Source organism: Chitinivorax tropicus (genome assembly GCF_014202905.1).
Classification (GTDB): domain Bacteria; phylum Pseudomonadota; class Gammaproteobacteria; order Burkholderiales; family SCOH01; genus Chitinivorax; species Chitinivorax tropicus.
On the sequence record NZ_JACHHY010000015.1, the window covers coordinates 1 to 57671 of the forward strand.

At 56.0% G+C, this 57671-nt stretch carries 47 protein-coding genes and 3 tRNA genes (1 of these 50 running past the window's edge); 29 read left to right on the top strand and 21 right to left on the bottom strand.

The annotated features are described in order from the left end of the window. Positions 1–1085 (top strand): IS3 family transposase gene (locus HNQ59_RS12245; protein ID WP_184039689.1). Its coding sequence is split into 2 segments (ribosomal slippage), with 1086 coding nucleotides annotated over them: positions 1–214 and positions 214–1085; the frame shifts between segments, so codons are not numbered across the junction. This gene is flagged as partial in the annotation. A 218-nt stretch (positions 1086–1303) separates the two neighbouring features. Further along, on the top strand, positions 1304–2068 hold the full coding sequence (locus tag HNQ59_RS12250) for a substrate-binding periplasmic protein (RefSeq protein WP_184039691.1): 765 nt from the start codon (positions 1304–1306) through the stop codon (positions 2066–2068). 163 nt (positions 2069–2231) lie between these two features. Here the strand turns inward: HNQ59_RS12250 and HNQ59_RS12255 are convergent, their stop codons facing one another. The 6 genes from HNQ59_RS12255 to HNQ59_RS12280 all read right to left on the bottom strand — a co-directional run bounded on the left by HNQ59_RS12255 (position 2232) and on the right by HNQ59_RS12280 (position 9207). Continuing rightward, positions 2232–2912, bottom strand: a complete 681-nt coding sequence (locus HNQ59_RS12255; RefSeq protein WP_184039693.1) for a Fe2+-dependent dioxygenase — start codon at positions 2910–2912, stop codon at positions 2232–2234. Between the two features lie 125 nt (positions 2913–3037). Beyond that, complete coding sequence (locus HNQ59_RS12260; protein ID WP_184039695.1) at positions 3038–5212, bottom strand: TonB-dependent receptor; 2175 nt, start codon at positions 5210–5212, stop codon at positions 3038–3040. A 191-nt stretch (positions 5213–5403) separates the two neighbouring features. Continuing rightward, positions 5404–5823 carry an ExbD/TolR family protein gene (locus HNQ59_RS12265; protein WP_184039697.1) on the bottom strand — a complete coding sequence of 140 codons (420 nt, stop codon included), beginning with the start codon at positions 5821–5823 and terminating at the stop codon, positions 5404–5406. After that, complete coding sequence (locus tag HNQ59_RS12270; RefSeq protein ID WP_184039699.1) at positions 5810–6481, bottom strand: MotA/TolQ/ExbB proton channel family protein; 672 nt, start codon at positions 6479–6481, stop codon at positions 5810–5812. Before HNQ59_RS12270 ends, HNQ59_RS12265 begins: the two co-directional genes overlap by 14 nt. Before the next feature lie 11 nt (positions 6482–6492). Continuing rightward, the gene (locus HNQ59_RS19840) at positions 6493–7137 is read right to left on the bottom strand and encodes a TonB family protein (protein ID WP_184039702.1); all 645 of its coding nucleotides are present in this window, start codon (positions 7135–7137) and stop codon (positions 6493–6495) included. 420 nt (positions 7138–7557) lie between these two features. Then, positions 7558–9207, bottom strand: a complete 1650-nt coding sequence (locus HNQ59_RS12280; protein WP_425491387.1) for a DEAD/DEAH box helicase — start codon at positions 9205–9207, stop codon at positions 7558–7560. 324 nt (positions 9208–9531) lie between these two features. Here HNQ59_RS12280 and typA point away from each other — a divergent pair, with 324 nt between their 5' ends. Further along, positions 9532–11343: a translational GTPase TypA gene (gene typA / locus HNQ59_RS12285; RefSeq protein WP_184039705.1), complete on the top strand. Its 1812-nt coding sequence runs from the start codon at positions 9532–9534 to the stop codon at positions 11341–11343. 94 nt (positions 11344–11437) lie between these two features. On the opposite strand, the gene serS is transcribed toward typA, so the two are convergent. The 6 genes from serS to HNQ59_RS12315 all read right to left on the bottom strand — a co-directional run bounded on the left by serS (position 11438) and on the right by HNQ59_RS12315 (position 17959). Beyond that, on the bottom strand, positions 11438–12721 hold the full coding sequence (serS, locus tag HNQ59_RS12290) for a serine--tRNA ligase (RefSeq protein ID WP_184039708.1): 1284 nt from the start codon (positions 12719–12721) through the stop codon (positions 11438–11440). A 118-nt stretch (positions 12722–12839) separates the two neighbouring features. After that, on the bottom strand, positions 12840–13742 hold the full coding sequence (locus HNQ59_RS12295; RefSeq protein WP_184039711.1) for a NotI family restriction endonuclease: 903 nt from the start codon (positions 13740–13742) through the stop codon (positions 12840–12842). Then, positions 13742–14899 carry a DNA cytosine methyltransferase gene (locus HNQ59_RS12300; RefSeq protein ID WP_184039714.1) on the bottom strand — a complete coding sequence of 386 codons (1158 nt, stop codon included), beginning with the start codon at positions 14897–14899 and terminating at the stop codon, positions 13742–13744. Before HNQ59_RS12300 ends, HNQ59_RS12295 begins: the two co-directional genes overlap by 1 nt. A 60-nt stretch (positions 14900–14959) precedes the next feature. Then, positions 14960–16264, bottom strand: a complete 1305-nt coding sequence (locus HNQ59_RS12305; protein WP_184039717.1) for a replication-associated recombination protein A — start codon at positions 16262–16264, stop codon at positions 14960–14962. Between the two features lie 284 nt (positions 16265–16548). Further along, the gene (lolA, locus tag HNQ59_RS12310) at positions 16549–17166 is read right to left on the bottom strand and encodes an outer membrane lipoprotein chaperone LolA (RefSeq protein ID WP_184039720.1); all 618 of its coding nucleotides are present in this window, start codon (positions 17164–17166) and stop codon (positions 16549–16551) included. Positions 17167–17266: 100 nt separating this feature from the next. After that, positions 17267–17959, bottom strand: a complete 693-nt coding sequence (locus HNQ59_RS12315) for an OmpA family protein (protein WP_184039723.1) — start codon at positions 17957–17959, stop codon at positions 17267–17269. 433 nt (positions 17960–18392) lie between these two features. On the opposite strand from HNQ59_RS12315, the gene gyrA reads away from it, so the two are divergent. The 3 genes from gyrA to HNQ59_RS12330 all read left to right on the top strand — a co-directional run bounded on the left by gyrA (position 18393) and on the right by HNQ59_RS12330 (position 22691). Further along, positions 18393–20987, top strand: a complete 2595-nt coding sequence (gyrA, locus tag HNQ59_RS12320) for a DNA gyrase subunit A (protein ID WP_184039726.1) — start codon at positions 18393–18395, stop codon at positions 20985–20987. A 153-nt stretch (positions 20988–21140) separates the two neighbouring features. Beyond that, complete coding sequence (locus tag HNQ59_RS12325) at positions 21141–21479, top strand: ComEA family DNA-binding protein (RefSeq protein WP_184039729.1); 339 nt, start codon at positions 21141–21143, stop codon at positions 21477–21479. A 408-nt stretch (positions 21480–21887) separates the two neighbouring features. Beyond that, positions 21888–22691 carry an enoyl-CoA hydratase gene (locus HNQ59_RS12330; RefSeq protein ID WP_184039731.1) on the top strand — a complete coding sequence of 268 codons (804 nt, stop codon included), beginning with the start codon at positions 21888–21890 and terminating at the stop codon, positions 22689–22691. A 57-nt stretch (positions 22692–22748) separates the two neighbouring features. Here HNQ59_RS12330 and HNQ59_RS12335 read toward each other — a convergent pair whose 3' ends face one another. After that, positions 22749–23276 (bottom strand): thioesterase family protein, encoded by a 528-nt coding sequence (locus HNQ59_RS12335; RefSeq protein WP_184039733.1) that lies wholly within the window; start codon positions 23274–23276, stop codon positions 22749–22751. A 230-nt stretch (positions 23277–23506) separates the two neighbouring features. Here HNQ59_RS12335 and pepP point away from each other — a divergent pair, with 230 nt between their 5' ends. From pepP to HNQ59_RS12360, 5 genes are all read left to right on the top strand, one after another. Further along, positions 23507–24811, top strand: a complete 1305-nt coding sequence (gene pepP / locus HNQ59_RS12340; protein ID WP_184039736.1) for a Xaa-Pro aminopeptidase — start codon at positions 23507–23509, stop codon at positions 24809–24811. 23 nt (positions 24812–24834) lie between these two features. Next, entirely contained in the window at positions 24835–26016 is a 1182-nt protein-coding gene (locus HNQ59_RS12345; protein WP_184039739.1) for an FAD-dependent monooxygenase, read from the top strand. Continuing rightward, entirely contained in the window at positions 26013–27206 is a 1194-nt protein-coding gene (locus HNQ59_RS12350) for a UbiH/UbiF family hydroxylase (protein WP_343074260.1), read from the top strand. Before HNQ59_RS12345 ends, HNQ59_RS12350 begins: the two co-directional genes overlap by 4 nt. Before the next feature lie 276 nt (positions 27207–27482). After that, entirely contained in the window at positions 27483–28253 is a 771-nt protein-coding gene (locus tag HNQ59_RS12355) for a DsbC family protein (protein ID WP_221320238.1), read from the top strand. Between the two features lie 63 nt (positions 28254–28316). Further along, a complete protein-coding gene (locus tag HNQ59_RS12360) occupies positions 28317–29084 on the top strand; it encodes an energy transducer TonB (protein WP_184039742.1) in 768 nt (255 codons plus the stop codon). On the opposite strand, the gene HNQ59_RS12365 is transcribed toward HNQ59_RS12360, so the two are convergent. Then, a complete protein-coding gene (locus HNQ59_RS12365) occupies positions 29020–30060 on the bottom strand; it encodes an NADP(H)-dependent aldo-keto reductase (RefSeq protein WP_184039745.1) in 1041 nt (346 codons plus the stop codon). The genes HNQ59_RS12360 and HNQ59_RS12365 overlap by 65 nt on opposite strands. Positions 30061–30278: 218 nt before the next feature. On the opposite strand from HNQ59_RS12365, the gene HNQ59_RS12370 reads away from it, so the two are divergent. The 6 genes from HNQ59_RS12370 (at position 30279) to HNQ59_RS12395 (ending at position 36966) form a co-directional block, all read left to right on the top strand. Continuing rightward, positions 30279–31427 (top strand): MalY/PatB family protein, encoded by a 1149-nt coding sequence (locus HNQ59_RS12370; protein WP_184039748.1) that lies wholly within the window; start codon positions 30279–30281, stop codon positions 31425–31427. Between the two features lie 93 nt (positions 31428–31520). Then, on the top strand, positions 31521–32186 hold the full coding sequence (locus HNQ59_RS12375) for a GntR family transcriptional regulator (RefSeq protein ID WP_184039751.1): 666 nt from the start codon (positions 31521–31523) through the stop codon (positions 32184–32186). 115 nt (positions 32187–32301) lie between these two features. Next, on the top strand, positions 32302–33369 hold the full coding sequence (aroG, locus tag HNQ59_RS12380) for a 3-deoxy-7-phosphoheptulonate synthase AroG (RefSeq protein WP_184039754.1): 1068 nt from the start codon (positions 32302–32304) through the stop codon (positions 33367–33369). 86 nt (positions 33370–33455) lie between these two features. Further along, positions 33456–34934: an acyl-CoA synthetase gene (locus HNQ59_RS12385; protein ID WP_184039757.1), complete on the top strand. Its 1479-nt coding sequence runs from the start codon at positions 33456–33458 to the stop codon at positions 34932–34934. Next, the gene (locus HNQ59_RS12390) at positions 34934–35725 is read left to right on the top strand and encodes an alpha/beta fold hydrolase (protein WP_184039759.1); all 792 of its coding nucleotides are present in this window, start codon (positions 34934–34936) and stop codon (positions 35723–35725) included. Before HNQ59_RS12385 ends, HNQ59_RS12390 begins: the two co-directional genes overlap by 1 nt. Positions 35726–35841: 116 nt before the next feature. Continuing rightward, the gene (locus HNQ59_RS12395; RefSeq protein WP_184039773.1) at positions 35842–36966 is read left to right on the top strand and encodes a GGDEF domain-containing response regulator; all 1125 of its coding nucleotides are present in this window, start codon (positions 35842–35844) and stop codon (positions 36964–36966) included. Between the two features lie 121 nt (positions 36967–37087). On the opposite strand, the gene lplT is transcribed toward HNQ59_RS12395, so the two are convergent. After that, positions 37088–38407, bottom strand: a complete 1320-nt coding sequence (lplT, locus tag HNQ59_RS12400; RefSeq protein WP_246490979.1) for a lysophospholipid transporter LplT — start codon at positions 38405–38407, stop codon at positions 37088–37090. 651 nt (positions 38408–39058) lie between these two features. Here lplT and HNQ59_RS12405 point away from each other — a divergent pair. From HNQ59_RS12405 to HNQ59_RS12430, 6 genes are all read left to right on the top strand, one after another. Next, complete coding sequence (locus HNQ59_RS12405; protein ID WP_184039776.1) at positions 39059–40285, top strand: aspartate kinase; 1227 nt, start codon at positions 39059–39061, stop codon at positions 40283–40285. 460 nt (positions 40286–40745) lie between these two features. Then, a tRNA-Ser gene (locus HNQ59_RS12410) sits at positions 40746–40839 on the top strand. 7 nt (positions 40840–40846) lie between these two features. Continuing rightward, a tRNA-Arg gene (locus tag HNQ59_RS12415) sits at positions 40847–40923 on the top strand. A gap of 25 nt (positions 40924–40948) precedes the next feature. Continuing rightward, a tRNA-Arg gene (locus tag HNQ59_RS12420) sits at positions 40949–41025 on the top strand. Positions 41026–41519: 494 nt separating this feature from the next. Next, entirely contained in the window at positions 41520–44120 is a 2601-nt protein-coding gene (gene mutS / locus HNQ59_RS12425; protein ID WP_246490980.1) for a DNA mismatch repair protein MutS, read from the top strand. A gap of 220 nt (positions 44121–44340) precedes the next feature. Beyond that, positions 44341–44811, top strand: a complete 471-nt coding sequence (locus tag HNQ59_RS12430) for a hypothetical protein (protein WP_221320239.1) — start codon at positions 44341–44343, stop codon at positions 44809–44811. 65 nt (positions 44812–44876) lie between these two features. Here HNQ59_RS12430 and HNQ59_RS12435 read toward each other — a convergent pair whose 3' ends face one another. Continuing rightward, the gene (locus HNQ59_RS12435) at positions 44877–45359 is read right to left on the bottom strand and encodes an FKBP-type peptidyl-prolyl cis-trans isomerase (RefSeq protein ID WP_184039782.1); all 483 of its coding nucleotides are present in this window, start codon (positions 45357–45359) and stop codon (positions 44877–44879) included. 232 nt (positions 45360–45591) lie between these two features. Between HNQ59_RS12435 and HNQ59_RS12440 the strand changes: the two genes are divergently transcribed. Continuing rightward, the gene (locus tag HNQ59_RS12440) at positions 45592–46716 is read left to right on the top strand and encodes a ribosomal protein uL16 3-hydroxylase (RefSeq protein ID WP_246490981.1); all 1125 of its coding nucleotides are present in this window, start codon (positions 45592–45594) and stop codon (positions 46714–46716) included. A gap of 205 nt (positions 46717–46921) precedes the next feature. After that, positions 46922–47185: a hypothetical protein gene (locus tag HNQ59_RS12445; protein ID WP_184039785.1), complete on the top strand. Its 264-nt coding sequence runs from the start codon at positions 46922–46924 to the stop codon at positions 47183–47185. A 202-nt stretch (positions 47186–47387) separates the two neighbouring features. Here the strand turns inward: HNQ59_RS12445 and HNQ59_RS12450 are convergent, their stop codons facing one another. The 3 genes from HNQ59_RS12450 to dapA form a co-directional block, all read right to left on the bottom strand. Further along, positions 47388–48158 (bottom strand): MBL fold metallo-hydrolase, encoded by a 771-nt coding sequence (locus HNQ59_RS12450; RefSeq protein WP_343074261.1) that lies wholly within the window; start codon positions 48156–48158, stop codon positions 47388–47390. Beyond that, positions 48158–49276 carry an outer membrane protein assembly factor BamC gene (gene bamC, locus HNQ59_RS12455; protein WP_184039789.1) on the bottom strand — a complete coding sequence of 373 codons (1119 nt, stop codon included), beginning with the start codon at positions 49274–49276 and terminating at the stop codon, positions 48158–48160. Before bamC ends, HNQ59_RS12450 begins: the two co-directional genes overlap by 1 nt. Before the next feature lie 145 nt (positions 49277–49421). Continuing rightward, positions 49422–50300, bottom strand: a complete 879-nt coding sequence (dapA, locus tag HNQ59_RS12460) for a 4-hydroxy-tetrahydrodipicolinate synthase (protein ID WP_184039792.1) — start codon at positions 50298–50300, stop codon at positions 49422–49424. A 316-nt stretch (positions 50301–50616) separates the two neighbouring features. Here dapA and HNQ59_RS12465 point away from each other — a divergent pair, with 316 nt between their 5' ends. The 4 genes from HNQ59_RS12465 (at position 50617) to pbpG (ending at position 56189) form a co-directional block, all read left to right on the top strand. After that, positions 50617–52221, top strand: a complete 1605-nt coding sequence (locus HNQ59_RS12465; protein ID WP_184039795.1) for an ABC-F family ATPase — start codon at positions 50617–50619, stop codon at positions 52219–52221. Between the two features lie 430 nt (positions 52222–52651). Further along, complete coding sequence (locus HNQ59_RS12470; protein ID WP_184039798.1) at positions 52652–53392, top strand: beta-ketoacyl-ACP reductase; 741 nt, start codon at positions 52652–52654, stop codon at positions 53390–53392. 358 nt (positions 53393–53750) lie between these two features. Next, entirely contained in the window at positions 53751–54842 is a 1092-nt protein-coding gene (gene mltA / locus HNQ59_RS12475; RefSeq protein ID WP_343074262.1) for a murein transglycosylase A, read from the top strand. A 279-nt stretch (positions 54843–55121) separates the two neighbouring features. Beyond that, positions 55122–56189 carry a D-alanyl-D-alanine endopeptidase gene (gene pbpG / locus HNQ59_RS12480; RefSeq protein WP_246490982.1) on the top strand — a complete coding sequence of 356 codons (1068 nt, stop codon included), beginning with the start codon at positions 55122–55124 and terminating at the stop codon, positions 56187–56189. Positions 56190–56298: 109 nt separating this feature from the next. On the opposite strand, the gene HNQ59_RS12485 is transcribed toward pbpG, so the two are convergent. Both HNQ59_RS12485 and HNQ59_RS12490 read right to left on the bottom strand, forming a co-directional pair. Continuing rightward, positions 56299–57093, bottom strand: coding sequence for a transglutaminase family protein (locus tag HNQ59_RS12485; RefSeq protein ID WP_184039807.1), 795 nt, complete (start codon positions 57091–57093; stop codon positions 56299–56301). Between the two features lie 314 nt (positions 57094–57407). After that, positions 57408–57671 carry the 3' end of a protein adenylyltransferase SelO gene (locus HNQ59_RS12490; protein ID WP_184039809.1) on the bottom strand. It continues 1203 nt past the right edge of the window, so 264 of the gene's 1467 nt are visible here — the last part of the coding sequence; the start codon falls outside the window, past its right edge — the gene reads right to left on this strand; the stop codon is at positions 57408–57410.

The following is a 57671-nucleotide window of genomic DNA, read 5'->3' on the forward strand; positions in this document are numbered from 1 at the left end:
TTCCTGCGGGAAGCCGAAGCGGGCTTGCCGGTTGCAGAGTTGTGCCGCAAATATGCTTTTTCGGAATCCTGTTACTACCTCTGGCGCAGCAAGTTCGGCGGCATGAGTGTTTCCGATGCCAAGCGCCTCAAGGAACTGGAAGCCGAGAATGCCCGCCTCAAGCGCATGCTGGCCAACAGCCTGCTGGAGAATGAAGTCATCAAGGAGGCGCTGCAAAAAAAGTGGTGACCGCACCGGTTCGACGGGAACGGGTGCGGTTTCTGGCTGGGCACGGCCTTAGTCAGCGTCATGCGCTGCGTATCGCCCGCATGAGTACGAGCGCTTTCCGCTACAGCCCGAGACCCGATCACAACGACGTACTGCGTCAACGCATCATTAAACTGGCACAGAAACACCGGCGCTACGGGGCCGGGATGATCTATCTGAAGTTGCGCCAGGCTGGAGAGGTCGTGAATCACAAGCGGGTGGATCGCCTCTATGCCGAAGCGGGCCTGCAAGTGAGAAGGCGCAAGCGGAAGAAGATCCCAGCCGCGGATCGTCATCCTCTGGAGCGGCCCTTGGCTGCCAACCAAGTGTGGTCTATGGATTTCGTGTTCGACCGGACGGCAGAGGGGCGCAGCATCAAGAGCCTGACCATCGTCGACAACGCGACTCATGAAGCCGTGGCCATCGTTCCGGAACGGGCCATGGGCGGACAGCAACTCGTGCGCATCCTCGACCAACTGGCCAAGACACGCGGGCTGCCCAAGGCGATCAGAACCGACAACGGCAAGGAGTTCTGTAGCCGGGCCCTGCTGACATGGGCTCATGCACGAGGTGTTCAACTGTTTCTCATTGAGCCCGGCAAGCCAAATCAGAATGCTTACATCGAGTCCTTCAACGGACGTTTCCGTGATGAGTGCCTGAATGAACACTGGTTCACCAGCATTCGACACGCACAGGTCGTCATTGAAGCCTGGCGACGTGAATACAACGAGGAACGGCCCAAGAGATCCCTGGGCGGTTTGATGCCTGCCGCCTATGCCAAAACACTTATCCAGAAATCGGTTAAATTAGCCTCGGACTCTAAAGCCGACTGCTACTGAAAACGGAGGGACGTCGGGTACATCTGATAATGCCAAAGCCGTTGGCGAAATTTCACACTGGCAGTTGCCCTGATCGGAGTGAAACAGCACCCTATACGATGGTGTGTCTTTGAATACTGGGGCGATATAGTGAAATAGCCGCTATATTGAATAGAAAGATGCTGCGATGTATGGTGAGTGTGTCTGGTTGGGGCTGTGTTTGAATTGGGTGAGTGGGTATGAGGTGGCTACGGCTTTGGATTGTGGCGCTATTGTTTAGCGGTGTCCCTATTGCGGGTGCAGATAAGGCTGTTCGTCTCGCAAGTGGTGAGTGGCCGCCGTTTCAGTCTGCGCAGCTCAAATATGGCGGGCTTGCGACCAGGATCATCACTGAAGCATTTGCGTTGAATGGTATTCAGGTCGAATATGGCTATTTTCCTTGGAAGCGTTCCTATTCCTACGCTGAGGCTGGTGATTGGGATGGTACTTTTGTCTGGTTTGCCTTACCTGAGCGCCGCGCCCAGTTTTATATCAGTGATCCGGTGGTGGATACCAAGTATGTGTTTTTCCATTTGAAAAATACGAAATTTGACTGGTCTACACTTGAGAGCCTGCAGGATACCAAGATCGGGTTATTGGCTGGGGCGTCCATGGGGGATGACTTTCAGCGGGCAGAGCAGGATGGTGTCTTGCAGGTCGAGTATTCCAACAACGAGGAGAGTGGTTTCAGAAAGCTGCTCACAAAGCGTGTCGATGTCATATTGTGTGATGTCGAGGTTGGTTACTACGTCATCCAGAATATGTTCACGCCACAACAGGCTGCCTTGTTCACCCACCACCCACAGCCTTTCAAAGTCGAACCACAGAATCTGCTGCTTTCGAAGAAGGTGGACAGAAACAAGCAGTTGATCGAATTGTTCAATAAAGGGCTTCGGCAGCTGAAGGCCAGTGGCAAATATGAGCGGTTCTTTCTGGAAAGCCGGCGGGAAAAATCGACGCCATAGCGGCGGTATCCATCCGGGGATGCCGCTTGGGTGCCCAGCAAACACCAGTAGGGGGCGGTTGGTCGGATGGTTTTCCTGATTGTGCCATTGGCCGGTGTGGGCCGATCTCGCCTTGCCAAATGTGGATTGGGTACGCTGTCTGTATGAGGCGCATCAACGGTGATCAGATCTCTGCCCATAACCGTAGCAGGTTGTGATAATGCGAGGTCAGGCTGATCAGCTCCTCGGCATCACCCAGTCGGTTTCTTAGGCTGACGATTGCCATATCGAGATCAAACAGCATGCTGCGGTGTTGATCGCTACGCACCATGCTTTGCAGCCAAAAGAATGAGGCCAGGCGGGCTCCTTGGGTCACGGGCTCGACACGGTGCAAGCTGGTTGAGGGATAGAGGATCATGTCGCCGGCAGGCAGCTTGACTGAATGCAGGCCGTAGGTGTCTTCAATCACCAGCTCGCCGCCTTCATATTCATCCGGGTCGGCCAGAAACAGGGTGCAGGATAGATCGGTCCGTACCAGTTCGCCTGTGCTGTTGATGGTGCGGATGGCGTTGTCAACATGGTTGCCGAAATCCATGCCGCCTTCGTAGCGATTGAAAAGTGGGGGGAAGATACGTTTGGGTAGGGCCGCAGAGAAAAACAATCCGTTGTGCTTCAATGCTGTCAGGATGAGGTCACCGACCTCCCGGGCAATAGGGTCTTGATCCGGCAATTGTAGATTGCGTTTTACCTGTGCCGATTGAGAGCCAGCAGTGATGCGGCCATCTTGCCAACAGCCTGATGCAAGCCTCGCCCGGCAGTGTTGAACGGTTTCTGTATCCAGTACATTAGGGATATGAAGCAGCATAGTGGGTCTCGTCAAGTCGTGGTCGGGTTTTGCTGGCGTGGCGACATGGTTGCGCAAACGATGAACCCAAGCCAATGCCTTAGGCGTTGGCTTGGGTCATGATAGCAGTCAAACAATACGTGGAATCAATTGAAGCGATAGCTGCCGGTCAATTGAACGCCACGGCCTGGGCCGGTGACGGTGTGGCCGGCATACAAGCCCTCGTAGTATTTCTTGTCGAGCAGGTTGGTTGCATTGAGCTGGATCGAGTAGTCGCGCTTGTCGTATGCCACCATGGCATCCCAGCGGACATAGGCGGGCAGCTCCGTGGTATTGGTGACGCCAGTATAGCGTTTGCCTTTGGCGTCGAAGCCACCCCCTACCTTCCAGCCCATGCCCAGTGCATACGTTGTCCAGCCGCCGATGGTGTAGCGTGGCGTGTTGGCAGCTTCCTTGCCCTGGCTGTTGCTGTCGATATGGCTGTCGATCTTTGACTTCATCAAGGTGACATTGCCAAAAGCCTCCAGCTTTTCCGTCAGCCGGCCTGCTATGCCAAAGTCGATGCCATCGGTGTGGCGCTTGCCGCTCAGCAGATAGACATCCTGCTTCAGCGGGTCGGTGTTGCGCTCATGTGTCTTGGTGATCCGGAAGGCTGCGGCTCGTAAGCTCAGGTCGCCATCCAGCAGATCCAATTTGGTGCCGATTTCCAGATTACGGTTTTTCTCAGGCGGCGTGTTGGTGCCACGGGGGTCGAGTGCATAAGCCTCGCCCGAGGGGTTGAACGATGTGCCGAGCGTGGCGTAATAGCTCTGCTGGCCATCGGGCTGATAGATGACCCCAGTGCGGTAGCTGGCGATACGATCAGTGCGGGCGGTATCGGTGCTGCTCCAGCTGTTGGTCTTCGCATTGAAGTTGCGTGTGGTGTAATCCCCCTTGAAGCGATCCCAGCGCAAACCTGCCAGCACCTTCCATTGGTATGTCAAGGCCACCATGTCTTGCGCGTAGATGCCCACGACATTCGAGTCGAAATTGACATCGCTGCCGGGCAGGCGTACTGGTGTCTGCATGGCCGGATGCGGGTCTGGGTTGCCAAGTGTGGTGGTGGGGGCGCCATCTTTGTGGCTCCAGCGGTAGGTCTTGGATTTCTCACCGGTGTAGTCCAGGCCAGCCAGGATCTGGTGCTTGATATCACCTGTGCGGAATTCGCCCATCAGATCAAACTGATTGGAGAAGATCTTCTCTGTTCCTTCGCGACCAGGCCGGTTACGGATGATGGTGGTCTTGTCGGCCAACACGCCGCCGGTGCTGGTGATATCAAGGCGAGGCGCGGTCGGCCAGACATCCCGGTGATATTTGCCATAGCGCAAGGTATTGCGGAGCGTGACATTGGACGACAGCTTGTGTTGGACGATGGCCGTGCCAATGTCTGCCTTATTCTTTTCGTAGTCCCAGTCCGGCAGCCCATAGAATCGATTTTGTGGCACATCGATCGGCTTGCCCTGGAAGTAAGGCACCCCATAGTCTGGAATATTGTCTTCTGTGAGGTGATAGTAGGAGAGCGTCAACTCCGTTGGCTCACCAATGCCCAGGCGTAGCGAGGGGGCCACGCCCCATCGGTTCTGCTCGGTTCCATCGCGATCACCATCTGCTTTTTGGATCATGGCATTCAAACGCATCGCGGCGGTTTCTCCCACCATCAGGTTGGAATCAACAGTTGCCCGTTGGTAGCGATTGCTGCCAATGGTGCCAGACACCTCGGTGCGCTTCCCGGCAAATGGCTGTTTGCTGACCTGATTCACCAGCCCGCCTGTCGAGCCACGACCAAACAGCATGGAGGAGGGGCCGAACAGGGCATCGACACGGTCAGTATTGAACAGATCTCGGTTGTACTGACCAATATCCCGCACGCCATCCAGATAGATATCTGTGCCAGCGGCAAAGCCACGGATAGTGATATTGTCACCGGTGCGGCCCCCTTCCCCGGCGTTGAAGGTCAAGCCCGGCACATTGCGCATGGCGTCTTTCAACGTGGCATCGCCTTGGTCTGCAATCAAGCGCTGGGTGATGGTGGTTTCACTTTGTGGAATGTCGCGCTTGGCCGTCGGCATTTTGCCAACAGACGTCGTAGCCTTGTTGTAGGATTTGTCCGACGGCATGGCGCTGTCAACGCGGGTTGCATCCACATTTACCGCAGGGAGCACGGTGTCCTTGACCGTTTCCGCCAGAACCGGGGTTGTCGCGACCAGGCCGGCCAAGGTCAGGCTCGCAGGCAGCTTGGCCATATGGCGGACTGCCGATTGTTTTTTGTTTATTTCTCTCATGCGTATCTCGTTATGTTGTGGATTGCGGAAAAGCCCACCCCTGCCTTGAATGGGGCATCGTCAAGATGGGCATGTCTGCAGGGCAGATTCGGTTGATGTGGCCTCGATCCATCCGCCTGGTTTGATTCAAGGCTGGCGCCATGGCACCGCGCCCACCATCAGGCTGATGTGGATCTTCAAATCAACGGCGCCTAGGGCTGAGCAGGCACCTCGGTGACAAAGCCGATCTTGCCGACCCCTTGCTGCTGAGCGGCAGCCATGGCCTTGGCCACGCTGTCATAGCGAACGCTCTCGTCAGCTCGGATGTGCAGCTCGACTTTAGGGTTGACTGCAATCGCAGCGGCGAAGCGCGGGCCGAGTTGGTCAGCAGCAACAGACTGATCGTTCCAGTAATACCCCCCCTTTGCATCGATCGCGAGGCGGATCGACTCGGGCAGATCCTTGTGCTGGCTCGCGCTGGCCTTGGGCAATTGGACATTCACCGCATTGGTCAGCATTGGCGCGGTGATGATGAACACCACCAATAGCACCAACATCACATCCACCAGCGGCGTGGTGTTGATCTCCGCCATTGGTGCGGCGTTCCCGTCATCGAAACTACCGAACGCCATCGTGGGCCTCCGTCAGTAAATGGGCGTGCAGGTCATGTGCGAAACCATCCATTTCCTGAGCCAATACCCGGTTCATCCGGACAAAAGTGTTGTAGGCCACCACAGCAGGTATGGCGGCAGCCAAGCCCGCAGCAGTGGCGATCAATGCCTCACCAATGGGCCCCGCCACAGTGCCAATCGAGGCCTGACCCGCTGTCGCGATGCCCACCAGCGCATGGTAGATGCCCCATACCGTACCAAACAGGCCGATAAAAGGTGCGGTCGAGCCCACCGTTGCGAGCCATGTCAGGCCACGTTCCAAGCGACCATTTTGCTGTGCCAGCTGATTGCGCAGGGTGCGGACCAGATAGTCATCCAGCGAAACAGTCTTCCCCAGCGATTGGCTGGCGTGCTTGCGATGATGCGCCAGACCATCACGTGCAGACCTGGCCAATGCGGCAAGGGGGGATGCGGAGTGCTCGATCAGTTGATTGGCGGCTTGCCAGCTGGCGGCCTGCCAGAAACGCTGCTGCACATCGCGATTGGATTGACGAATCCGCCATAGCAAGGCACCCCTGCCCAAAATCAGGCACCAGCTGACGACAGACATGGCCAACAACAGTAGAAAAACCGTGATGAGAACACCATCACCCTGTTTGAATACCAGGGATAAATCCATGAGAACAGCCTTTACGCTTGATACAGGTTGAATTTGAGAGGGATGAGTACACTGCCGACAATGGGTTCTTCCCCACGTTTGGCAGGTACGAATTTCCAGCGCCGAACCGCCTCCAATGCCGCTTTGTCCAGCCTCGGGAAACCGCTGCTGCTGCTGACCTCCACCGAAATCGGCAACCCTTTTTCACTGACCTGCGCCCTGACCATTACCGTGCCCTGTTCCTGCAGCTCCAATGACAACGGGGGATAGGCAGGCTTAGGGTTGGATAGATAGGCCGCTGAGAAGACCGGCTGTGTCTCCACCGCCGGAGCGGGCTTCTCCACACTTGTCGGTGTCACTGGGGCGGGGTGGGCTGCGGCCACCAAGGTTGGCTGCGGCTCACTGACCGTTTCTGTTGCACTGGCGGTGGGGGCCTGCTCTGTAGCCGATTTGTCGTTGGTCAGCATCGGGCGGGTGACGACAGCCTGGCGTACCGGAGCCGGTTTGGTGGGGGATGGCTCTGGTGTGCTGGGCTTAGGTGGCGTGGCGGGTGCTGGTTCAGCAGGGGCCGCCACGGCAGAAATCATCTCGACGTAATCCAGGCGTGGCGCAGTCTCGACGCTGGGCCGATTGACAACCAATGCGCCGATCACGGCGATATGCAACGCGATGGCCACACCACTGCTAATAAGATTAGGATTGCGATTCATTCTTATAATATAACAAGAATTGTTATCAATAACAATGCTTAATCGTTGGTGCGAATGGATGGCGCGACGGCGCATGGCAGCCCGCTCCCCAGTATGCACGCCAGCTGAATGCCGGGCGATGAGTCGGATGCCCGTGGCGCTAGGTGTGGTGGCGGCATCGATGCCGCTTCACGCAGGGTGGGGAGGTGTTTGGTCAACTGGGTCTGGTCGGTTTCGACCGGGTGTTTGTCTGAGGAGGGGTTTGAGCATCATCCACCATGTATGGCCATGACATGCACCACCTGCATGTGGGTTGGTGCGGAGTGTGCCTGTCAGATCTGCTCACGTTCAAGGGGCAAAAAAAAGCCCGACAGCGTACTGTCGGGCTTTCTTCAAGTGGGGATGCTATCAGCGTTCTGTACGACCGCGGTTGCTCCCTGGGCTACGGCGTCCGCCATTGCTACCTTCACCTTGCGTGCGTTTGCGAGGTGCAGCAGCGGCTGCGGCATCATTGCCGAACATCTGGTCATATCGTGCGCCACTGGCGTAATCGCTTGGGAAGTAGGGTGCGGGCTGCGCCTGGCGTGGGCGCCCACCTTGACCAAAGCGGTTGCTGGGTTGTGCATCGTTGCGCCAGCCGGTATTTTGACGGGGTGCGCGGCGTTCATTACTCCAGCCACGGCTTTGACCGCCTTCGCGTGGTGCGGCGCCATCACGTGCTGCAAAGCCCTCGCGCGGTGCAGATTCGCGTTGGCCGGCAAAGCCCTCACGATTCGATTGGAAGCCTTCACGGCGGCCTTCACCATTGCCACGGCGCTGTCCGTCGCGGCTACCACCAAACCCACGGCCTTGGCCGGAGCGTGGCGCCCCGCTACGGCGATCGCCACGGCTACCCTGTGGGCGAGGTTGGAAGCGGGCTTCCATGCCTTCCACGGCAAATGGTGTGATCGATTGACCAGTAAAGCGCTCGATACGGCGCAGGGTCAGTACGTCATTCTTCCCAGCGAAGGAAATGGCGACACCGCTTGCACCGGCACGGCCAGTACGGCCAATGCGGTGAACATAATCTTCAGCGAACTTGGGCAGGTCGAAGTTGATGACATGGCTGATACCGGAGACATCAATACCACGCGCAGCAACATCCGTTGCGACCAGCACGCGTACATCGCCACGGCGAACCTTGAGCAAGGTGCGTTGGCGGTCACGCTGCTGCATGTCGCCATGCAGTGCGGCAGTCTGGAAGCCTTCGGCAGCCAGCTCATCCGCAAGTTGATCCGCATCGCGTTTGGTGGCGGTGAATACAATGGCCTGCTTGACGTCAACGTCGCGAATGAAATGGCTCAGCAAACGCTGTTTGTGTGACAGATCATCCACATAGTGCAGCTTCTGCTCGATGTTTTCGTGGCGTGCAGTCTGTGCGGCAATCTGGATGCGCTTCGGTTCGGTCAGGAGCTGATCCGCCAACTTGCCCACAACGCCCTCCAGCGTAGCCGAGAACAGTGCGGTCTGGCGGGTTTTCGGTGTGCGTTCAGCGATGCCCAGTACGTCTTCCGAGAAGCCCATGTCCAGCATGCGATCTGCCTCGTCCAGAATCAGCATCTCCAGGCGCGAGAAGTCGATGCGACCGCTTTGCAGATGGTCGATCAGGCGGCCCGGTGTCGCAACCAGAATCTCAAATGGGCGATCCAGCAGCTGATTCTGTGTGCGATACGATACGCCACCGACGATGCTGACAACCTTGGCGCGGCGCAGATGCTTGCCATAGGTTGCTGCGGCGTTGGCAACCTGTTGTGCCAATTCGCGGGTCGGGGTCAGCACCAGAATGCGCGGGCCGCGGCCTGCTGCTTTGGGTTCTTCAGTCAATTTCTGCAGAGCAGGCAGCATGAAACCTGCCGTTTTACCGGTACCGGTTTGTGCGGAGGCCATCAGATCATGGCCGGCAATGATCTCAGGCACGGCTTCTGCCTGAATAGGAGTGGGGGCCGTGTAGCCGGCGTCGTTCAAAGCTTTGAGGATGGCGGGGTGTAGGCCGAGGTCGGCGAAAGTCAATTGTGACAAGACAAATCCTTCAGAACAAATATCAAAAGCCGGCTCAGTCTGTATAGTGAAACAGACGGCAATACCAAAACAGGACAGCCAGATGGCATGAAATGAGGCGGTTCTACCGGCTACGTAACATCGACGCTAACCGGGTAGGTGACGCGCAAACACAGTGCGGGTGCGCGAAGAGGTCAGATTCGATGAGTTTTTGATGTGCGGTTTGGCAACTGGTTGATGCACAATCAAAAAGAGGCGGCATTATCTTTTAATTGCAAGAAAATTGCAAGCTTTTTGTGTTAAACTCGCACGCTTTTACTGAATCTTGAAAGCTGGAATCGATACATGACGCGCGCCATTCGCAATATCGCCATCATCGCCCACGTTGACCATGGTAAAACCACGCTGGTCGATAAATTGCTCCATCAGGCGGGAACCTTCCGTGAAAACCAACATGTCGCCGAACGGGTGATGGATAGCAACGATATCGAAAAGGAACGCGGTATCACCATCCTCGCCAAGAATACGGCAGTCAACTACGAAGGCACCCATATCAATATCGTTGATACCCCAGGGCACGCGGACTTCGGCGGCGAAGTCGAGCGCGTGCTGGGCATGGTTGACGGTGTGCTCCTGCTGGTTGATGCGGTCGAGGGCCCGATGCCCCAAACCCGCTTTGTCACCCGCAAGGCGCTGGCGTTGGGCCTGAAGCCGATCGTAGTCATCAATAAGGTGGATCGCCCTGGTGCGCGTCCAAACTGGGTGATCGATCAGACTTTTGATCTGTTCGACAAGCTGGGCGCCACGGAAGAGCAGCTGGATTTCCCCGTGGTGTTCGCCTCTGCCCTGAATGGCTTTGCGACACTGGATTTGGCAAAGCCTTCTGATGATATGCGCCCGTTGTTCGAGACGGTGCTCAAGCATGTGTCACCACCGACTGGCAGCCCGGATGAGCCGCTGCAGTTGCAGATTTCCGCTCTGGATTACTCCAGCTACACAGGTCGTATCGGTATTGGCCGTATCGCACGTGGCCGCATCAAGCCTGGCCAGCAAGTCATGGTCATGGGCCGTGACGGTCAGAAACAGGCCAAAATCAATCAGGTATTGGGTTTCCAGGGCCTGGAGCGCGTGTTGGTTGACCAAGCGGAAGCTGGCGACATCATTTTGATCAATGGGATTGAAGAAATCGGTATCGGCGTCACCATCGCAGATGTCAATCAGCCTGAAGCGCTGCCCATGCTGTCGGTGGATGAGCCGACCCTGACCATGAATTTCCAGGTCAATACCAGCCCATTTGCTGGCACGGAAGGCAAGTTCGTGACTTCGCGCCAACTGCGTGACCGCCTGCAGAAAGAGCTGCTGACCAATGTGGCTTTGCGGGTTGAAGACACGCAGGATGCAGACGTATTCCTGGTTTCGGGCCGTGGTGAGTTGCATTTGACCATTCTGCTTGAAAACATGCGTCGTGAAGGTTATGAGCTGTCAGTTTCCAAGCCTCGCGTGGTGATGAAGGAGATCGACGGCGTCAAGTGTGAGCCTTATGAGATGCTGACCGTTGATGTGGAAGAGGCCAATCAAGGTGCAGTGATGGAAGAGTTGGGGCGCCGCCGTGGTGAAATGGTCGATATGTCCAGCGATGGCAATGGCCGCACCCGTTTGGAGTACAAGATTCCCGCTCGGGGCCTGATTGGCTTTCAGGGTGAATTCCTGACCCTGACCCGTGGTACTGGCATCATGGCGCACGTATTTGATGAATACGCGCCGCTGAAAGCCGATATCCCTGGCCGCCGCAATGGCGTGCTGATCAGCCAGGAACAAGGCGATGCGGTAGCCTATGCCCTGTGGAACCTGGAGGATCGTGGTCGGATGTTCATCGGTGCAGGTGAGAAAGTCTACGAAGGCATGATCATCGGCATCCACAGCCGTGACAACGATCTGATCGTCAACCCGTTGAAGGGCAAGAAGCTCACCAACGTCCGTGCATCTGGTAAGGATGAAGCGGTCGTGTTGACACCGCCGATCAAGATGACGTTGGAGTACGCTGTGGAATTCATCGATGATGATGAGCTGGTGGAAATCACCCCGCAATCCATCCGTTTGCGTAAGCGTTACCTGTCGGAAAACGAACGCAAGAAGATGGCCAAGGCCGAAGGCTGATTATGATCTGGAGTGGGGTTGATTTCCCGCTTCGGTGCCAAACAACAAAGCCCGTCAATGACGGGCTTTGTTGTTTGTGGCGCTACGGCGCAAATCAGCCGATCTTCTCCATGCCGCCCATATAGGGGCGCAACACGGTAGGAATCGTTACACTGCCGTCTTCGTTCTGGTAGTTTTCCAGCACGGCTACCAGGGTACGTCCCACGGCCAGGCCAGAGCCGTTCAGGGTGTGAACCAGTTCATTCTTGCCCGCCTCGTTTTTAAAGCGGGCCTGCATACGACGTGCCTGGAAGCCTTCGCAATTCGAACAGCTGGAGATTTCTCGGTAAGTGTCCTGAGCAGGCAACCAGACCTCCAGATCATAGGTTTTTGCCGCTGAGAAGCCCATGTCGCCGGTGCACAGCGCCATCACCCGGTATGGCAGTGCCAATGCCTGCAGGATTTTTTCCGCGTGCCCTACCATTTCCTCCAGTGCTTCATACGACTGATCCGGATGCGCAATTTGTACCATTTCGACTTTGTCGAACTGATGCTGGCGAATCATGCCGCGTGTATCACGGCCATACGAGCCCGCTTCAGAGCGGAAGCAAGGCGAGTGTGCAGTGAGTTTGATCGGCAGCTCCTCTGCCTTCAGGATGCTGTCGCGCACGGTATTGGTCAGCGAGATCTCCGATGTTGAAATCAGATATTGCGTGACACCGTTGTCCTCCCCCCCTTTTTCAACACGGAACATATCCTCGGCAAATTTAGGCAACTGTCCCGTGCCGTAAAGCACTTCCGGATTCACAATATAAGGGGTGTAGACCTCGGTATAACCATGCTGACCGGTATGGGTGTCGATCATGAACTGAGCCAGCGCCCGATGCAGGCGGGCGATCGGGCCGCGCATCAACGTAAAGCGCGCACCTGCCAGCTTGGCACCGGTTTCGAAATCCAGCCCCAAAGGCGTGCCGACATCAACATGGTCCTTGGGCGTGAACGCCAATTGGCGCGGCGTGCCCCAGCGGCGCACCTCGACGTTACCCTGCTCATCTTTGCCCGCTGGCACTGATGCATGCGGCAGGTTGGGAATGCGCAACAACATGTCGTTGAATTTGTCCTGCAGCACGGCCAAGCTGGCTTCACAGGCTTCCAGCTCATCCTTCAGGCTGGCAACTTCCGCCATGATCCCTGCCGCATCCTCACCCTTTGATTTGGCGATGCCAATCTGCTTGGAGGCCGCATTGCGTTTGGCCTGCAGCTCCTGAGTACGGGTCTGCAGGTACTTCCGCTCGTTTTCGAGCGTGGTGAAGGTTTCGATATCCAGTTGAAAACCACGTGCAGCCAAGCGGGCTGCAACATTGTCCAGATCATTACGAAGCTGTTGAATATCCAGCATGGGATTCGTCCATTCAAATTTTGTTGTGAGCTAGATTGCACGATTCTCGCAGAAATGCCGGTGCATCGGCAATCTAGGCATCCAGATCGCCGAGTGGGCCATTTCAGCATGAAGTTCTTTAGCGACAGGATAGAATTCCCCTGATCTTGCCATCCAGACTCTCACCAGATGGCAAGTTCGGGCCGTTGATAAATCTTGATGAAAATTCATCCAGTTTGAATTTTAAGGTTCTGGCCTCGGTAAGTGTCCTGGTGGTGCCGGACACCGGAAGAGGGCCAAGATCGTATGTGTGCACTGAAATGACATCTTTTCCACCCTCTTGAACAAGTGGGATGTCATTGCCAATAATCTCTTCAAACCGCTGGTAAACAGGTTCAGGTACAATAAAGTACAAACCCTGTTTCACAAGCCTTGATTTTGAATAAACCAGACTTTTTCTGATGATTTGTGGTATCAAACGCTTGTGAACATTAGCCCAGTTCAAACCATGCCTAGAAGGCGGAATGTTCATTTTCTGATCACGTGCCGCGTACCACGAGTCGCGATAGTTTCCAGTAATATCAATGCTCTGGACCTCAATGCCAACGTAGCTGGTGAGCGCGCCATCAACAATATGAGCTAACACCCAATCCATGCTCATTTTGCTCAATTTAACTTCTTTTCCAGAGTTCTGGCCAAGCGCAACAACACAATCCAATGACGTGCCAGTTTCAGTTACCTTCTTGATATATTCATCAAAAAGCAAAAATTGAGCATCACCGAAAACTTCACTACTGACCCGCTTGATGGTTGCATAACAATCTGCATAAAGTCTATTTGGGCAGATAATGACATTCTGACCACCGTTGGATACAGAACAGGTTCCATAGCAAATGGTATTGGTATGGTCATATTTTGAACATGCCTTTCCAATGAAAGGGCATGCATTCAGTTGCCAGAACTGTCTGGCTATTTGTGTGATATCAGTTGGGTTGTATCCGAATATTTCAACTAAAGAGCGTGACTTTGATATTTTCGCCATTACGAAATCAACCTTTTGATTGTCTCTCCAATTGCCTTAGCCATCAATGGCGGAACCGCGTTGCCCACTTGTTCAAATTGCTCGGTCAAACTTCCCGTGAAAATATAATGATCTGGAAAGCTTTGGATTCGGGCCGCTTCTCTTACTGAAATCGCTCGATCTTGAGTGGGATGGAAGAAGCTACCCCAGTGTGGATCGCATTTGGTCAGGATTGTTGAGCACAACTCATCTGGGTGAAGCCTGCCGTACCGCTTTGTATGGTCGCTCCTTCTTGCTCGTTGCAAGCCTGCAGGTAACAATTCGTGTGGAATGTCCCTCCAGCTTCCACCTTGCGGAATATGCTTCAGTCGCTCAAGGTTGGCTTTTCCAAGTTTCGCGCAGCCATGATTGAAGATTTTTGTTGAATCTTCTCGAAGAATTTTCTGAAATTCAGATTGTGGTGGTTTGGTATATTCAACATCATCAATCAGCTGCCCAAGAGCAAGCTCTGGCAAGTCAGAAAGTGCATCCCAAACTGTAGTTTTTTCCTTTAATCTCGTTGCAAGCAACGGGGGAACTTGAATGCAAAGTTCTTTTGCCCCAGCAAAATTTGCAATAGCTGTTGCATTTCGTGTTGGTTCTGGAAACTCAATCTTTGCGCTGTCTCTGAGTGCAATGAAGATGGTTCTGAAGCGCATTTGTGGAACACCATAATGACCTGCAAATAGAATTCGATGATCAACGGTGTAACCCATCTTTTCGAGATGGGCATAAATAGCACTCACGGCAGTGCCTTTTCCAAGTGAGACGATCCCTGGAACATTCTCAATCAAAATGGCTTTGGGCTTTAGAATATCGGCAATCCGCAAATATTCTTTAAATAGATGATTTCTTTGATCATCCAGGGTTCGGATTGGCGCATTGATTGAAAAGCCTTGGCACGGCGGCCCTCCAGCAATCAAATCCAGTTCGCCTGGTTTCAGCCCAGTCAATTTTAGAATATCTATCTCTGATAGCTTGCGAATATCATTCGTTACAACATGTGCGTGAGGGTGATTTTTTGCGAAAGTGGCCGCATAAGTGGGGTGAATGTCTGAACCTAATATTGACTGAAAGCCCGCCATGTTCAAACCACAAGTCAAACCACCTGCACCTGAGAAAAAATCTACCAGTTTCATCTAATTAGTCCAAATCCTGCCTACATCTATCAAACTTCAAAATTTCCTGATTTTGAAGACTTACTTCTTACCCGCTTTTTCATCCCACTTCCGCAGAAGAGCCAGTTTTTCACCAATTTTGATCTCAAGACCTCTTGGTGTTGGTTGATACCAACCAGGCTCTTCTATGCCGTCAGGAAGATAGGTTTCACCTGCAGCATAGGCATTCGGTTCATCATGGGCATAGCGGTATTCGTGCCCATAGCCTAGTTCCTTCATCAGTTTGGTTGGTGCATTGCGCAGGTGGACGGGTACTTCGCGGCTTTTGTCTTGTTTGACAAAGGCTTTTGCCTGGTTGTAGGCGTTGTAGCCCGCATTGCTTTTGGCGGCGACAGCCAGATAGATCACCGCCTGCCCGAGTGCCAATTCACCTTCAGGACTTCCCAGTCGTTCATAGGTCAGTGCGGCATCGTTGGCGATCTGCATGGCTCTTGGGTCGGCAAGCCCAATGTCCTCCCAGGCCATGCGGATGATCCGCCTGGACAGATAACGCGGATCAGCACCGCCATCCAGCATCCTTGTTAGCCAGTACAATGCTGCATCGGGATGGGAGCCTCGAACCGATTTGTGCAGGGCGGAAATCTGGTCATAAAAATTGTCTCCGCCTTTGTCAAAACGCCGCGAATTCAAGGTCAGGGCATTTTGGATGAAGTCAGCGTCAATTTTCTGGATACCTGCTGTGCTCGCTGCTGTTTTGCACTGTTCGAGCAGGTTCAAGAATCTTCTTGCGTCGCCATCGGCATAGCCAATGAGGGTGTCTCTTGCCACCTCATCGAATGTCAGGTCAGGGAGCGCCGTTCTCTGTGCGCGTGCGAGCAAGTCCTTCAGCTCATCTTCTGTCAGCGATTTCAGCACATAGACTTGGGCGCGTGACAGCAAGGCTGAGTTCACTTCAAAAGAGGGGTTCTCCGTTGTGGCGCCGATGAATGTGACCAAGCCGCTTTCCGCATAGGGCAGCAACGCATCTTGTTGGGACTTGTTGAACCTGTGAATTTCATCTACGAACAGAATGGTATGCCTGCCTTGCGCAAGGTTCTGCTCTGCTTGTTCCATGGCGGCTCGGATGTCTTTGACGCCGGAGAACACTGCTGATAGGGCGATGAATGCGCAGTCGAAGGCGGTTGCGGTCAGCCTGGCAAGCGTTGTCTTCCCAACCCCTGGCGGGCCCCAGAAAATCATGGAGTGTGGTTTGCCAGATTGAAAGGCCAGCCTCAGTGGCTTGCCCTGGCCAAGCAGGTGAGACTGGCCGATGACTTCATCCAAGGTCTTGGGCCGGAGGGCCTCGGCCAATGGTGCTACAGGTGCTTGCGAGAACAGGTCAGCCATGCGTCACCTTGCCTGGGCGGTGGGGCTGAGCGGTAGCCTTTTCTGATCGCTGTTTTGCAATATGTATGGTGCCTTTGCCGAAAAGGCAGGCTGCATCGGCTAACACGCTGGTGTGCTGATACGATTGCGGCAGAGCCCGCGGGGTTGTCGGATGTGGATTGCTTGATTTGCCAGTCAAGTGCAGAAACGGGCCAAGGCGAGCCGGTAGCTGACCCATGGTGCCAGCCAGTGGGCCAAGCTGAGTCAGCCTGACCGGAACTGGCTGTGGTTGCAGTTGGTGCAGATCATTCACTGATTACATCCACGCCTTTGGGGGGCACGAATTTGAATTGGTCTGCGGACAGCTTTGGGTTGCGTTCCAATTTGTTGAATCGGATCACGGTGGTCTGGCCAAAGTTGTCTTTCAGCTCCATGACCACCAGCTCGTTCTTCGCAAAGCCCATTTTGACGCTTTGGAAGGTGGATTCGCTGGATTTGGGCTTGGCATCCAGCCAATCCAGCCCGTCTTTGCTGCCCGCATCTTTCAGGACATAGGCTTTTTCGATGTCATTGCTGCCCGCCAGCAATGCAGCAGGGCTGGAGCCCAGAGCTTGATCGAGTTTTTTGACGGTGACCTGCTCGATGTCTTTGTCGTACAGCCATAGCTTCTGGCCGTCACCCACGATCACTTGATCGTAGGGTTTGGTGTAGGTCCAGCGGAATTTGCCGGGGCGCTGGATCATCACATGTCCACTGGCCTGCTGGCTGTTGGCAGCACGTTGGCCGGTGACCTGTTGCGTAAAATCGGCCTGCAGTGAATCGGACCCGGCCACAAACGCCTTGAGTTGTTCAATGCCGCCAGCCCAGCTTGTTGGGCTGTTCAGCAGCAGGGAAAGAAGTAGGGGCAATGTATAAGGTTTCATGGTCGGGCATTATGCGGTAAAAACGATCACCAAGGTCAAGGTGCTTGTTAAAGACAAAAGCCCCGGAGGACCGGGGCTCTTGGAGGAAACCAGCCGCTGATCAGTTAGCGGATTTGGTGCCCTTCAGTTCGATCTCAACCCGGCGATCAGGCTGCAGGCAAGCGATCAATTTCTTGGTCTTCTTGTTGCCTTTGCAATCTTCAGGCTTGGTCACAGGCTGGGATTTGCCCAGGCCCTGTGTCGTGATCTTGTCAGCGGGCAAGCCTTTGCTGACTGCGTAAGCCTTCACTGATTCAGCGCGACGCTCGGACAGTTTCTGATTGTACTTGTCGGAGCCGATGCGATCGGTGTGGCCGGAGATCTCAACTGTGCCGTCGATGCTCTTGACGTGAGGTGCCAGTGCGTCTTCGATGACTTTGTCCAAGGCAACTTTACCTTCGTTGGACAGCTTGTCGCCATTGAAGGCAAACAGGACATCAGCTTGCAGCGTGAACTTTTCGGTCTTCGGAGCAGCCGGCGCGACCACAGGTGCAGGTGCTACCGGTGTGGCAGGCGCTTCGACAACCGGCGCGGGTGCGGGAGCAGGCGCTGGCTTGGGTGGCATCAGGCTGGCATCGCACTCTTCGGTTGCATTTTCTTTGGTCCAGTAGCCGGTACGCCAGCATTCGCTATAAGCGTTCTTCACGACGGAACCCGTGGAACCATCTTGAGTGTAGCCTTCGCTTGCATGAGCGGTAAAGCCGGCAACGGCCAACGAAGCTGCCAACACAGACTTGATCAGTTTGTTGGTCATATTGTTTTCTCCTGACTGAAAAGGGTCAAACTGGAAATTCTTATTATTCAGCGGGCTTAATCAGAGCCCGGCAACGTGGTAAGGATAGCTTTAAAGCCCGAATGATACCAAACGAAATGTGGCTGAAATGTGAAAGCAGGGCGCAACTGTTGTTTTTTTGCAAACAAGTGGCCATCGGATGGCGTTTTCGGGGCGGTTTCAAGCCAGGTCGTCATCATTTTTCACTTTGGCGGCCAGGCGAGGCGACATGTATTTCCAGGCACGTTGATCGACATGCACGGAAGCCCAGGGAGGCGGATGGCAGCGCGACCGGGCGGGTCATTTCCCAGGCAGGTGACGTGCTTTGGAAAATACCAGGGACGCATCAATTGGTCGGGTGGGCCTGCCGTGCTAGAATCTTGTCTATTTTTCGCATCGAAAAGCCCAAGGATACATGGAACAGTTCGCAAAAGAGACCATACCCGTCAGCCTTGAAGAGGAAATGCGCAAGAGCTATCTCGATTATGCAATGAGCGTGATCGTCGGTCGAGCGCTGCCGGACGTGCGGGATGGCTTGAAGCCTGTACATCGCCGCGTTTTATTTGCAATGCATGAGGCCAACAATGTCTGGAACCGCCCATATGTGAAGTGTGCACGTATCGTCGGGGACGTCATGGGTAAATACCACCCGCATGGCGATGCTTCGATCTACGATACGCTGGTGCGCATGGCTCAGGATTTCAGCATGCGTTATACCTTGGTCGATGGCCAGGGTAACTTCGGCTCGATCGACGGTGACAATGCGGCGGCGATGCGTTATACCGAGTGCCGTCTGGAGCGGATCTCCGGTGAGTTGATGGCGGACATCGACAAGGAGACCGTCGATTTCGTACCCAACTATGATGGTAAAGAGCAAGAGCCATCGGTGCTGCCAACCCGCTTGCCCAATTTGTTGATCAACGGCCAGACTGGTATTGCAGTCGGGATGGCAACCAATATCCCACCACACAATCTGTCTGAAGTCATCGATGGCGCATTGGCGTTGTTGCGCAACAGTGAGCTGACGGTTGATGAGCTGATGGAATACATCCCGGCGCCGGACTTCCCCACTGCTGGCATCATCTATGGCATCAGTGGCGTGCGCGAGGGTTATCGCACAGGCCGTGGCCGGGTGGTGATGCGTGCCCGTACCCATGTCGAAGAGGTGGGTAAGGACAAACAGGCCATCATCGTTGATGAGCTGCCCTATCAAGTCAACAAGAAGAACCTGATCGAGAAGATCGCGCAATTGGTGCGTGACAAAGAGATCGACGGCATTGCCGATCTGCGTGACGAGTCCGACAAATCCGGCATGCGGATGTACATCGAGCTCAAGCGCAATGAGATGCCAGATGTCGTGCTCAACAATCTGTTCAAGCAGACTGAGCTGCAATCCACATTTGGCATGAACATGGTGGCGCTGGTCGATGGCCAGCCACGGTTGCTGAATCTCAAGCAGATCCTCGAATGCTTCCTGCGGCATCGTCGTGAAGTAGTGACCCGTCGCACCGTCTATGAGCTGAAAAAGGCGCGTGAGCGGGCTCATGTCCTGGAGGGTCTGGCGGTTGCGCTGTCCAATGTGGATGAGGTGATTGCGCTGATCAAGGCATCACCGACCCCGCCAGAGGCCAAGCTTGCCTTGATGTCTCGTGAGTGGCGCTCTCCACTGGTTGAGGACATGTTGGCGCGCGTTGCATCCGATGCAGCCCGCCCTGAATGGCTGTCACCTGAGTTTGGCTTGAAAGCGCAAGGCTATAAGCTGTCGGATACACAGGCCCAGGCGATTCTGGATATGCGCCTGCAGCGCCTGACCGGGTTGGAGCAGGACAAGCTGCAGGCTGAGTATCGCGAGGTGATGGATAAGATTCTGGATCTGTTGGATATTCTGTCCAAGCCGGAACGGGTGACCCAGATCATCGCTGATGAGCTGGCAGACACCAAGCAGATGTTCGGTGACGCACGCCGCTCCGAGATCATTCCTTTTGGCGAAGACATCAGCCTGGAAGACCTGATCACGCCGCAGGATATGGTCGTGACCCTGTCGCATGGCGGGTATATGAAGGCGCAGCCGCTGGACGATTACCGGTCCCAGCGGCGCGGTGGACGTGGCAAGCAGGCTGCCGCCACCAAGGAAGACGATTTCATCGACAACCTGTTCATTGCCAATACCCATGATTACGTATTGTGCTTCTCAAGCCTGGGGCGCGTGTATTGGATCAAGGTCTACGAGGTACCGCAAGGCGGGCGTACCGCCCGTGGCAAGCCGATCGTCAACCTTTTGCCTTTGCAGGACGGTGAAAAGATCAATGCGATCCTGCCGGTGAAGACGTTTGACGAGGATCACTATGTGTTCATGGCCACCAGCCTGGGCACCGTCAAAAAGACACCGTTGTCGGATTTCTCCCGCCCGCTCAAGAAGGGCATCATCGCCGTCGATCTGGACGAGGGGGACTACCTGATCGGCGTGGCCATCACATCAGGGAAACATCAGGTCATGATGTTCTCCGATGCCGGCAAGGCGGTTCGCTTCGACGAGCAGGATGTACGCGCCATGGGTCGTCAGGCACGTGGCGTGCGCGGCATGCTGCTGCAGGAAGGCCAGTCGGTGATCTCGATGTTGGTTGCCGACTCTGAAGACTGGCAGGTGTTGACTGCTACTGAGAACGGCTATGGCAAACGCACCCCGATTGGGGAATTCCGCTTTACCAGCCGTGGCACGCAAGGGGTGATTGCGGTTGATCTGACGGAAAAGACCGGCCAGAAACTGGTCGCGGCCACGCTGGTGCAGACCAGTGACGAAGTCATGCTGATCACGACCGGTGGTGTATTGATCCGCACCAAGGTCAGCGAGATCCGTGAGACAGGGCGTGCCGCACAGGGGGTGCGTCTGATCAATCTGGACGAAGGCGAGAAGTTGTCCGGGCTGGAAAAGGTCATCGAGACGGAAGGCGAGGAGATCGAACAGGAAGGTGACGAGGGAGCTGACATCAGCCCGGATTCCGATGCCTGATTGTTCATCGCGCTTGATCCGGCGGGTCCCATCCGGACGCGTTCGATAGGCCGAAAAAGCCACCGCAAATGCGGTGGCTTTTTGTTTTCTTGCAAATATGTGTGGTCTGCACTAATACAAAACGGGTTGTCTTTCATTTAAGGGGGGCAGGTGATGAAGAGTGTACTGATTGCATTGTTGACATGGCTGGCAATGATGGCCGGGGCTTGGGCGGCGGTTGACCTCAATGCTGCGAGCCAGCAACAGCTGGAGGCATTGCCCGGCATCGGCCCGGCAAAAGCAAAGGCCATCATTGAATATCGCACCAAAAATGGACCCTTCAAGGCCCCTGAGGATGTGATGAAGGTGTCTGGCATCAAGCAGGGGACATTCGATAAGATCAAAGGTGAGCTGACCGTTGGCGGTAAAGGGCCTGCGCCGGCAGCTAAGCCTGCTGAGGCCAAGGCGGGCGCCAAACCGGCTGAGCCGAAGAAAGAAGAAAAGAAAAAGTAATCGACATATTCCACTTCAAAAAACAGCACCGGGCAGGGTGCTGTTTTCCTTTCAATACGCCCAATTCACATGAATTTTCCCGTTTTTTCCTGATGGATGTTGCAGTGCCGCGATGTGTGTTCGCTGTATGGGCGCACCAGCCCAATTGTGTGCCGGATATGCATTCCTGCTCATGTTTTTTTGATTTTTGCATTGCAAAACAGGTTGTTCTGAATAATTTCGGCAAATATGCTAGCGTTAGGTTCTGTTGACGAACGAATGTCGGTGTGACGGAAGACAGCGGACAACGGCTCAGTTACCCGACAATGAGTAGCACTGATTGAAATGGAGGTCGGCCACCAAGGCATTGATGGTTTATTACCGAGGCAGGGAGGCGCTTTGGCATGCAATGTGTAAGGAGACATCACCATGCAGTCCGTTGTCGTTGAGGATGAAGTAACCTCGCTAGTGCTTCGTGAGCGCCATGAAGGCGTTGTTCAACTCACCTTGAATCGTCCCAAACAGCAAAATGCGCTGTGTAGCCAACTGCTCTCGTGCCTGCAGAGCGAGCTGGATGAGATCTCTCTGGATGAATCAGTCCGCGTGGTGGTCTTGGCAGCTAAAGGTCCTGCTTTCTGCTCCGGGCATGATCTGAAAGAAATCCAAGGACGCTACACGCGCGAGCATTGTGTGGCCCTGTTCCGCCAATCAAGCAGATTGATGATGACCATGACACGGATGCCCCAGCCCATCATTGCCAAGGTGCATGGCATGGCCACGGCAGCGGGGTGTCAACTGGTGGCCAATTGTGATATGGCCGTGGCCTCGACGACGGCCAAATTCGCGACTTCCGGTATCAATTTCGGGCTGTTTTGTGCAACACCTGCTGTGGCAATCAGCCGCAGCTTACCTCGTAAGGTAGCTGTCGAAATGCTGTTGACCGGCGAGTCGATCGACGCCCACACCGCCTTTGTGCGTGGCATGGTGAATCGGGTGGTGTCGCCAGAGCATCTGGATGAGGAAACCATGCGCCTGGCGATGTCGATCTGTGATAAACCGGCGTCCTCCATCATGGCTGGCAAACAGATGTTCTACCGGCAGCTGGACATGGGGCTGGAGCAGGCCTATCAATACGCAGCAGAGGTGATGGCCTTGAACGTGATGTCAGAAGATGCGCACGAGGGTATCCAGGCCTTTCTGGATAAGCGCCCCCCGCACTGGCGGCCAGCCTGACCATCGTGAACACCCGAGTCGCCCGGCATCTGGTCTGTAACGCCATGCCGGGTTGGCTTATCTAGTGGCATTTTTTTTCAGTTGGAATGCTGCAGCCCAGGCCTCAACATGAGCCGGAACGATTGGCGAGGGCTCGTCAAAGCCAATCGAACCCAGGACGGTGGCCGATGACACCTTCTCGCGGCCTTTGACAAACAGCCCGCGCAACACCGCAGAAGCACACACCTTGCCATCCACTTCGAAATCTTGTTGGATGTACCAGTATTTTTCATCCCAGCACAGTAAGCGGGTCACCAGCTCAAATGATTGAAAAGGCTTGATTTCACGGATGAAGGTGAGATCTGCCGCCTGGACGACCGGCCCCCATTTGTGGCGTAGCAGGGTGCCCAATATGCCGGTGGTGCCCAGCAGATAGGTTCGGCCCAGATCCATGAATGACAAATAGCGTGAGTTGGTCATGTGCATATTGATGTCACAATCCCACGGCATGCAGCGAAAACGTTGCCGGGACAGGGCCAGCGCGTGGGTGGGTTTGGCCAGCAGTGTGCGGATCAGGGTGATCAGAAAGCGAAAGTAGAGATTCATATGGCGGCGAAATCGGGTGGATCGGGTGTTCAAGTAGCTGTGCATTTTACCTGTAAAAGCCAATCGATTCTGTTGCCATCGACTCGTGGGGCGGGTGTATGCCATGTCCATGGCACCTCGGGAGGGCTTGATTGTCGGCAATATTTGTGGGATGCCCGGGGCCCGGAACACAGCCCGATCGCCTATAATGGGCGCTGTTTTTATGATCGTAACTGATTCGGATTACCTATATGACTCAACTCGCGCTGACCATCGCCCGCCGTGCCCGGCTTGCAGGGCAGATGAAACAAGGCGTTGCGATCATTCCCACCGCGACCGAGCTTGCCCGCAACGCAGATTCGAATTTCCCTTTCCGCTTTGACAGCTCCTTCTTTTACCTGACAGCCTTTCCCGAACCAGACGCCATCGTGGTGATCGTGGCCGGGCCGCAGCCCATGAGTATCCTGTTCTGCCGGGAAAAAGACCCGGAGCGGGAGATCTGGGATGGCTATCGATACGGCCCCGAGGCGGCCAAAGCGAAATTCGGGTTTGATGAGGCGTGGCCTCTGGCTGAGATGGATCAACGGATACCCGAGATATTGCATCATCAGTCCTGTCTCTACTCGGCCTTCGGTGTGGACGCCAGCTGGGATCAGCGTGTCAGTGGTTGGTTGCAGGCCACCCGTCGCCTATCAGTCCGCGCCCATGTTGGCCCCACGGAGCTGCGAGATTGGCGCACCCTGGTCGATGAGATGCGCCTGATCAAAGATGAGCAGGAGCTGGGTGTGATGCGGCGGGCGGCGGCGATTTCAGGTGATGCCCATGTCCGTGCCATGCGTTTCGCCAAGCCGGGTTGCTTCGAATATGAGGTCGAGGCCGAGCTGATGCATGAATTCTACCGCCGTGGCAGTCGGGCCCCGGCCTATGGCAGCATCGTCGCTGCTGGGGCCAATGCTTGCGTGTTGCACTACGAGACCAACAATGCCGTGTTGAACGATGGGGATCTGTTATTGATCGATGCAGGGTGCGAGCTGGAAGGTTATGCCAGCGATATCACCCGTACCTTTCCGGTCAATGGCAAATTCAGCGGGCCACAGCGGGATGTCTACGAGATCGTGCTGGCCGCCCAGCAGGCAGCGATTGACTTGATCCGCCCTGGTGCGCTGTGGAGCGATCCGCATCTGGCTGCCGTCAAAGTCCTGGCGCAAGGCATGTTGGACCTGAAATGGCTGGAGGGCTCTCTGGATGCGGTGATCGAGTCTGAAGCCTATCGACAGTTCTATATGCATCAGACCGGGCACTGGCTGGGGTTGGACGTGCATGACGTCGGAGACTATAAGCAGCAGGATAGCTGGCGGGCGCTTCAGCCAGGTATGGTGATGACCGTTGAGCCCGGGCTCTATGTGCGGCCAACGGACAAGGTTCCAGAGGCTTTCTGGCATATCGGCATCCGTATCGAAGACGATGTGGCCATCACCACAACCGGCCACGATGTATTGACCGCTGGCACCCCGAAGACCATCGCAGATATTGAAGCCACCATGGCAACGCGTTGAACAAGGATCACGAGGAAGCGGTCATGACCAATCAGATTGCCCAATTACCTGATCATCTCGACATCGCCATCGTCGGTGGCGGCCCTGTGGGTGCGGCTCTGGCCTTGTCATTGCAGGATGCCGGCCTGCATGTGGCCGTGCTGGAGGCTCGGGCAGGTGAGCCCAAACCCGACCCACGCGCCCTTGCCCTGTCATGGGGGAGTGTCCAGACGCTTGAGCGGCTTGGCGCCTGGCAGGGGTTGCAGGAGTCCACACCGATCAAGACTGTTCATGTTTCGCAGCGGAGTGGGTTTGGGCACGCGACTTTGTCGTGTGAAGAGCTGGATGTGCCTGCTCTGGGTTATGTGGTGAATTATGGGGACTTGGCTGGCGCACTGCATCGCCGCCTGTTGCAAGCGCCTGTCCACTATCAGCAAGGGGTACAGCTGGATACGGTCAAGGCACTGCCAGGCTATGTGGCCATGCGTCTGAATCAAGGCCATAAACAGAAAATGGTGACAGCCAGCTTGCTGGTGGTGGCCGATGGCGGCAAAAGCCTGACGACCTTGCCCGGCATCGAGCGTCGCATGCAGGATTATGGGCAGCATGCTGTGATCTGCGATGTCAGGACAGATCAGGCCCAGCGTTGGGTGGCCTATGAACGGTTTTCCGAACAGGGCCCGATGGCTTTGCTGCCGCGTGGCGAGGGGTTCACGGTGGTGTGGACTTGCGGCAATGATGAGGTGGAAGCCTGCATGGCATTGTCGGATGAGGTGTTCCTGGCGCAGCTGCAAGGCAGGATGGGGGATCGGGCTGGGCGTTTCATCTCCACCGGGCCGCGTGCATCCTTCCCGCTGGCTTTGCGGCGGCTGGTCAGCCCAGTGGGCGTGCGCACGGTGCTGATCGGCAACGCGGCCCAGGTGTTGCACCCCGTCGCCGGACAAGGTTTCAATCTTGGCCTACGTGATGCGATCGCATTGGCGGATGTCGTGGCCTCGACAGCGCGCGACACGCTGGGGACGCAGCCCATGCTGAATCGGTACGCCAAGGTGCGTAAGCTGGATGCGACCACCACGACGGCCTTTACCGACAGCCTGATCAAATTATTTGCCTTGCCGGGCAGCCTCGCCAGCTCGGCAAGAGGCAGCGGCTTGGCCTTGCTGGATTTGGTGCCCGCCGCCCGCAAGCGTTTTACGCAACATATGGTATTTGGAGCCGGGGCATGAGTGATCTGCAAAGTGATGTCATCATCGTAGGTGCAGGGCTGGTTGGCAGCAGCTTGGCCCTGGCCTTGGCCGGAAGCAGGCTGCGGGTGACGTTGATCGATGGGCGGGCACCCGCTCCCTTGCCCGAGGATGATTCCTGGGATACGCGGATCTATGCCATCAGCCCAGGTAGCCAGCAATTCCTGACAGAGCTGGGTGCCTGGCAGCGTATGCCGGGAGATCGTCTGTCGCCGGTCAGCCAGATGAAGGTGCGCGGCGATGCCCAAGATGCCTGCTTGGCTTTTTCGGCAGCCGATGTGCGGGTTCCTCAACTGGCCTGCATACTGGAAAACCGGCTGCTGCAGGATGCGCTGTGGCAAGCTGTCAAAGCGGCGGACAATGTGCAGATCATCTGCCCTGCAGAGCCCACCCACATGGCGCTGGATGGCCATGCGGCTTCGTTGACACTGGCGGATGGGCGGGTGATTGAAGGTCGATTGCTGGTCGGTGCTGACGGTGCGAATTCCTGGGTGCGTGCCCAGGCTGGTATCACCGCTGCGCCCCGCCTCTACCAGCAAAAAGGTGTGGTGGCCAATTTCGCGTGTGAGCGCCATCATGGACAGGTCGCTCGTCAGTGGTTCTTCCCGGACGGTATCCTGGCATGGCTGCCGTTGCCTGGGAACCTTATGTCAATGGTATGGTCTACCTGGGATGCGCAAGCGGACGAGCTGGTCGCTCTTGATGCAGACATCCTGTGTGAGCGGGTCGCCCAGGCTGGCAACCACGAGCTGGGCAAGCTCAAGCTGGTGACTCTCGCCGCGGCCTTCCCGCTACGGTTGTTGCATCTTGATCGTATCGTCTCGCATCGGCTAGCGCTGGTGGGGGATGCCGCCCACAATGTCCACCCACTGGCTGGGCAGGGCGTCAATCTGGGCTTTCAGGATGCATGCATCCTTGCTCGCGTCCTGAAGGCCGCCGGGGCTGGCGAAGACATCGGGGAGCATTTGCTGCTGCGCCGCTACGAGCGGGCGCGCAAAGAAGATATCCTGGCCATGCAGACTGTGACGGATGGTCTGCAGCGCCTGTTCAATAACGACAACAGCCTACTTGGCTGGTTGCGTAATACAGGTCTGGCATTGACAGACCGCTTGGGCCCGATCAAGCATCGGCTGATTCGTCATGCACTAGGTTCTGTTGACATGGTTTCCTAGTCCGCGTTGGCCGGTGTTGGGCCTGTGCCGTTGTCGCAAGCCGCTTGCATGGATCATGATGTGGCGTCGTCTTGCTGCCGGGCTCGGGTGCAAGATCAGGCCAGCCCGATGGGTAGAGATGGGAGGTGGGGCGGTCCATTGTTGTCACGCGCTGGCATGGCCCGCCATGCAGCGCATGTGGTACGTGGTCTTGCCCTCAACCCGCTTTGGCACAAGTTTAGGGAAACCGTGTCAGCAGAACCTTGAAATACATTGGAGAAATCGTTGAGTACATTCATGTTGAAAGTTGGGCGTGTGAGCGCCTCGGTGGCGGTGACATTGGCGCTGGCGGCCTGCCTGCCGAATTCCACCGTGGCGGCGGATAAGCAAGCGGACAAAGGCCCGGTCAAGCCTGCGGTGGCTGAGGACATCAAGAAAAAGCTGGCAGAACGCCTGCCCAATGTCAAAATCGATAGCGTGGCCAACACGCCGATCAGCGGCTTGTACGAGGTGGTGGTCAACAAGCGCGATATCGTCTACGTGGATCGCGAAGCCAAGTATCTGATGGATGGCAATCTGGTTGATCTGTCGGTGCGCAAGAGCCTGACAGAAGAGCGGGCGGCTGATCTGCGCCGTGTCGATTTCGGCACGCTGCCATTCGACGATGCCATCAAAGTGGTCAAGGGCAAGGGTGAGCGTAAGCTGGCGGTGTTCTCTGACCCGGATTGCCCATTCTGCAAGCGTCTGGAAGCCTCGTTGAAGGATATGGATAACGTCACCATCTATACCTTCCTCTACCCGCTGGCCCAATTGCACCCCGACGCACCCCGTAAATCCGCCCTGGTCTGGTGCGCGGCGGATCGTGTCTCGGCATGGAATGCATTGATGCATGAGGGCAAGCTGCCGGAAGGCGAAGGCAAATGTGATACCCCGCTGGCCAAGATCGCCAGCCTGGCAGAGCAATATGGCATCAGTGGCACACCGGGTATCGTGTTCCCGAATGGCAAGCTGGTGCCAGGGGCCATTTCTCGCGAACAGATCGAAAAAGAGCTGGGCGCGGGCAAGTAACCGTGTGATGGGGCGCTCTGCAAGGTGGCAAGCTTGACGACAGGGCGTTCCATATTGAATTTGATGACAGCGCTATCGCTATCCTTGGCGCTGCATTACCTGTTGATCTTTGGGTTGACTGCCTATGGTGATCGGCCCAGCAGCCAGTCCCGGCAATCCATCTCTGTCCACCTGTCCAAGGTGGATCGCAAGATGGTGGCGCCTGCCAGCCCAGCCAAGGCAACGCCGCTTTCCGTGCCACAATCCAAGCTGAAGCTGCCTAAGCAAAGCCCCCCCCCGCCTTCCGCCCACACATCGCTGCCCACCATGTTGGGCGAGACGCAGGCCACCGCTTCGCCTGAAGAGAGCCCGGGTTCACCGGCAGTGGTGTTGCCTGAGCCTGTACCGTTCATGCCCAGCCTGGGGATCATTGAAGCGCCCGATCTGACCTATTACCCCTCGGCTGAGGTGGACGAGCCCGCCGTGCCGACGGAGCCGATTACCCCGTTTCTGCCAGTGTGGGCACTGAAGAACCCGGACAAGGAGATCAATGGTCGGGCGTTGTTGCGGCTATGGGTCGATGAAAAAGGTGAGGTAGAGAAAGTCGATGTGGTGGAATCGAACCCATCAGACCTGATGGATGACAATGCGCTGTATGTCTGGCGCCATGCCAAGTTCAACCCAGCCATCAAGAATGGCAAGGCAGTGCGCAATCAAAAGCTGATCGAGGTCACCTTTGGTGATGTCACCAAAGTTTCGCCCGATCAGCTGATGGTGGTCGAGCAGCCTAGTGCACCGGGTTCGGATGGCGCTGGTGAATCGCCTCGATTTCGCTCAAAACGGGATCACTGAGCTGTAAGCTCGCACTGTTGATGTTTTCGGCCAGCTGGTTGAGATTGGTGGCGCCGATGATATTGCTGGCGACGAACCAACGGCTGGTCACAAAGGCGAGCGCCATCTGGGCCGGGGACAGGCCATGCTCCCGTGCCAGCTTCACGTAGGCGGCGGTGGCCTCTTGCACATAGGGTTTTTGATAACGCCCACCAAATTGCGGGAACTGGTTCAGACGGCCCGTTGCCTGCGGGTTATCCAGATATTTGCCCGATAACAGGCCGAATGCCATCGGGCTATAGGCCAGCAGCCCCACCTGCTCATGATGGCAGGTTTCAGCCAAGCCCATTTCAAAGGTCCGGTTCAACAGGCTGTAGGCATTCTGGATGGTCACGATACGTGGCAGCTGCAGGCTGTCTGCGATCCGCGTGAATTGGCATACCCCCCAGGGGGTTTCATTGCTGACACCAATGTAGCGTATTTTTCCTTCTTCGATCAGCGTTGCCAACGCGGCCAGCTGGGTCTCGATATCGGGCGAAGGGCGTTGCTGCGTCGGATCATAGCCGACTTGCCCAAACATGGGCACATAGCGGGCGGGCCAGTGCAGTTGGTACAGATCGATGTATTCGGTTTGCAGGCGTTTGAGGCTGGCCTCCACCGCCATGCGGATCTGACGGGCATCGAGGCGTGGGGTTTCACCCCCCCGCACCCATTCCAGGCCCCGAGAAGGGCCGACCACCTTGGTGGCGATCACCAATTTACTGCGATCCTGCCGTTTCAGCCAGGTACCCAGATAACGCTCCGTCGATCCTTGCGTCTCGGGGCGGGCGGGGACTGGATACATTTCAGCTGCATCGATGAAGTTGATCCCGCGCGAGATCGCGTAGTCAAGCTGGCTATGGGCTTCATCTTCCGTGTTCTGCTCTCCCCAGGTCATAGTACCCAGGCAGAGTCGGGAGACAGTGAGATTGCTATGGGGTAACGAAAGCATTTGCATGATGACCTTCCTGATTCGGTGTCGGTTCTGTTGAAACAGTGCCAGCAGAGCCTTGTCGGCAGATCAGCCATCATAGCCGATCTTGACGTGGTGTATAGGGGAGTGATGACGCGGTGTTGCCGACGATAACATGCGGCATGAGCGCAGACATGGCACTTGCGGAGAATCCACACTTCAGCCAAGAATGGCGACACCCCTTACTGACAAAGAGTTTTCCCATGCACTTTGACTTTGATCATGTGATCGATCGCCGTGACAGTGATAGCCTCAAGTGGCAGCGCTATGCCCAACAGGACATCATCCCCATGTGGGTGGCCGACATGGATTTTCCCGCTGCGCCAGTCATCCAGGCTGCGCTGCAGGCCCGCGTGGAGCAGGGGATCTATGGTTATGGTCTGCCGCCAGCGGGCTTGATCACAGCGCTGATCGACTACCACAAGAACCGTCACGGTTGGCTCATCCACCCAGAGTGGCTGGTGCCCTTGCCCAGCCTGGTGACAGGTTTGAATCTGGCCGCACGAGCGGTGGGCGAGCCGGATGGCAGGGTGGTCATGGCCACGCCGGTGTATCCCAAATTCCTCAGTGCACCGACCGAGGCGGGCAAGACACGCGTCACCGTTCCGCTCAAGCAGGTCGAAGGACGATGGGAGTGGGACTGGCCAGCTTTGGACACGGCGCTGCAAGGGGCGGATCTACTGTTGCTGTGCAACCCCCATAACCCGGTTGGCCGGGTGTGGCGACGGGATGAGCTGGCGCAGATCCATGCCTTGTGCGCGAAGCATGGCGTGGTCGTCTGCTCGGACGAGGTGCATTGTGATCTGGTGCTGGCGGATGATGTGCAGCATTGCAGCTATGCCACGCTGGGCGAGCAGGCACTCGATCAGAGCATGATTTTGTTGGCACCGAGCAAGACCTGGAATCTGGCGGGCCTGGGGTGTGCAATGGCAGTGATTCCAAATGCAACATTGCGCAGGCAATATCTCAAAGCCATGCTGGGCCTCGTGCCCCATGTCAACGTGCTGGGTTACGCAGCCGCCGAGGCGGCCTATCAGCATGGAGAGCCGTGGCGGCAGGCGTTGATCGACTACCTGCGTGGCAACCTTGATGCGGTCACGCAGGCATTGGATGGCTACCACGGCTTGCGGCTGACACGTTGTGAGGCCACTTACCTGGCCTGGATCGACTGCCGTGACGCCGGGATCACATCGCCCACCGCGTTTTTTGAATCAGTCGGGGTGGGGATCTCGGATGGCGCGGAATTTGGCAGCCCAGGCTTTGCCAGGTTGAATTTTGCCTGCCCGCGTAGCGTGTTGGAGCGCGCGTTGCAGCGGATCAGAACGGGTTTGGCAGCACGCACTGGTCAATAATACGATTGATTGATTGTTGAACAATTGATCAATTGAGGCCGATCGGGCACAGTAAGCCACTTTGGAACGTGCCCGATACAGGTTGAGCGCAAGATGACTTTCATACCCCAAGATTCGCTGACAGAGCAGATTGCCCGTTACCTGGGGCACCAGATCATCACCGGGCATTTGAAGCCAGGGGAACGGATTCAGGAGATGCGGATCGCCAGTGAGCTGAACGTCAGCCGAGGCTCGGTCCGCGAAGCGTTGCTGATCCTCGCCCGTCGCCACTTGATCGAAATCCTGCCTCGACGTGGGGCTGTGGTGTCAGCACTGACCGAGGTTGAGATCCGCAGCCTGTATGAGCTGTGGTTCATGCTGCTGAAAAAGGTCGCCATGAATGCCGCAATCATGTGGCAGGACGATGAGTTGGCGCAATTCACGGCACTGATCAAAGAGATGGGCGAATACGCCGAGCGCAACGATCTGGAACGTTTCTACGACAAGCTGTCGGTCTTCCTGACGGTGATCTACCCTTATGCCAACAACAGCTTCATGGTGCAGGTCATGGAAGATCTGCTGCCGACTGGCAAACGCTGTTCCTATATGGTCTTTCGCCTGGGCAAAAGCGAACTGATGCGATTGTATGAATCATTCGTCCATGTCATGGATAAAGTGCTTAAACGAGATGCGGAAGGGGCCGGGCAGCTGGTCGAGCAGATTGGTGCCGAGCAGTTGAAATTGGCGCTGGATGCCCTGAGAGTGCAGGTTGCGCAATAATATTGCGCAATGGTGAAAATTGGTGCTGCAGAATTGCGCAGTCACTGTCATAATGACCTTCGTGCGTCGAAATTGTTGCGACGCGATCACGGATTGACTTTGAGCTGGAAGCATCATGAGACGTAGAACAGACGATATACATATCAAAGAAATCAAAGAGTTGACCCCGCCGATCTATTTGATCGAAACCAACCCGATCACCGATACCGCATCGCATACGGTCTATAACGCCCGCCAGGCGATCAGCCGCTTGCTGTGTGACCAGGACGACCGCCTGTTGGTGGTGATCGGCCCTTGCTCGATCCACGATACCGAAGCCGCCTTGGAATACGCCGGTAAGCTGAAAGGCTTGCGCGACGAGCTGGCCGAAGACCTGGAAGTGGTGATGCGGGTGTATTTCGAAAAGCCCCGTACCACAGTCGGCTGGAAAGGTTTGATCAACGACCCCTACCTGGATGACAGCTTCGAGATCAACGACGGCCTGCGCACAGCCCGTAAGCTGCTATTGTCCATCAACGACCTGGGCGTGCCGGCTGGGACTGAGTTCCTCGACATGATCTCGCCGCAGTATTTTGCCGATCTGATCAGCTGGGGGGCGATTGGTGCCCGCACCACCGAGTCACAGGTGCATCGTGAGCTGTCATCCGGGCTGTCTTGTCCGGTCGGCTTCAAGAATGGTACTGATGGCAATTTGAAGATCGCGGTCGATGCCATTCGCGCAGCCCAGGTGCCGCACCATTTCCTGTCGGTGACCAAGCTCGGCCATTCCGCCATCGTATCGACCACCGGCAACCCTGATTGCCATGTGATCCTGCGTGGTGGTAAAGAGCCCAACTATGATGCGGCAAGTGTGGATGCGGCAGCTAAAGAGCTGGAGAAGGTTGGCCTCTCGCCCAAATTGATGGTGGATTTCAGCCATGCCAACAGCCGTAAGGACTATCGTCGGCAGATGGAGGTGACTGATGACGTGGCCAACCAATTGGCCGCCGGTGAGAAGCGGATTTTCGGTGTCATGATCGAGAGCCATCTGCAAGAGGGGCGACAAGATCTGATCCCTGGCAAAGAATTGTGCTACGGTCAAAGCATTACCGATGCCTGCATTGGCTGGGCCGACACCGAGGTGGCGTTGCGCCGATTGGCTTCGGCAGTGCGTGAGCGCCGTGCCAACGCTTGCGCACAATGATGCCCTAGGCGCTGCCCCACTGGCATCGGGCGAGCCTCAGGACTGCAGACGGCGCGTTTTCGCGCCGTTTTGTATGGAGACCACGAATGCTTGCAATCACCCCGCTGGGCGAGTGGCTGGACTATTGGCGGCTGCGGGCGCCGTCCCGAGAGGCGTTGATCGAGGCGGATACTGGGGCTCGTTGGAATTATCAGCAACTGGCCGATGCCTGTGACCGGCTGACGGGCGCGCTACGCGCAGAGCGGGTTGCGGCGGGTGACCGGGTTGCCTTGCTCGCCCGTAATCGGGTGGAAACCATCCTGTTGTTGTTTGCCTGTGCCCGCCTGCGGGCGGTGCTGGTGCCTTTGAATACCCGCCTGACCGCTGCCGAGCTGACCGGTTTGTTGCAAGACGCAGAGCCCTGCCTGTTGCTCCATGACGACACGCAGGCGGCAACCATTCCACGGTTGCAGCACGCCTGCCCGGCCAAGCCGCTTACCGATCTGCAAGCATTGGCGGGCAGCCCGGCACCATTGTCACAGACTGACCCCGAGCAACCGGTGCTGATGTTGTACACATCTGGAACGACGGGGAAGCCCAAGGGCGCGCTGCTTTCCCAGCGCATGGTGTGCTGGAATGCCATCAATACCTCGATCAGCTGGGATCTGTCCGGGGCGGACAGCACCATCATCCATACGCCGTTTTTCCACACCGGCGGCCTGCACGTCTTGACCACCCCACTGCTGCTGCGGGGGGGGCGGCTGGTGCTGTTGCCGGTTTTCGACCCCGAGCAAGTGCTGCATTGGTTGGAGACGGCACGCATCAGCACGCTGTTTGCTGTACCCACTATGTTCCAGCGGCTGCTGGATTCCCCCGCCTTCGCTGACACCGATCTGAGCCACCTGCGCTTTTGCATCAGCGGTGGCGCACCTTGCCCGGTCGAGTTGATCGAGCGCTATCAGGCACGGGGCGTGGTGTTCATTCAAGGCTACGGCTTGACCGAAGCGGGCCCCAATTGCTTTACGCTACCTGCGCACGATGCGCTGGCCAAACAGGGCTCGGTGGGTTTCGCCAATTTTGCGACCCGGGCGCAAGTGGTCGATGAAGCAGGGCACCCTGTGCCTGTGGGCTCAGTGGGTGAGCTGTGGCTGGCCGGGCCGACGCTGTGTAGTGGATACTGGCGGAATCCGTCGGCAACCCGGCAGCTGTTTCAGGATGGCTGGCTGAAAACCGGTGATCTGGTGCGGCAGGACGCAGAGGGATATACCTGGATTGTCGATCGCAAGAAGGATATGTACATCTCAGGCGGAGAAAATGTCTATCCTGCAGAAATAGAAGCCGTCTTGTTGCAATTTCCCGCCATTGCCGAGGCTGCCGTCGTCGCACGGCCAGATGCCGAATGGGGCGAGGTGGGTGTGGCCCACCTGGTGCTGAAACCCGGTCAGGTGTGGGATGAAGCAGCCTTGCGCGCATTTCTGCAGACCCGGCTGGCGCGTTTTAAGCAACCCAAGACATATTGCATCGAGACGATGTTGCCACGCACCACGACCGGCAAGATCCAGAAAAATCAACTGAAGGAGATTTGATGCCGCTGGCCGAGCTGAACACAACCGAGCTGTATTACGAGCTGCATGGAAATGGACGCGATGTGGTGGTGCTGCTGAATGGTATCTCGATGAGCACGGCGGCATGGGGGCTTCAGGTGCCGGCTTTGGTCGCAGCGGGTTTTCGGGTGTTGTGCTACGACCTGCGTGGGCAATGGCAGTCCGGCAAGCCCCAGCAAGATGCCTATACCATGCCACAACATGCCGATGACTTGGTGGGGCTGCTGAGCCACCTCGATATCGAAGCCGCTCATCTGGTGGGTATCTCCTATGGTGGTGCTGTTGCCCAGCATGTGGCCATCGGCCATCGCAGTCGGCTGCGAAAACTGGTGCTGGCCGACACCTTGGCCTGGTCGGATGAAGTCAACAACGTGGTGGCTGACACGTGGTTCGCCGCCGCCAACAGCGGGCACCCCACCTTGCGCTTCGATGTCGGGTTGGCCATGACATTCGGCAACACCTACCTGCGGCACAACCCCGTGTTGATTGCCAAGATGCGTGAATTCGCCGCCAATCAGCCTTGGGCGCCGCTGGCCCGCCTGATCAATGGCATGCGGATGCATGACGTGCGCGATCATCTGTCGCAGATCAAGGCTGATACACTTGTCATAATTGGAGAGGATGATCGATTTACACCGCTTTATCATTCACGGCTGCTGGCGGATCGCATTCCATCTGCTAAACTCGCGGTGATTGAGGATTGCGGCCATGCATCTTGCCTTGAGCGCCCAGAGGCCTTCAACAAGCTGGTGCTGGATTTTCTTGCCACATAGAGCCCACTCCGATCATTGTTGTGCCCGCCACAACAGCCCCGCGAAGCCTGCCTGATCACGTCAGGCGAGCTGGCGGGTGAGATAGGTTGCTGCTCACCACTAAATGCATTGAACACATGAACGCCGATAGCACTCCTGCCAGCTCACTCCCGCGCATTCTCGTCGCTGATGATTCGCGCATCGTCCGTGCCACCATCCGCAAACATCTTTCTGGTGTGTTCGACATCATCGAAGCCGTGGATGGAGAGGATGCCTGGTCGATTTTGAAGGCACATCCGAACATCCAGGTGTTGATTTCTGACTTGGGCATGCCCAATCTGGATGGTTTCGGCCTGCTGCAACGGATTCGTACCACCGAAGACGCACAATTACGCAAATTGCCGGTGATCGTGATTTCGGGTGATGAGGAAGAGGAGGTGAAACGACGTGCCGTCGGGATGGGGGCCAGTGACTTCATCACCAAATCCACTGATCGTACCGAGCTGATCGCACGTGTCACTGCCAATGTGCAGCGTGCCGAAACCGAGGCTGCACTCGATGAGAGCCGCGCCGAGCTTGATAAGAAAGCTGCAGAAGATGCGACGACCGGCCTGGGGACTCGCAATCTGCTGGAGCACAATACCCGCCAAGCAATTGCGCACGCCGCCCGCCACCATCAACGCGTGATTCTGTTGTTGCTGCAGTTGGATCGTTACGAGGAGACGGCAGCACGGTTCGGTCAGGCCGTGTCGGATCAGATCCTGAAAGCATTGGCGAAATTGCTGGCCTCCAAGGTTCGCGGTGAAGACACCATTGTCCGGCTGGGTGATTCATCTTTTGGCGTGTTGTCGGCCAGCCATGCAGCAGGTGAGGAAATGATCCTTGCCGAACGCCTGCGCACCGCGCTGGAAGGGGCGCGTATCAATTTCAAAGGCCACATCCTGCGGTACACCGCCAGTGTTGGTGTGCTGAACACTGAGCCTAATATTGAGGCAGAAGAAGCCTTCAGCATCGCGGAGGCCCGGATGAACGCCGCCATCAAGGCCGGTGGCAATCGCGTGTTGGCGCAGGATGTAACACCTCACCCATTGATCAAACCTGATCTCGCAGGTGCGCTGGCCTTGATCCGTGAAGGGAAGGTGCAGGATGTCGTGCCCTTTGCCGCAGAGCTGCTGGGTGAAATGATGCCCTTGCTGAATATCGCCAATCAGCAATTGTTACTGGGGTTGTCGATGGACAAGCTGCGTGAGAAGGCCCGCTGAAACAGCGTGCCAGATGGATCGCCACCCCAATGAACAAGGGCTGCAGATGCAGCCCTTGTTCATTGGGGCCATCGCCCGGTTTGGGTGAGGATGGCCGAACCAGGTCAGCGAAGCCTGGGGGTCAATGATGATATGGGGCATCGCCTTCCGCTGGCATGAGGCCACGTTTGATCGCGTTGCGATGCATTTGATAGATGATTGTCATCACAATCATCAGCAAGCAGCCAAACCCGATGATGATGGCGTACATGGGTGGCATATCACCCTTCTTGAAATAGGCGGCGGCAACAGGGTTGATATCAGCGGGCAACGGATGGCTGAAGAACTTCACCAGCAGGGCATGTATGCCCACCATGACCAGAATGCCCAGGTTTTCGTTGAAATTCTGCACCGCAATCGAGTGCCCGGCCCCCATGATGGAATGCCCTCGGTGTTGCAGCATCGCGTTCAATGGCACCACAAAAAAGCCAGACAGGGCACCCACGATGACCATCAGGCTGGCCGCCACGCTGACCTGATTCACAAATAGCATGCTGATTACGAACACCCCCATGGCGATGCCTGCAGGCAGCACCCTGAACGCCTGTTTGAGTGGGATGTAGAAGCTGGCTGCCGCAGCACCCAGAATGGTGCCCACCGCAACAACAGCCACCAGCTGGGTTGCCTTTTCGAAAGGGATGCCCAGCCAGATGATCGACCAATTGATCACCACCAGCTGCATGGTCCGGCCCGCACCCCAGAACAAGGTGGTAACAGCAAGAGAGAGACCGCCCTGTGGGTCTCGCCACAATTTCCGCACACATGTCCAGAATTCACGCACCAGATACTTCGGGCTGTAGTGCAAGGGATGGATTTCTACATCCAGCTTGGGAATGTAGAGATTGATCCATGATGCGGCCAGATAGATCAGCGCCAGCACTGAAATGGCAAAGGTGGGCGTATCCAGCGAACCGATCACCGGCACGCTATGTACCAGATGATCAATCCGCTCACTGACCAGAAAGCCACCCAATACTGTCCCGAAGATGATGGCGCTGACGGTTGCGCCCTCCAGCCAGCCATTGGCAGCCACCAGCTTTTCATGGGGCAGGTATTCGGTGACGATGCCGTACTTGGCAGGTGAATAGGCTGCTGCGCCAAAGCCAACCAGTGCATAGGCCAACAGCGGCGGCGCACCCACCAGCATGCCTACACAGCCCGCCAGCTTGATGCCATTGCAGATCAACATCGCACGCCCCTTGGGCATCGAATCGGCAAAAGAGCCGGCGAAGGGGGCAAGCAGCACATAAGAGACAGTGAAACACCACAACAACATCGACTGATGCCATTCCGGTGCATGTTGAAAGTTGAGTAGTGCCAGGGCGGCGATGAACAGTGCGTTGTCTGCCAGAGCAGATAAGAACTGGGCGCCCAGAATGATAAAGAATCCGCGGTCCATCATGAGGTCGGCACGCCCGATCGAGCAATGCCGAATGATTGAAAACCGGGTTTATACCATGTTTCAACAACCATCGTGACGAACCTATCTCAAGAAATGCAATAAAACACGTGGACGATACCGCTGGCGGGATCGTTCCCAATATAGGCCAAGCGGAGAGCGGCAGTATGTTGCAGGCTGATCCGGTAGCGTATTGTGTTGCCGCGCGGTCGCCCCGGCGGGTTGCGTCCCCTGCATCATCTCCCCGCCAGGCCTGGCTCCGACCAACACACCATGCTGCATGTCAGCTATGTCTGGGCCAAGACTGATAAATCGGAAATAAGCTTATCTCTTTTACGTATTGACAATATCTTGGCAGAGCAGGAAGAATCACCGGCTGTGCTCAGCAGAATCACACGCAGATGGTTTGAGCCAGATGGCCTGGGTTTTTTGGCATGGCTTCATGTCTCGTGCTGGTCTGGCTCAGAGCAAAACAGCCCGCCAGACGCACTGAGCCGAATGTTGGAGCAAGCTGTGGTTGCCACTCGTCGATATAGCCAGCTATATGCCTCGTGACACCGGGCTCTGCTCAAGACACGATTCGGCGGTGATATGACGCGGTGTCATACAGCCTGGTGACCAGAATCACTTAACTGAAACAAACGTGGAAAAACGATGGCGCTAATCGTACAGAAATATGGCGGTACATCGGTCGGCAACCCGGAACGGATCAAAAATGTTGCCAAACGAGTCGCCAAATGGAAAGCCCAAGGGCATCAGATCGTAGTGGTGGTTTCTGCCATGAGTGGCGAAACCAACCGACTGATTGCACTGGCCAAGGAAATTCAAGCCCAGCCGGATCCGCGTGAACTGGATGTGATCGTGTCAACAGGCGAGCAAGTAACCATCGGCTTGCTCGCCATGGCGCTCAAGGATGCCGGTATCGATGCCAAAAGCTATACCGGTGGTCAAGTCCGCATTCTGACAGACAGTTCGTTCACCAAAGCCCGTATCATCGAAATCGACGAGCACAACATGCGCGCCGATCTCGAAGCCGGGCGCGTCGTCATCGTCGCTGGTTTCCAGGGCGTTGATGAACACGGCAACATCACCACCCTGGGACGTGGTGGCTCAGATACCACCGGCGTGGCCCTGGCGGCGGCGCTCAAGGCCGACGAGTGCCAGATCTATACCGACGTGGATGGGGTGTACACCACCGACCCACGGATTGTGCCCGAAGCACGTAAGCTGGATCGCATCACCTTTGAAGAAATGCTGGAAATGGCCAGCATGGGCTCCAAAGTCCTGCAGATCCGCTCAGTTGAATTTGCCGGTAAATACAAGGTCAAGCTGCGCGTATTGTCCAGCTTCGAAGATGCTGGCGAAGGCACATTGATTACCTTTGAGGAAGACGAAGAAATGGAAAAGGCTGTCATCTCCGGCATTGCGTTCAACCGTGATGAAGCAAAGATCAAGATCACCGGCGTACCTGACAAACCCGGCATCGCCTACCAGATTCTAGGCCCCGTTGCCGATTCAAACGTCGATGTGGATGTGATCATCCAGAACACAGGCGAAGATGGCACCACCGACTTCTCCTTCACCGTTCATCGTAACGATTACGCCAAGACCTTGAAGATCCTGGAAGGTGTCCAGTCCCATATCGGTGCGAAAAGCGTCAGCGGCGATGACAAGATCGCCAAGGTGTCCGCCGTGGGCATCGGCATGCGCTCCCATGTGGGCGTGGCATCGACCATGTTCCGGACACTGGCGGAAGAAGGAATCAACATCCAGATGATTTCGACCTCAGAGATCAAAATCTCGGTCATCATCGACGAGAAATATCTGGAGCTGGCGGTTCGCGTTCTGCACAAGGCATTCGGCTTGGATCAGCCTGTCTAACCAGCTGCTCGACACCAGACTACTCAACAGCCCGCCAGTCGGGCTGTTTTTTTCAGTGGCGTCGGCAGAGTTCCACTCTGGCGTTGACTCAGCCATGTCCTCGTATCCAGAAGACTGTCAAAGCGTGCGGCGCTTCCGTGGCAGATGAGTCGATATCCCAAGCAGGGTGAGGGACATGGAAACAATCGACTCATGTGGTGGATTGGCAATGGATTCAGCGGGTGCCAGGGGTAGGTTCAGGGAGGCTTTGCATCATAAACATCCTGTAAGCAAAATTTTTTATCGGTTTGTATCAATCTGATCAATTTCGATTGTGAAATATAAGTTACTAATTTGCCTGTAACTTGTGCCAATTGGCCTGCGGCGAGGCATGACGTGCCAATCGAGATTTGCTGAGAAAATGAAAAAAGGTGTTGACGGGTAGGGGGCTACTAAGTAATATAGCGCCTCTTTCGAGAACGGAGAAATGGCCGAGAGGTCGAAGGCACTCCCCTGCTAAGGGAGCATACGGGCTAAAACTCGTATCGAGGGTTCGAATCCCTCTTTCTCCGCCAACATAGCGCACCCGTAGCTCAGCTGGATAGAGTACTTGGCTACGAACCAAGGGGTCGGGCGTTCGAATCGCTCCGGGTGCGCCAGTTGAAAAAGCATGTTCTTGAAAATGCATCCGTAGCTCAGCTGGATAGAGTACTTGGCTACGAACCAAGGGGTCGGGCGTTCGAATCGCTCCGGATGCGCCAATTACAAGCCGCTGTCGAAAGACAGCGGCTTTTTCATTTCCCGGCTTTGTTCGCGCAGGGTGGCGTGGTGCTGGTGGCAATGTGATGTCAATGGTTTCCAGTTGAGGCGTCGTTTGGAGAGTGTGTGACGCTCAGCCGACGCATACAGTACGCTACAGCCAGTGAGGAAATTGTGAATCATGCAAGCTGGCACCCAGGCGCAGGCTGTTGTTGCCTCGCTTGCAGCTTCCTTGCAAGGCACTGCTGATGTGCTGCGATCGTGGTCTTCGCCTCGGTGGTGGCGATGCCCACGAGAAGAGCGCCGCACCGCTGGGTGACAGCTTTATAATGTCCTATTCCGTGGCTGTGGCCATTTGCCGCCTTCAACCACATTGCCCGTCAAGGCTTGACAAGGTAGGAGAAAGCACCTGAGGCAGCTTGGCATCCAATGCCAAACACGTCGTGCCTTGCCATTCGCTACCGAGCACGCTATCAGATCAATCCACGAGGTATTCATGGCAGTAGATCAAGTCGAAGTCTCCCCAAAAACAGCCAAACCCGTTGCAGATGTCCAGCACACACCCATGATGCAGCAATATCTGCGTATCAAAGCAGATCACGCAGACAAGTTGGTGTTCTACAGGATGGGTGACTTCTATGAGCTGTTCTACGGTGATGCCGAGCTGGCTGCCAAGCTATTGGATATCACCCTGACCACGCGTGGTGCGTCGGGCGGTGTGCCGATTCGAATGGCAGGGGTGCCCTATCATTCAATGGAGCAATATCTGGCCAAATTGGTCAAGCTGGGGCAGTCGGTCGCCATTTGTGAGCAGATCGGTGATCCGAACACGTCAAAAGGCCCGGTTGAACGGAAGGTCGTGCGCGTGGTGACGCCGGGAACCTTGACGGACACGGCGTTATTGGATGAAAAACGCGACAATGTCCTATTGGCCATTCATGCCATCAAGGGGTTGGTGGGCTTGGCCTGGTTGTCATTGTCCTCAGGCGCATTCCGTCTGAAAGAGGTGCCAGCTGAGCAATTGGTGTCTGAGTTGGAGCGCATCCGACCAGCGGAAATCCTGTTGCCGGATGGCCTGCAATTGCCGGTGATCAGCCAGATGGGTTTGACTGGCAAGGCGCTCGCTGCATGGCACTTTGATACTGAAACCGCTCAACGCCTGCTGAAACAGCAATTCGGCACGCACGATTTGACCGGCTTCGGGTGCGATGGGCTGTTGCCCGCATTGGGGGCGGCTGGGGCGCTGGTGGATTATGCGCGGCAGACACAGGGCTCTGCTTTGCCGCATCTGACCGCGCTGGCGGTCGAGCGTGGCAATGAATACCTGGTGCTGGATGCTGCGACCCGCCGCAATCTGGAATTGACTGAGACCATTCGTAATGAATCTGCGCCGACATTGATGTCGGTATTGGATCAATGCGCCTCTGCCATGGGTAGCCGCTTGTTACGCCATTGGCTGCATCATCCATTACGGCAGCATGACCAGATCATCACCCGGCAACAAGCAGTGATCGAGTTGATGGAGCAGGATGCTGCCGGTGATGTTTTCGAGGTATTGAACCGCATGGCCGATATCGAGCGCATCACCGCCCGCATCGCCCTGCGTACCGCTCGCCCCCGCGACCTGTCTGGTTTGCGCGATGCATTGTTGCGCCTGCCTGAGTTGAACCCGATCCTGCAGGGTTTGCATGCTGAGTTATGGCAACCACTGCAAGCCGCATTGGTGGTTCCACCAGCCTGCATGAGCCTGCTGGCGTCAGCCTTGCAGGCTGAGCCGGCGGTGGTATTGCGTGAGGGAGGGGTCATCGCGGATGGCTATTCCGCCGAGTTGGACGAGCTGCGGGCGATTCAGACCAACTGTGGAGAATTCCTGCTGGCGCTGGAGGCCAGGGAGCGCGAGCGGACAGGGATTGCAACGCTGAAGGTGGAATTCAACCGGGTGCATGGCTTTTACATCGAGGTCAGCCGTGCGCAGGCGGACAATGTACCGGACGATTATCGGCGGCGTCAGACACTGAAAAATGCCGAACGCTTCATCACGCCTGAGTTGAAAACCTTTGAAGACAAGGCATTATCTGCTCAGGATCGAGCGCTGGCGCTGGAGAAGAGCCTGTATGAAGCTTTGCTCGATCAGCTGCAGACCCATCTGCAGTCTCTACAGCAGTTGGCAGCTGCGGTGGCGCAGCTGGATGTTCTGGCGTGTTTGGCCGAGCGTGCGTCTACGCTGAATTGGGTTGCCCCTCAATTTACGACAGAAACCGTCTTGGAGATCGATCAGGGCCGCCACCCGGTAGTGGAAAGTCAAATCGATCATTTCATCGCCAATGACACCCGCCTGGCCAGCACCCGCAAGCTGCTACTGATCACCGGCCCCAATATGGGCGGTAAATCAACCTATATGCGACAGAATGCGTTGATCGTGCTGCTCGCCCATGTGGGTAGCCTGGTCCCCGCCAGCCGTGCGCTGATCGGGCCGGTGGATCGCATCTTCACACGCATTGGCGCATCTGACGACCTGGCCGGTGGTCGGTCGACCTTCATGGTCGAGATGACCGAGACAGCCAATATTCTGCACCATGCCACCGAGCATAGTCTGGTGCTGATGGATGAGGTGGGGCGGGGTACCTCGACATTTGATGGGTTGGCTTTGGCCTATGCCATTGCGCGCCACCTGCTTGAAAAAAATGGCAGCTATACCCTGTTTGCCACCCACTATTTCGAATTGACACGTCTGAGCCAGGCCTTTCCCATGGCTGCGAATGTCCACCTTGATGCTGTTGAGCACAAAGATCGAATTGTGTTTTTGCACGCAGTGCAAGATGGGCCGGCCAGCCAGTCATATGGAATCCAAGTGGCCCAGCTGGCTGGTGTGCCGACACCCGTGATCCGATCCGCCAAGCGCCATTTGGCTGAGTTGGAGCAGATGGGGGCTGGCGGAGCTTTCCAGGGTGACTTGTTTGCATCGGCACCTGTTTATGAAGAGGTGAATGTAAGCTCGCCTGTTGTGGAGGCGTTGGCAGGGCTGGACCCAGATGCCTTGACACCTCGTCAGGCATTGGATGCGCTTTATCACCTCAAGACTTTGCTGAATGCGTGATCTATGCTTCAAGCTTCAGCCAAACGAGCATCGATTCCGCGTGCTGCTGGTGTGAGTGTGCAGTAGGCGATAGAGCGGTCGAACTGTTTGGCCTTGTGTCAGGGCGAGGCTTGGTGCCGGTGGTGGCTGCGTTGGTGTCAATGTATGGCAGACAGTGATTGGGGCCGGACACGAGCGCGTTCCAAGACGTTGTGAATCCAGGCTGACAGAGCATGAGGAAATGATGGTGTGCAATAGCAGTGCTGCATTGGCCGGGGCACAGGCCGCCGAAGGGGTGATCCGACTCATCGGAGACATCCGGCGTGGGGTGTTGCACCTTGACGATGTCCGTCAGGTTGCGGCCTCTGTATTGGAACGATATGGGCATTACCTGAACGAGTGCTTGACTGACGCAGGTATCATCATCCCACCCGCAGTTGACCTGACAACCGGTGAAACCGGTGCCATCCAAGTCCTTTCCCACCCGCAGGCCGCGACTATTCTGGCGGTCTTTCAACAAAATGAGCGGCTGATCAGGGGCTTCAAAGAGGTGGAGATCCTGCATGAAATCGTCCGCGCCAAGGAGACAGGGGAGGGCGGTGGACGAGATGTTGATGAGCTGGCGACCATGATGAGAGGGCGCGCTCCCTTTTTCAATCTGGGGCTGACCAGTGCCGGTCCAATCGTGTTTTTTTCCCGGCCATTACTTTGATGTAGCCATATCTGGCAATGAAAAAGGCCAGCAATGCTGGCCTTTGCTTGGCTGAAGCCTGTCGCTCAGTGATGGTGATGGCCATGTGGGCCATGGGCATGGCCATGCGAAACCTCTTCAGCGGTTGCAGCACGAACCTCTGTCACCTCACACTTGAACATGACCCGCTTGCCAGCCAGCGGGTGGTTGCCATCCACCACCACTTTGCCGTCAGCGATGTCCGTGACGCGGAACAGAATGGTTTCACCTGTTTCTGCATCATCCGACTCAAACATCATGCCAACTTGCACCTCTTCAGGAAATGCATCCGCCGACTCCATGCGTACCAGCGTTGGATCGTATTCGCCAAAAGCTTCATCCGGCTCCATCGGCACATCCAGCTTATCGCCTACTGCCTTGCCGTGCAGCGCTTCTTCCAGTTTTGGGATGATGTTGTCGTACCCGCCATGCAGATAGCTGATCGGTTCTTCGGTTTTGTCAACAAGCTGGTTCTCGCCATCGTACATTTCATAATGTAATGAAACGACGGTGTCTTTAATGATTTGCATGAGGGAATTCCTTGCAGAAAGTGTAAAGCTGCGCCGCGCTGGCGGGCAGATCAAGAATGAATGCTCACATTGTAAACCACAACGTTGGATTGTATTGCGTCTTTTCCGTGATCTTCGCAGAACTTCCTCATGATCGGGATCGGCTGCCCATTGGTGCGGTTTCTCATCCCCCTTGACTTGATACAAGTCCAGAAGAGCAGGGCGATGTTAAAATGGCCGCGAATGTGAATCCATGGAGCAACAATCAATGCAATTATTGGGCGGCTTGAGTGCAGAACAGTTTCTGACCGAATACTGGCAGAAGAAGCCATTGCTGGTACGGCAGGCCGTACCTGGGTTTCAGGGGCTGATCGACCCTGCTGGGTTGAATGACTTGGCCTGTCGTGATGACGCGATTTCAAGGATCGTGCGATTTGAAAAACAGCAGTGGCAGTTGGCCCATGGACCATTTGATCGCCGGCAGCTGAAGCATTGGCAGCAAGGGGCCTGGACGATCCTGGTCAGCAACCTCAACCATTTCCTGCCCGAAGCCGCCAAGCTCTTCTACCAATTTCAGTTCATTCCTTTCGCACGCCTGGATGACTTGATGGTCAGCTACGCACCAGAGGGTGGTGGCGTGGGGCCACATTTCGATTCATATGATGTGTTTCTGCTGCAGGCAGGTGGCCGCAAACGCTGGCAGATCAGCGCTCAGGCTGATCAAACATTCATTGAGGATGCCCCTATCCGTGTCTTGAAGGATTTCCAGTCGGAGCAGGAATGGGTGCTGGAGCCCGGCGATATGTTGTATCTGCCACCGAAATACGCGCACCATGGCATTGCGCTCGAACCGGGCATGACCTACTCAATTGGGTTCCGCGCACCCAGCACGCAGGAGCTGGCAACCCAGTTCATGACCTATTTGCAGGATCACATCTCACTGCAAGGTATGTATACAGACCCAGACCTGCAACCTCAGCAGACTCCTGCGGAAATTCACCCGGACATGATTGCCAAGGTGCAACAGATGCTGACGCAGCTGACATGGCAGCGTGAAGATATCGCAGCTTTTCTGGGTACTTACCTGTCTGAGCCAAAAACGCATGTTTTCTTTGAATCACCCGAAACATTATTGGATTTCGACGACTTCCTGACGCATCTGGAAAAGCATGGCTTGATATTGGATCTGAAAACACAAATGCTTTATACGGGAAACGACATATTTTGCAATGGGGAAGTGGTTTGCCATGACCCGTCGGATCGAGGCGCATTATGCGCCTTGGCCAATCAACGGCATCTGCAAATTGCCTCACCCAGTGATGAATTGGCAGAGTTACTGTATGAGTGGTATGAATGCGGCTATCTGAACCTGGGCTGAATGTCGGGTAAGCCTCGTCGGTGCTGGGTTTTCCGGAAGTTTGCGAGCATATACTTCTATGCAAATTCACTGGATATTTTGAAAAAACCTGCTAGAATCACCCAGTCGGTCGGCCCAAGATCGAATTTAAACTAAGATCGCCAGCCATGCGGCTCGGCAGGTCTTAACCGTTTGACTTGCTTAACTTAGTTAAGGGTAAAAATAAATGAAACACTCGCTCCTCGCTGCTGCTCTGCTGGCTGTTGCTCTGACCGCCTGCGGTAAAAAAGAAGAAGCTCCTGCTGCTGCACCTGCTGCAGAAGCACCTGCTGCTGCACCTGCACCTGCTGCTGAAGCGCCTGCTGCTGCTGCGCCTGCTGCTGACGCTGCTGCTGCACCTGCCGCTCCTGCTGACGCTGCTGCTGCGCCTGCCGCTCCTGCTGCTGACGCTGCTGCTGCGCCTGCCGCTCCTGCTGAAGAGAAGAAGTAATCTAGCTTCCTCTGCTTTGCAGAAAAAGCCGATCAGTGATGATCGGCTTTTGCATTTCTGGGGGCTGCACTCACTGAAGTTGGTTTGGCCTTTGTCGAATCAGTTAAGCAGGCATCGCTGACATATTCGTGGGAAATGGCGCTACTGCTACATGTTTTTGGGTGGGCGGGCGCTGGCAGCCCGATACGCGTTCCGTCTTGGCCTACGAGATCTCTCGCCAGGAGAAACCATCCACCTGGGTGGCAATACCGATCCAGTCTCGCTCACAATTCAATGCTTCGCTCAAGGCCGCGCTGGCCAGTGTCGGTAGGTTGTTTTTCTGGCTCAAATGCGCCGCCACCACATGTTGAAGCGAGTTTGTGTCGATCGCTCGAATCAATCCTGCAGTCTGTTCATTGCTCAGATGTCCTAGCCGCCCGGCCACACGTTGCTTGAGTGGGTAGGGGTAAGGGCCGTCCATCAACATCTGCAGATCGTGATTGCATTCCAGTACCAATGCATCGCAACCAGTCAGTTTGGCCTCGATCAATGGTGTGATATGGCCAACATCGGTCAACACACCCAGCCGATGCTGCCCATCGGTGAAAACGTGCTGTGTAGGCTCTCGCGCATCGTGCGGTACGGGGAATGGCATGATGTGCAGATCGTCGATGTCGATAGTGTCATGGCTGTCATAGGGTTGGATGAGTGGAATAGCCTGTGCCATGGTGGTTGCGGCGTTGAATGTGCCGAAGCTGGCGTAGACGGGGATACGAAATTTGGCCGCCAGCCTGGCCACGCCTTGCAGATGGTCGCGATGCTCATGGGTGACGATGATGGCGCTGAGGCATGTTGGCGTGAGATGGAGGCGGGCGAGACGTTGTAGCGTGTCTCGTAGACCAAACCCGCAATCCAACAGGATGCGGGTCTGTTTACATTCCACGATCAGGCCGTTGCCCTCGCTGCCACTGCCCAGCGAGGCAAAGCGCAGCATTATTTGAGTTGGTCGAACAGCAGTTGCAGAATCCGTTTTGCCGTTTCTGATCGGTCCTCTTTGTTGTTCTTATCCAGAACGCGGATGGCAGTTTTGTTTCCTGCTTCGGTCACTTCCAGGCGATAGTCTTCGGCTTGGTTGGACTTGTCACCGGAGAACATGGAGGAGAACCAGCCGCCATCACTGCGTTTGGCATCGGGGTCGGCATAACGGATGTAGTAGACGCCGCGCAGTCGGTCACGATCGACTACGGTGAATCCACTACGATCCAGCGCAAGCCCTATCCGACGCCATGCCCGGTCAAAGTTGTCGAGCACCACCAGGTTGTCGGCAACCAATGTTGCATTGGCTGATTTGGTGCTGGTGTCGGTCGTGGCCGGGGTGATGGTCTTGGTGCTGTCCGCCATGGCTTTGTCCGCAACGGGGGTGGGTGCAAAGCGTTGCTGCAATAAGGCCAGCATTTCGGTTTCCAGCTCGGAATCGGCTGCCCGTGGTTGCCAGATGGTGCGATCCTTCGCCGCGTTCTCAAACACTTCCACCATGCCACGATGGCTGATGTAGATTTCCGTTGTGCCGGGTTTGGCACCCTTTTCCAGACGTGTTCTGAATTTGTCGCGCTCGCCGGTCGAGTACAGCCCATCCAGCACTCGGCCAATGGTTTTACGGATCAAGTCCTGAGGCAATTTGGCGCGATTTTCCTGCCAATCGGTTTCCAGAATGCCCGTGGCTGGGTTTTCCGCAGCAATGGTAAAGCCCTGCTTTTTCCAGAAATCCTGAACCTCACGCCATACAACATCAGCAGGTCTGTTGACCACCAGCCAGCGTTGATTGCCTTGGCGCTCGATCTTGGCGTCTGGGGTGTCGGGCAGCACATTCTTGCTACCGACTGCTTGGGGCGCTGCCGATGCGGCTCCACCGCCATTGCTGGTGGCTTGGGGAATGGAATAGGTGGTGTCGCTTTGAATGGATGTCAGATCAGGCGGTACCTCAAGCGATCGGCTGCTGTTGCTTTCGCTATTGGGATTGCGGTAGTCGATCTTCTTGTTTTCGATCGGTGTGCTACACGCTGCAATGAGGCAGGCCGCTGTCAGGCTGGCGGCCAGCTGTGTTGTCTTCATGCCATTTCCTTGAATTTCTGCGAAGTCATGAGCAATGGAACGACGATATCGGGCCATCATGCCAGTGCATACGGCCCAATTCGATTCTCATTTTGCTGAATGTTCTCAACTGCATATTACACAGGTGGAAGATGCCGATTATGCTTTAAAGTTCAATGCCGGCATCTGACAGCGCCTGTTTCACGATGGGTTGACACCCAAGAGACAACGGTGTCAACGGCAGGCGGATGCCTGATTTGATCAAACCCATCTGCTGAGCTGCCCATTTGACAGGGATGGGGTTGGCCTCGACGAACAGGTGTTTATGCAACCCCTGCAGCCGATCATTGATGGCCCGTGCCCCTGCAATATCCCCTGCCAGCGCTTTGACGCACAGCTCGTGCATCAGCTTCGGTGCGACGTTGCCGGTGACGGTGATGACACCGTGTCCGCCCAGCAGCATGAATGGCAAAGCGGTTGCATCGTCGCCGGTATACAGCGCAAAGCCGGCGGGCGCGCGTTTCACCATATCCGCGCAGCGTTCCAGATTGCCTGTTGCATCTTTGATACCGACGATGTTTGCAATCTGAGCCAAGCGCAAGGTGGTGTCATTGCTCATGTCGGCAACGGTACGCCCAGGGACGTTATACAGGATGACCGGGATATCGACCGCTTCTGCAATGGTTTTGAAATGCAGGTACAAACCTTCTTGGGTAGGTTTGTTGTAGTAAGGTACGACCGATAGTGTCATGTCGGCACCAACCCGCTTAGCCTCACGGGTCAGCTCGACGGCTTCTCGTGTGGAATTGGCACCGGTGCCGGCGATGACGGGGATGCGGCCCGCAGCGTGTTCAACAGTGATGCGGATCAGCTCGACATGTTCATCAACCGACACCGTGGGGGATTCGCCGGTGGTGCCCGCGACGACCAAGCCATCGCTGCCATGTTCGACATGGAAATCGATCAAACGTCTCAAGCCGTCCCAATCCAGGCTGCCGTCCTCAAACATCGGGGTGACGATGGCGACCAAACTACCTTTAAGCATGGTTGATCCTACCGATTACTCAAAAGCGCCTAGTTTACCCGATTCATGATGGCGCGTGGGGATTGACGCAGCAGCAAGTTCAGTCTGCTCAGACTTCCTAGGGCTGGGCGATGCTATGGTAAAATCAGCGGTTTGCGTGAATATCATCGATAACCTTGGATGCCGCTTGCCGGACGAGCAAAGGGTGGCTGCAGGCGCGAGGTAGAGTACGGGGCAGGATGCGAGGTGTATGGCGCAAGGCCCTGACGGATGCTCCTGCCGTGTGGCAAGCGGTTTCTGACAGGTTGTCGATCAATACAGGAACAGGTTAAACGACGTGATCACCACTTCCAACATTACCATGCAGTTTGGCGCGAAGCCGCTGTTCGAGAATGTATCCATCAAGTTCGGCGACGGCAACCGCTATGGTCTGATCGGCGCCAACGGCTGCGGCAAGTCAACTTTCATGAAGATCATGGGGGGCGATCTGGAGCCGAGTGCAGGCAATGTTTCGCTGGACCCTGGCGTGCGATTGGGTAAGCTGAAGCAGGATCAGTTTGCCTATGAAGACCAGCGGGTGATCGATGTGGTGTTGCAAGGCCACCTTGAGCTGTGGGCGGCGATGCAGGAAAAAGACGCCATCTACATGAACCCGGAGGCCACCGAAGAAGACTACATGCGCGCGGCGGATCTGGAAGTCAAATTCGGTGAGATGGGGGGCTATGATGCCGAGGCCCGTGCTGGCAGCCTGCTGCTGGGGGTGGGGATTCCTGTCGAACAGCATTTTGGCCCGATGAGTGAAGTGGCACCTGGCTGGAAATTGCGGGTATTGCTTGCGCAGGCGCTGTTCTCCAATCCGGATGTGTTGCTGCTGGATGAACCGACCAACAACCTGGATATCAACACCATCCGTTGGTTGGAGCATGTGTTGAATGAGCGGGAATCCACCATCATCATCATTTCGCACGACCGGCATTTCTTGAATGAAGTCTGTACCCATATTGCCGATCTGGACTACAACACAATCCGTGTATATCCGGGCAATTACGACGACTACATGGAAGCGAGCATGCAAGCCCGTGAACGCCAGGTGTCGGCCAATGCCCGTGCCAAGGAGCGGATTGCTGAACTGAACGCGTTCGCGGCCCGCTTTGCAGCCAACAAGTCGAAAGCCCGTCAGGCAACCTCTCGTTTGAAACTGGCGGACAAGATCAAATCGGAAATGGTGGAGGTCAAGCCCTCCAGCCGGCAGAACCCTTTCATCCGTTTTGATCTGGAAGACAAGCAGAAACTGCACCGCCAGGCATTTGAGATGGACAGCGTGAGCAATGGCTTTGATTCAGTGTTGTTCAACAACCTCAACTTGATTCTGGAAGCCGGCCAGAAGCTGGCGGTGATCGGGGGGAACGGTGTGGGTAAGACCACGTTCATCCGTACACTGGTTGGTGAGCTGCAAGCCAAACATGGTACGGTGAAATGGGCGGAAAAAGCGCAGATCGGCTATTTTGCCCAGGATCACGCCGAGGATTTCGATACCGACCTGAATGTATTCGATTGGATGAAGCAATGGGCGCAACCGGGGGATGATGATCAGGTCATCCGTGGCATTCTGGGTCGTTTGCTGTTCTCTGGTGACGATGTGAAGAAATCGGTTCGCGTGTTGTCCGGCGGTGAAAAAGGTCGGATGTTGTACGGCAAATTGATGCTGGAACGCACCAATGTGCTGATCATGGATGAGCCGACCAATCACATGGACATGGAGTCCATCGAGTCGCTGAACCTGGCGCTGGATCTGTACAAAGGTACTTTGATCTTTGTTTCGCATGATCGCCAGTTCGTTTCATCATTGGCCACCCAGATCCTGGAATTGAAAGGCGATGGCGGCTTTACCCACTATGCAGGTGGTTACGAGGAATATCTGTCGAGTCAAGGTCTGGTGTAAAACGGTTGCTGATGCGCAGATGCAACAAGTCAGCAAATGCGCCGTGTATTGAGATGTCTGCTGAAGGGCCGCTGTAGCGGCCCTTCGTCATGTATACGTTCGGATATTGTTTAGGGGTTTATTTTGCATTGCGATATAATCGAAAAACTACTATCCAGAATGCAGAGCCCTACAAAACAGAGAGTTGTGCAGGGCGATGCGGCCAAGAACGGTAGTACATCGCAAAGCAGAATACCCATCCAATAACAATACCCGACTCGCATCCGCGTAGCCGACCACCTTAGCGCTGCTTTGCGCCATGCCCAATAGCTGCAGTGCAGCAAGATGACTGGAGGCGTCGTTGCCCGGGTCAGTGGAGTGCCCCATGGCGCCACTGAGGTAGTTACGCGGTTCGCGCCAGTGTGGAACGGCTTTTTGAGGGAAGAATACAATGAGACTCAATGGGAAAATTTCGATTATCACCGGTGCTGCCAATGGGATCGGTAAGGCAACGGCACTGAAGTTTGCGGCTGAAGGGGCAACTGTCATCGTCTGTGACCTGAATCTGGAAGCAGTCGCTGGCGTGGTGGAAGAGATTCGCGCTGCAGGCGGCAAGGCGGAAGGGCATGTGGTCAATGTGACCAACCGCCAGCAGATCGCGGACATGGTCGCTGCGGTAAAGGAGAAACATGGCCGTATCGATACCCTGGTCAATAACGCCGGGATCGTGGCTGATGCGCGTTTGCAGAAGATGACTGACGAGCAGTTCGATCGCGTGATCGATATCAACCTGAAAGGCGTTTACAACTGCGCCCGTGCGGTGGTCGATATCCTGGTCGAGCAGGGCAGCGGCGTGATCGTGAATGCGTCTTCCGTGGTGGGCCTGTATGGTAACTTCGGGCAGACCAACTATGCGGCAACCAAGTTCGGCGTGATCGGCTTTACCAAGACCTGGGCAAAAGAGCTGGGGCCGAAAGGCGTTCGGGTCAATGCAGTTTGCCCTGGCTTCATCGCCACCAACATCCTGAACTCGATGCCTGAAAAGGTGATTGCAGCGATGGAAGAGCGGGTGGCATTGCGCCGCTTGGGCAAGCCTGAAGAAATCGCCAATGTCTACGCTTTCCTGGCTTCGGACGAGTCGAGTTACATCAATGGGGCGGCAATCGAAGTCAGTGGCAGCATTTCGATGTAAACTCAGCCCCTGTCGGCCCTGCAAACACGCCGCCTATGTGCGGCGTGTTTGTTTTTCTGGCGCCATGGCTGTGTTGCGTCATCCAATCGGCACCTCGTCAGGTAAGCGCATATAGAGACAAGGTGGCGATCAGACAGGTGGCGGATATCGTGGCACGGGCTGTAACCAGTCGAATTGTTGAAGAATGATGGGGAATTGGAACATGTTGCGCAGGATGTGTGCGGTGATGGCGTTATTGGGTTTGGCGGGATGCGCGTCGGTAGAGCCAGTTCATAGACCAACTCAGGAGCCCCTCCCGCCCACCACCGTGCCCCCCCCTGTCAGCCAGCCCCAACCGCAACATTGCCCATGCCCCCCTGTGACGGAAACCAAACCAGAGCCCGCACCTGTGGCACCCACCCTGCAGCGTGTCAGTTGGGGCGAGGTGGTCGGCTGGCCGGGGGACTTGCTGGCGCCGAGTTTCGAAGCGCTGTTGCAGTCGTGCAAGGCAATTGCCCGGCGCCCCGGTTGGGGAGAGGTATGTGAGGCGGCAAAAGCCGTCGACCGTCGCGATGGCCCGGCCATGCGCCGTTTCTACGAAACCCGCTTCGTGCCCTTGCGGGTTGCCAACGCAGATGGCAGCACGGAAGGCCTGATCACCGGCTATTACGAGCCGCTGTTGAATGGCGCATTGACGCGCGATGAGCGTCACCGATTCCCCTTGTATGGCGTACCCGACGATCTGTTGACGATCGATCTTGGCGAAGTATATCCAGACCTGAAGGGCTTGCGGCTACGTGGGCGCATCGAGGGGCGCAAGGTGGTGCCTTATTACTCGCGCGAGCAGATCGAAAAAGGCGCGGCACGGTTAGGTGGTAAAGAGCTGGCCTGGGTGGATGATGAGGTGGAGGCCTTCTTTTTGCAGATCCAGGGGTCAGGGCGCATTAAGCTGCCAGATGGCAGAATGTTGCGCGTCAACTACGCTGACCAAAACGGCCACCCTTACAAGGCGATTGGCAAGACTTTGATCGATCGTGGTGAGCTGCCACCAGGGCAGGCCTCGATGCAGGCCATTCAAGCCTGGGCGCTGCAAAACCCGGACAAGCTGGCGGAGATCCTGAACAGCAATCCTAGTTTTATATTCTTCCGCACCTTGCCCAATAAAGAAGGTGGCCCGCAGGGCGCATTGGGCGTGCCGTTGACGGATGCCGCCAGCGTGGCGGTTGATCCCAAGTTCATTCCGTTGGGGGCACCTGTGTTCCTGGCCACCAATTGGCCCAATACGGATCGACCATTGCATCGATTGATGCTGGCGCAGGATACCGGGGGGGCCATCCGGGGGGCAGTGCGTGCCGACTTTTTCTGGGGATTTGGCAAAGAGGCGGGCCAACAAGCTGGAAGAATGAAACAGCGTGGCAAAATGTGGGTACTGCTGCCCCAGGAAATCGCCAATGGCAAGGGATTGATGTGATGAAGCACCCGATCAGGTGGCTGTTTTGAAAAGGTATTCAACAGCAAGGCAGCTGCCGTGAAGGGTGTGTGACGAAACTTAAAGCGGATCTTTAAAATTCGTCGCTAGCTATTGAATTGGTTTACGTTTTTTTCTTTGCTGTATTAGAATTAAACTATATTGACAGTGTGGCCTTTGCTTTGTTGAAAGTCGCGTCAGTGCTGGCGTGTCGGCAGGCAGGTGGGTGAATGGCTCGCAAAACAACATTACGCTTCGAGAGATATAGAGATGCTGAAAAAGATGACAGCTTTGATCTCCGCCTTATTGGCGTTCTCGCTGGCCATGCCTGAGGCCGCTGTTGCAGCGGCCAAGCCCAAATCCAAACAAGCGGTGCAGAAATCGGCCAAGAGCGCCAGGGTATTGGCGCAACGGGCTGCAGCGAGCAAAAAGGCGGCAGCGCGTAAGGCACATTACTCGACCAAGACCAGCCGTAAGGGCGCCACCAAATATGCGACATCGGCCAGCCGTAGCGCATTCAAGCGCGTGGTGGCGCATGAGCCGTTTAAGTACAAGCTGCAGACCTATGATGTCGTGCCAGAGGCATTGCTGCTCGCATCAAATGCGGCTGTCGTCTTCAATGAGAACAATGGCGAGGTGCTGTTCTCAAAGAACAACCAGGCCCCGATGCCGATCGCCTCAATCACCAAGCTGATGACGGCCATGGTGACTTTAGATGCCAAGCTGCCGATGGATGAGTTGGTGACCATTGATGAGGCGGATGTCGATAAGCTGAAGAATACTTCGTCCAGACTGCAGGTCGGCACCACCTTGACGCGGGCAGAGCTGCTGCTACTGGCTTTGATGTCATCGGAGAACCGCGCTGCGGCTGCCTTGGGGCGCACCTACCCAGGTGGTATCCACGCCTTCGTCAACAAAATGAATGCCAAAGCCAACGCGATCGGCATGAAACATGCGCTGTTCTACGATTCGACAGGTTTGAACAGCGGCAACGTAGCCTCGGCAGCCGACTTGGTGATGATGGTGCAGGCGGCTTATGACTACCCAGAGATCCGCCGTTATTCGACCACCCCGGAATACGAGGTCTTTCTGCCATCCGGGCGGCGCTTGGCCTATAACAACACCAATGCGCTGGTGAAAGAGGATGAGTGGCAGATCGGCTTGTCGAAGACAGGGTTTCTCAGCGAAGCCGGGAAATGCCTGGTGATGCAGGCCACGATTTCCAATACGCCATTGGTGATCGTGCTGCTGGATTCTGTTGGCAAATACACACGTCTGGCAGATGCGAACCGTATCAAGGCTTGGCTTGAAAAAGGTGGCGGCGCGAAGATGCTGTACGTGCGAAGCTGAGATCTGTATCCAGTTGGAAACAAAAGGCACCTGATCGGTGCCTTTTTTCATGGTGCCAGCTCACGAGCGGGCTGGTATAGGGGGAGCCGAGAGCAACAGGGTGGGGCGATCAGCTGATTTCGTCCATCCACCCCCAGTCATCGGTGTCCAGCTCGGCATCCGGCTCGGGGACGCTGACGTCATGGATGGGGCAGGCATCCAGAAAATCAAGGCCGATGGCCAGCTTCAGGTGATGCGGCAGGTTGCTGACCTGATTGGCCACGTCGAATGTATGCCATCTGCCATCGCACCAGGTTTCGGCCCACGCATGCAGGCTGACCTGCTGGTTGGGCAGGCCGGGTGAGTAGATGTAGCCACTGACATAACGCGCCGGGACGCCCAGATAGCGTGCGCAGGCCAGGAAGACCTGTGTCAGATGGCTACTGCTGCCGACGCCGGCGGAGAAGGTCTGGGCGGCAGAGGCAAGGTGCTCCTGGTTCGTGTCCGTCCAGACCAGCCGTTCGCGCAGGGCAGCCATCAGCATCATGAGCTGGTGCGGGGTCATCACCGCCAAGCGGTGCGGCTCGGCAAACTGGCGGATGGCCTGATCGGGCTTGGTCAGCTCGGTCTGGTGCAGGAAAAAGGGTGGGGGAAGTTTGTCCGCCAGGCTCTCGTGTTCAACTGTGGTTTCCACGATCCCATGGGCGATGACGCGGATTTCCTTGTGTGGGTAGTCCAGTGTCATCACATGCAGCACATTGCCATATGGGTCAATGCTTTTGTAAGCGGGGACGGGCAGCTCCAGCTCCCAATCGACAACCTGTCCGAGCAGGCTGCTGTGCGGGGTCAGGCGCAGGTGCTGCGTACTATGGCGCACCGTCGCATCGTGTCGGAACACGGCTTCGTGGGTGATGGCAAGTCGCATATCAGCCTCCAGTGGGGTGCATTGCCTGGCTTGTCCGCTTGGGGCATGCACGCTTCATCTGTTCTAGAAGCGCTGACCGGAATCCGCTCAGATTGATATGGAAAAAGACAGCGCTTTTCTAGTTATAGCAAAGCACTATCCATGCCACAAAAAAATTTGATTGAAAATCATCGATGTAGGACATGTGCATATGCTGATGCCCAGTAAAAATGCACCGCTTCAGGGCATGTCGGGCTGCAGCTGCTTGCTGATGGGGCGTGGCATAGGTGCCGGGCGCACCATGCCAGCCTACTGAGCCATCCTGTGACCAGGTATTACGATGAACAGCTGACGCTCAAGGTCTGCGCCCATGCAGGGGGGTGGGCGGCATAGTGCTCATGTGCGGGGTGCTCGTCATAGGGGGTGGCCAATACCTGCAGCAGCTGGTCGATTTCACTGAAATCCTGATGCCGTGCCGCGGCCTGGATGGCTTGCTCGGCCAGGTGGTTACGCAGAACAAATTTAGGATTTGCCCGTCTTTGCTGTGCTTGCCGTGTGGCGGTGTCCTGGCCCTCTTGTTGCAGGCGAGATACGTACCC

What these genes read in the sequence shown, in the direction of transcription:
- HNQ59_RS12485 (WP_184039807.1), bottom strand. Translation starts at nt 57,093, where the DNA reads ATGCGACTTGCCATCACCCACGAAGCCGTGTTCCGACACGATGCGACG.
- HNQ59_RS12450 (WP_343074261.1), bottom strand. Translation starts at nt 48,158, where the DNA reads ATGCTGCGCTTTGCCTCGCTGGGCAGTGGCAGCGAGGGCAACGGCCTG.
- HNQ59_RS12325 (WP_184039729.1), top strand. Translation starts at nt 21,141, where the DNA reads ATGAAGAGTGTACTGATTGCATTGTTGACATGGCTGGCAATGATGGCC.
- HNQ59_RS12250 (WP_184039691.1), top strand. Translation starts at nt 1,304, where the DNA reads ATGAGGTGGCTACGGCTTTGGATTGTGGCGCTATTGTTTAGCGGTGTC.
- HNQ59_RS12270 (WP_184039699.1), bottom strand. Translation starts at nt 6,481, where the DNA reads ATGGATTTATCCCTGGTATTCAAACAGGGTGATGGTGTTCTCATCACG.
- HNQ59_RS12350 (WP_343074260.1), top strand. Translation starts at nt 26,013, where the DNA reads ATGAGTGATCTGCAAAGTGATGTCATCATCGTAGGTGCAGGGCTGGTT.
- HNQ59_RS12255 (WP_184039693.1), bottom strand. Translation starts at nt 2,912, where the DNA reads ATGCTGCTTCATATCCCTAATGTACTGGATACAGAAACCGTTCAACAC.
- HNQ59_RS12305 (WP_184039717.1), bottom strand. Translation starts at nt 16,264, where the DNA reads ATGGCTGACCTGTTCTCGCAAGCACCTGTAGCACCATTGGCCGAGGCC.
- HNQ59_RS12365 (WP_184039745.1), bottom strand. Translation starts at nt 30,060, where the DNA reads ATGCAAATGCTTTCGTTACCCCATAGCAATCTCACTGTCTCCCGACTC.
- HNQ59_RS12435 (WP_184039782.1), bottom strand. Translation starts at nt 45,359, where the DNA reads ATGCAAATCATTAAAGACACCGTCGTTTCATTACATTATGAAATGTAC.
- HNQ59_RS12370 (WP_184039748.1), top strand. Translation starts at nt 30,279, where the DNA reads ATGCACTTTGACTTTGATCATGTGATCGATCGCCGTGACAGTGATAGC.
- HNQ59_RS12375 (WP_184039751.1), top strand. Translation starts at nt 31,521, where the DNA reads ATGACTTTCATACCCCAAGATTCGCTGACAGAGCAGATTGCCCGTTAC.
- HNQ59_RS12265 (WP_184039697.1), bottom strand. Translation starts at nt 5,823, where the DNA reads ATGGCGTTCGGTAGTTTCGATGACGGGAACGCCGCACCAATGGCGGAG.
- lplT (WP_246490979.1), bottom strand. Translation starts at nt 38,407, where the DNA reads ATGATGGACCGCGGATTCTTTATCATTCTGGGCGCCCAGTTCTTATCT.
- HNQ59_RS12405 (WP_184039776.1), top strand. Translation starts at nt 39,059, where the DNA reads ATGGCGCTAATCGTACAGAAATATGGCGGTACATCGGTCGGCAACCCG.
- HNQ59_RS12355 (WP_221320238.1), top strand. Translation starts at nt 27,483, where the DNA reads ATGTTGAAAGTTGGGCGTGTGAGCGCCTCGGTGGCGGTGACATTGGCG.
- HNQ59_RS12330 (WP_184039731.1), top strand. Translation starts at nt 21,888, where the DNA reads ATGCAGTCCGTTGTCGTTGAGGATGAAGTAACCTCGCTAGTGCTTCGT.
- HNQ59_RS12315 (WP_184039723.1), bottom strand. Translation starts at nt 17,959, where the DNA reads ATGACCAACAAACTGATCAAGTCTGTGTTGGCAGCTTCGTTGGCCGTT.
- HNQ59_RS12295 (WP_184039711.1), bottom strand. Translation starts at nt 13,742, where the DNA reads ATGGCGAAAATATCAAAGTCACGCTCTTTAGTTGAAATATTCGGATAC.
- pbpG (WP_246490982.1), top strand. Translation starts at nt 55,122, where the DNA reads ATGACAGCTTTGATCTCCGCCTTATTGGCGTTCTCGCTGGCCATGCCT.
- HNQ59_RS12345 (WP_184039739.1), top strand. Translation starts at nt 24,835, where the DNA reads ATGACCAATCAGATTGCCCAATTACCTGATCATCTCGACATCGCCATC.
- serS (WP_184039708.1), bottom strand. Translation starts at nt 12,721, where the DNA reads ATGCTGGATATTCAACAGCTTCGTAATGATCTGGACAATGTTGCAGCC.
- HNQ59_RS12385 (WP_184039757.1), top strand. Translation starts at nt 33,456, where the DNA reads ATGCTTGCAATCACCCCGCTGGGCGAGTGGCTGGACTATTGGCGGCTG.
- HNQ59_RS12260 (WP_184039695.1), bottom strand. Translation starts at nt 5,212, where the DNA reads ATGAGAGAAATAAACAAAAAACAATCGGCAGTCCGCCATATGGCCAAG.
- HNQ59_RS12335 (WP_184039733.1), bottom strand. Translation starts at nt 23,276, where the DNA reads ATGAATCTCTACTTTCGCTTTCTGATCACCCTGATCCGCACACTGCTG.
- aroG (WP_184039754.1), top strand. Translation starts at nt 32,302, where the DNA reads ATGAGACGTAGAACAGACGATATACATATCAAAGAAATCAAAGAGTTG.
- pepP (WP_184039736.1), top strand. Translation starts at nt 23,507, where the DNA reads ATGACTCAACTCGCGCTGACCATCGCCCGCCGTGCCCGGCTTGCAGGG.
- mutS (WP_246490980.1), top strand. Translation starts at nt 41,520, where the DNA reads ATGGCAGTAGATCAAGTCGAAGTCTCCCCAAAAACAGCCAAACCCGTT.
- HNQ59_RS12300 (WP_184039714.1), bottom strand. Translation starts at nt 14,899, where the DNA reads ATGAAACTGGTAGATTTTTTCTCAGGTGCAGGTGGTTTGACTTGTGGT.
- gyrA (WP_184039726.1), top strand. Translation starts at nt 18,393, where the DNA reads ATGGAACAGTTCGCAAAAGAGACCATACCCGTCAGCCTTGAAGAGGAA.
- HNQ59_RS12395 (WP_184039773.1), top strand. Translation starts at nt 35,842, where the DNA reads ATGAACGCCGATAGCACTCCTGCCAGCTCACTCCCGCGCATTCTCGTC.
- HNQ59_RS12390 (WP_184039759.1), top strand. Translation starts at nt 34,934, where the DNA reads ATGCCGCTGGCCGAGCTGAACACAACCGAGCTGTATTACGAGCTGCAT.
- lolA (WP_184039720.1), bottom strand. Translation starts at nt 17,166, where the DNA reads ATGAAACCTTATACATTGCCCCTACTTCTTTCCCTGCTGCTGAACAGC.
- typA (WP_184039705.1), top strand. Translation starts at nt 9,532, where the DNA reads ATGACGCGCGCCATTCGCAATATCGCCATCATCGCCCACGTTGACCAT.
- dapA (WP_184039792.1), bottom strand. Translation starts at nt 50,300, where the DNA reads ATGCTTAAAGGTAGTTTGGTCGCCATCGTCACCCCGATGTTTGAGGAC.
- HNQ59_RS12470 (WP_184039798.1), top strand. Translation starts at nt 52,652, where the DNA reads ATGAGACTCAATGGGAAAATTTCGATTATCACCGGTGCTGCCAATGGG.
- HNQ59_RS12440 (WP_246490981.1), top strand. Translation starts at nt 45,592, where the DNA reads ATGGAGCAACAATCAATGCAATTATTGGGCGGCTTGAGTGCAGAACAG.
- HNQ59_RS12445 (WP_184039785.1), top strand. Translation starts at nt 46,922, where the DNA reads ATGAAACACTCGCTCCTCGCTGCTGCTCTGCTGGCTGTTGCTCTGACC.
- bamC (WP_184039789.1), bottom strand. Translation starts at nt 49,276, where the DNA reads ATGAAGACAACACAGCTGGCCGCCAGCCTGACAGCGGCCTGCCTCATT.
- HNQ59_RS12360 (WP_184039742.1), top strand. Translation starts at nt 28,317, where the DNA reads ATGACAGCGCTATCGCTATCCTTGGCGCTGCATTACCTGTTGATCTTT.
- HNQ59_RS12430 (WP_221320239.1), top strand. Translation starts at nt 44,341, where the DNA reads ATGATGGTGTGCAATAGCAGTGCTGCATTGGCCGGGGCACAGGCCGCC.